Raw genomic sequence first — 57,671 nt, 5'->3', positions numbered from 1 at the left:
TTCCTTTTTTACAATTTCTTCAGACTCAAGAACTATGAAAGCAGCAGCTTCCCCAAGGTTCAGGCCTTTTCTGTCATTATCAAAAGGAGTATTGTAAGAATCGGTAAGGATCATCAGAGTATTGAAACCATTCAGGGTAAACTTTGAAAGAGAATCTGTTCCTCCAACGATCACACGGTCTAAAATTCCGTTTTTAATCAGTTTTGCCCCCATCATGATGGCATTAGCTGCAGATGAACAAGCTGTGCTGATAGTGGAAACCATGCCTTTTAATCCCAAATGACCGGCTATCGCCAATGAGGAATTTCCGGCATCATGAGCATCAATATATTTTTGCTTTTCAGGAAAGTTTTCATAGGAATAGAAGTACTTTTCAGTAATATCCATTCCGCCAACACTGGTGGAGGAGATCATTCCGGTTCTGTACCCGTTGATGTCTGATATTCCGGCACTTTCTACAGCTTCTTTGGCAGCAACCATACCTAATAAGGATGTTCTTGTGACATTGTTGTCTGCGTTAAGTTGAAGTTTTTGTACAAGTTCCTCGTTGGATAATTTTATTTCACCTGTTTTAATGGTTCCGGCATGGCGGGTTTCAAACATCTGAATATCTGAAATACCATGCTTTCCGGATTGCAATGAAATAAAATTTTCTTCCACATTGTTTCCGATGGAGGAAATGATGCCCATTCCTGTGATGGCAATTTTTTGACTCATTAATTAGTTTTCTATGAATTATTTAAACGCAATGAGCGCAAAGCTTTATTTTTCAAACTGTTTTTAAGCTCGCAAGGGCGTTTCACTTAGCCAAGAAAATACAATTAGTGTTCATTGCTAAGTGAAGCGCCTTTGCGACCGAAAATATTTCCGATGTTTAAAAAGCTCAGCGAACCTAGCGTTTGAAAAAAATTATTTTGTTCTGTTGTTTTCGATGAATTGAGCCATGGTATCGATAGATTGGAAAATTTCCTTTCCTTTCTTAGGATCAGCTAATTTTATTCCATAGTCTTTATCAAGAAGAACGATTAATTCTAAAGCATCAATAGAGTCTAATCCTAATCCACCTCCGAATAATGGATCAGTATCTTTGATTTCCTCTACAGAAACGTCTTCAAGGTTAAGGACTTCAATAATTTTGTGCTTCAATTCAGTTTTTAAGTTTTCCATAAAAAGTTTTAATTTAATAATGTACCGATATGACAGTTTATCAATGCGTTAATGATTTGTCATTGTTGCATTTTCAGATTGCCGGATGGTTACATTTTTATAAGGTTAGCAAATATACAAAAGCTTTATAATTTTCCTGAAATAATTCAACCCAGCCGCACAATACTTTATCTGCTTTTCCTGATTGAAGAATCTGTTCTGCATAATCATTTAAAAAATTTTCATCAAAATCATCGAGAACGAAGAAAGCATTCTCTGTCTGCATTTTGTGCTTAATGCTGATTTCACCTACACAGATGTTGGGTAAAGTATAAACAAAGACTGCAGGACTCGGAAAGTAATTTTCCTGAGAATTGATGCTTTCCTGGTATTTGAAATCGGTATCCAGACTGGACGACCGGTTGGCAAAAACCAATGCGGTTCTGCTGTGATCTTCATCTTCTTTTAAAATCATTTCGGCAGAGAGAAAGGCCAGTTTGCTCAGGCTATCCATTTTATGAAACTTTGGATAGTTCAGCTCTGCGTTTTTATAGGCTTCTTTAGCAAACTCCGGGAATATATTGCTTTCGGATTCAAAAATAAGATTTCCGTCAACGGTTATCTTTGAATGTTCTATAGTACAGGTTTTTGTTTTCTTCATTAATGGTATTTCCATTTTTTAAAAATATAAAATAATTTGAAATGACAGCGAGTTGTTATGGGGTGCATTCAAATTTTTAAATATTTATTTTTTTTATCCCTTATTGGTGAAAAAAATAGTATATTCGAAAACTAAAAAACATCTATGAGAGGAAAAATTATTCTTCGGTTGGCCCTGCTATCAGTGCTGACAGTTTCTATCTATTCCTGCCGGACGGAAGATGAAGTACTTCCCAAAGAAGAGCAGGCCCAATTCAGGGCTCCTATTGAAATGTTCCTGAAATTTGAAGAGAAGGCTCAGGCTGATCCTGAATTCAGATCTCAGAACAGGCAGCAGGCATCCGCTCAAACTAACCAAAAGAATGCCTCTTACAATACCTCCCCAGTAAATATTCCTATCTCTCAGGTGAGCTATAAACTGCCATTCAGAGAAACCATAGAATCATTTTTCCAAAACAATCCTGCTTTAGGGCTGGAATTTTATAAAGATTTTGGAAATCCTTTTTATAATGTATCTACCTATACTTATGGAGATAGTTCCAAGGCTATTGCCTTTCCTATTCTCCAGGGAGATCGGGTAACGGCTTTTATTCATGGTATTGTTACTCCCAACAGAGATTATGTACAGTTTACCATTGTCCAGAATAATGATCCTGTAACGCTGAGAGTATTAGCCATTCTTCAGGATGCGGTAGATAACTTATATCCCAAAAATCCTACTCCAATGGGGAAATTTGCTAAAGAGCAAAATATTAGGGTTAACGATATCGAGGAAATCACCATCATTAAATTCAATGTTTTTTCTGGTGGCGGTGGCGGTTTCGGATATATGTTCCCTGGAAGAGAGTGGTGGAAGGACTCTCCATGGAAAGAAGCTAATGGAGCACATCTGGGCAGTGGAGGAGGAAAAGCAATGTCGGGGGATGGTTCTAAACATAAGTTTCCGGATTATCTGAATCCTGAGGATGATCCGTGTAAGAAAACAAAAAAGCTTCAGGATGATATTGCTGTTCAGCTTAAAGTAAAGGATTTGAAAAACCATATAGCAAAAGAAGGAACAAGAGGTGGAGAAAAAGGCTGGAAGTTTAATAAAGATGGAAGTCCACCTACAGAAACCACTGAAAACAATGATCATAGTGTCAACTTTGGAGATCCGTCTACCATGAATGGAGGCTATCATAGTCACCCAGGAACAGGAGTGAATATATTTTCTTCAGATGATATTTACACTTTAATAGAAATCGCAAGATATCAGAGTATAGGAAATACGGGGAATGCTTATATGGGATTGGTAGCTCCTGGTGGCATACATTATGTAATGTATTTTGATGGAAGTCATGGGGATTTGCCAGCATATGGGAGCTATAGTGAAGAACAATTGAAAAATTGGAATGATCAACAATGGGACGATTATGTAGAAAGTATATTGAATAATAACTTTTCTACTTATGAAAAATTAGAAATATTATTATTTTCTACTTTGAATAAAATGGGGGTGAAAAATAAGGTTATATTACAAAGAATAGAGGAAAAGGCAGGGGGTGTTGAAGTTTCAACAATAAATCAAAATTCAGATGGTACAATTAAGCCATCTCCATGCAAAAATTAAAACAATAATATTATGAAACAGATTATTTATATACTTATTTTCTGTGCGCTATCATGTAAGGCACAACAACAACAACAACAAATATTGCCATTAAATTATTCAGCACTAGGTTCAACTCCAAATTCATATTTTAAAGATTCAAATAACGAATTAGATTCTTTTATAGGAAGATGGCAAGGAAATTTTCAAGAAAAAACTATTACGTTACAAATATTTAAGCAAGTAAAAGTTCCAATAGAAAGATTTGGAAAACCGTTTTATAGAGATCAAATTTTTGTAAAATATGAGGTGAAAAAAGGTAATACTATATTAGAAAGTACAATGAATAAAGACTTCACAAATGATATTGGACTTTCCATAAAAGGTTCGAAAATTCAAGATAATAGCATTACACTGGTATTTTCGGGAGGTAATTGTAGCGTAGGAATAGGAATTATAACCCTAAAGATAATTAATACTACTCAATTCTCTTGGGGGTATTATCCTGGAACAACAACAAGAAATGACATTACTTGTCCTCCTGATAAAGACTACACAATTTATCTTCCAGAGACAGAGAATCTGATCTTTACAAAGCAGTAATGAGAAGTGGATGGTTTATATTGGTATTATTTACTGTGCTTTTCTGTAAGGCACAGCAAATATTTCCGCTAAATACTTATGCAGAAAACGTTCCTATTAATTCATATTTTAAAGATTTAAATAATGAATTAGATGCTTATAATGGAATATGGAACGTTTCGTTTGAAGGTAAAATGATAACCCTTCATATTTCTAAGCAAATAGAAAAACCAGTTAAGCTTTTTGGGAAAAACTTCTATAGAGATCAATTATTTGTCAGATATGAAATTAAAAAAAATGGAGTAATATCAGAAAGTACCTTAAATAAAGATTTTACAAATGACATTGGACTTTCAATAAAGAGTGCGCTTACTAAAGATAATGGTAATAGCATTATATTACTTTTTTCTGGAGGCAATTGTAGCGTAGGAATAGGAACAATCACTTTCAAGAAAATAAGTGGTACCAAATTTTCCTGGGATTATAATCCTGGGACAACGACAACAAATGACATTACTTGTCCTCCTGATAAAGACTACACAATTTATCTTCCAGAGACAGAGAATCTGATCTTTACAAAGCAGTAATGAGAAATGTATGGATCATATTTGGTTTTTTGGTTGTGTTTTCTTGCAAGGCACAACAGGTATTACCATTAAATACCTCTGATTACAGTTCACCAACAAACTCATATTTTAAAGACCTAGATAATGAATTGAGCCCATACATTGGTACTTGGAAATCAATTTTTCAAAATAAAACAATTATACTAAATATTACAAAAGAAATAAAAAGACCTTATTCTGAGTGGGGGAAAAGTTTTTTTTCAGATGTTCTTATTGTAAAATATGAAATAAAAGATTCAAATGGGAATATTTTACAAACTACTTTAAATAATACATATCATCCTAATGCAGCCATTAAAAATCTAATATTAAGTTTAGGTACAAAAGCTGATGGACAAATTGATTTACTATATGCTGGTGGAAATTGTAGTGTAGGAATTGGAGATATTATTTTCAAGAAACTAAGTTCTACTCAATTTTCATGGAACTATTATCCTGGAACCACAACAAGAAATGACATTACTTGTCCTCCTGATAAAGACTACACAATTTATCTTCCAGAGACAGAGAATCTGATCTTTACAAAGCAGTAATGAGAAATGGATGGATCATATTTGGTTTTTTGGTCGTGTTTTCTTGCAAGGCACAACAGGTATTGCCACTAAATACCTCTGGTTACAGTTCACCAACAAATTCATATTTTAAAGACTCAGATAATGAATTAGATTACTATACGGGGACTTGGACAGGGCATTTTCAAGATAAGACTATAATTTTACAGATATCAAAACAGATAAAAATCCCTATAGAAAGATTTAGAAAATCATTCTATAGGGATCAGATATTTGTTAAATATGAAATTAAAAAAAATAATGTAATACTAGAAAGTACTATTAATCATGACTTTAGTAATGACCTTAAACTTTCTATCGATGGTTCAAAGACTCAAGATAATGGTGACAAAGTTACTTTAGTTTTCGCTGGTGGAAATTGTAGTGTAGGAATAGGAACTATTGTATTAAAGAAAATAAATCCTACCCAATTTTCTTGGGGGTACTATCCTGGGACAACTACCAGAAATGATAAAGATTGCCCGCCTACCCAAGATTATACAATCTATCTTCCTGAGACAGAGAATCTGATCTTTACAAAGCAGTAATGAGAAGTGGATGGTTTATATTGGTATTATTTACTGTGCTTTTTTGTAAGGCACAGCAGGTATTACCTTTGAATAATTCTGCATCTAAATCTCCAACAAATTCATATTTTAAAGATATAAATAATGAATTAGATCCTTATATAGGCACTTGGAAAGGTGATTTTCAAGAAAAAGTAATTAAATTAAAAATAGCAAAAGAACTAAAAGTTCCCTTTGAAATGTGGGGTAAACATAATTTTAAAGACAGGCTACTTGTAAGATATGAAGTAACAAACAATCATGGTGTCGTTTTAGAGAGCTCACTAAATAATGATTTTAATATTAAGGTTAAATTACTGATTGAAGGATCTGATATTGAAAATAACTCAGTTATGTTAATCTTTGCTGGCGGAAATTGTAGTGTAGGAATAGGAAACATTGTATTAAAGAAAATAAGTTCTACACAGTTTTCCTGGGGGTATTCTCCTGGAACAACTACCAGAAATGATAAAGATTGTCCCCCGAATAGGGATTATACCATCTATCTTCCAGAGACAGAGAATCTGATCTTTACAAAGCAGTAATGAGAAGTAAATTGGTAATATTGGGTTTGTTTGTTTGTTTGTTTGTTGTGTTTTCTTGTAAGGCACAGCAAATACTTCCTTTGAATACTTCTGCTTTTGGAGCAGTTGCAAATTCATATTTTAAAGATTTAAGTAATGAAATGGAAGATGAATCTGTTGATGTAATTTTAATAAAACACTAATAAAGTAACCTCTGAAAGGCATTAATAATTAGGATTAAATCTAATAATAACTTCTTGAAAGCAGGTTCTAAATGATGAAATATGAAGCACATATTATTTATTTTATCCTTTCTATCGACTTATTTTAACTCCCAAGTTATAAAAGACACAGTTTTGGGTAAACCCAAATTTGTAAAAGAATATGTGGTTTTTTTAAATGAATCTAGTCCTTTTACTTTTATGACAAATGATAGTGAGTATGGACATGCTGTTATTATGACTCCGGATAATTTAAGAAAAAGGATGCGGGATACATGGTTTGAAACAGATTTCTGCAGATATATCAATAATGAAACTTATTATGATAAAAAGCGAAATATTATAAACGAAACATGGTATTACAGATCAGGAGAAATTGTAGACGATTACAATTATACTTATGATAGGCTAAATAGGTTAACGTCTCAAAGTAGTAGAGGATACTCAGAAAGAACATACCTTTATTTTTATGATGGAAATAGCAAAACCGCCAAATTTTCAGAATTGTATTACAAAGGAAAAGATGAGCCTATGGAAAAATATACAAATAATCTTGAAAGCTTTAAGCCCTTATTCGCTACGAAATTTGATACAATTACAAGGACGGACAGTATTTTTGCAATTACAAATGATATTTGGAAAAAAGTAGAAAAGGGATATACCATGGTTAAAGACTCTGTCTATCATAAAAAATTAAGCCAGGTGAAAATTTACAATAATCAATATAAAGTAATTGAATCAAAGACTTTTAATTATACAAGTGATTTTGAAAATAAAGAAGTCTATTTATCAGAACATTTTAAATATGATTATGATGAATTGGGAAATCTAATAAAAAGAACGAATATTGAACATGGAAAGTACCATAATTATGGTATAACTTACTATACTGTTTATACTTATACTAAAGATCAAAAGCTAGAAAAGGAAACCATATATCGTAATGATAAAGTGTGGTTTGAAACGAGATTTGAATATAATGGTAATTATATAACAAAACTTTACTATTTAGATAAATTCGGAGTGGAAGATAAAGAAGTAGAACCTGTAACAATCACCTTCAAATATACTTTTGATAAACATAAAAACTGGATAAAGATCATCAAAAATGTAGATGGAAAAGATCTGTATAAATGGATGAGAAAAATTGAATATTATTAAAAGAAAAACCACCAGAATTGGGTGGTTTTTATTATTTATATGATAGGTAGAATTAACATTTTTCCAACACAATCGCTGCATTACAGCCTCCAAAACCAGAAGCCGTTTTCAGAATATACTTTACTGTTGCTGACTGGTTTTCTCTGATAATATTCAAAGGCTCGGAGACTCCCATTTCTTCAAAGTTTTTAGAAGGAATGAGGGTGTTATGAAGAGCACTTTCCATAGAAATGATGCTTTCCAATAATCCCGAAGCCCCTAAACAATGGCCATAGAATCCTTTCATGCTGTTAAGCGGGACGTTTTGAAGATTCATTCTGCTGAATGCTATGCTTTCCATCTCATCGTTGTATACTGTTGCCGTTCCGTGGGCAGAAATAAAATCGATCTGTTCTGCGGAAACATTAGCTTCCATCATAGCATTTCTGATGCTTCCGTATAAGCCGTCTCCTGTTCTGGAAGGGCCGGAAATATGATTGGCATCATTGATGGCTGAATCTCCCAATACTTTAAATCTGAAATTTTCATTTTCAGAAGGGTCAGCAGTGATATAAACGGCGGCCGCTGCCTCACCAATATTGATCCCATTTCTGTTTTTATCGTACGGCTTGCAAGGCTCTGAACCAATAGCCTGAAATGAATTGAATCCGGAAATTACAAATTCAGAAATTTCATCTCCTGCGATTACAAAGGCATCTCTATATTTTCCTGCCTGAATCATATTCCTGGCAACAGCAACAGCCATTACCCCGGAAACACAGGCATTAGATACTACAATAGGCTCGGTTTTAAATCCGAAAAAATCAGCAATTTTCTGGGCTAATTGCGATAAATAGACACCTTCAGGCAGTTCAGTCTGATTTTTTAATAGACTGATATTCCCTTTTGTTGTAGATAGAATGAAAGCTGTCTCTTCAGAAATGTTATGTTTTTCAACAAGAGGTTTCATGCTTAAAAGCAGCATTTTTTCCAGTCTTGTGAAGTTTTGAGCAGTATTTCCGGTGAAGTTTCTGTCGAACTCTTCATCCAGTTTTTCAGAATTGATACAGGAAGCATAAAAAGCGTCCTGATTTTCTATAATCTGATGTAAAGCAACTCCTGATTGTCCTGCTAAAAGAGCTTCCCAATTAGAATCCACATCGAAGCCAAGGGGAGTTACGCAGTTGTAGTCTGTGATATAAATTTCCTTCTTCATGATAATCCCATTTTATCTTTCCAGGTTTGAAAAAACTCCGGGTTGTACAGACATAAACTTCCATTGCTGTCCAGGAATACCTGAATGGTTTCTCCACTGCATACTAATTTATTTTCCTGGTTGAAAATTTCATACTTATAAATAAGCTTAGCAGAGACAGAATTGATAAAAGTCGTTACAATCCTGAATGTTTCTCCGTATTTTAAAGGAAGAAAATGTTCACAGGTACTCTTTACAATAGGCGTTACATAGCCCGCATTCTGAATGTCAAGATAGGTAAGACCATGCTGACGTCCAAAAGCTTCTCTTCCGTCTTCAAAATACACAATGTAATGCCCATGCCAGACAATTCCCAGCGGGTCTGTCTCATTGAATCGTACTCTTACTTCTTCGGTACAGGTTAATATATTTTCGTTAGACTGCATGTTGTTTTTTAGTTGTCAGGAAATTCCAGACAATATTAATAATAAAATCGATTAAATATTATGAAGCTTTCTTTCGTAAAAAATAGAAATGGATACTGTGGCAAGATAAAATAAAAACAGGAATACCAGTTCCTTGGCAATACCTCCGATTCCGCTGTTTCTTAGAATAATATCATAATAAGCATTCAATCCCCAGTTCATAGGTGAAAATTTGGCTACCGTCTGCATGAATTCAGGCATTAAGAATACCGGAACCCAGATTCCACCGATTGCTGCCAATACTACTACAGATGTTGCTCCAAAAGGTGCAGATTGTTCCTGTGTATCAGCAATCGTTCCCAATAATACTCCAAACCCAATGGCAGCAAGGCCGGAGAATAGAGTTACTGTAATAAGCAGGACCATTTTTCCGGATACATCAAATGCCGGAAGATCCATATAAGGAAAAAGATAAATACCTACAGCTACCATCAATAAAAACTGAATGATACAGATAATAAGATATGTAAATGTCTTTCCTAAAATATGAACGAAATAAGGGGTAGGGCTTATTCTTGCTCTTACACTTGTACCCTGGCTTTTTTCCTTTACCAGATTGATGGATAGAGGAACTACGATGAAAAAGATTGCAAAAAGAGTCCAGGCAGGAACGTTATGCTGAACAGAATTCGGCATAATATCCATTTCCCCTTTTTTCGGGGTGATTTCCTTGAAGCTGATGAGGTTCTTATTCTCTTCAAGGTTTTCAGTTGTTCCCAGCTGATCCTGGAATGCTTTATAGATCTTTTTATTTTCGATCTCAAAAACCATTTTGTTCACTGAGTTCATCACCGAATTTTTGAATCCGGCATTAGTGGCAGGATCAAAATATAAATGAATCTCTTTAGCTTTCGGAGCTTCTATTTTTGTTTTTGCAGAATCGCCTTCTAAACCAAATGAGCTTACAATAGCCTGAACTTTGGAGTCGATATTAGAATTTAAATCCTTCGTAAGATCTTCAGGAATGACAATAGCCATCTGATAATCTCCTGCAAATACAGCATCCTGAGCCGATTTTTCGTTATAATTAGTCAGTAACTGGAATGTTTTACTGTTTTCCAGCTCCCCTTTTATATTTTTGGAAACCTCAGATTTGTCGTTATCAATAAAAATGATCGGAATTTTTGAACCTTCAAGATTTTTAAAGGTAGAATCCTGAATCAGGGTAATCGTTACAATCAAAAGTAATGGCATTACAAAAATAATGACGATTCCTCCGATATCTCTTTTTAGCAGAAGAATTTCCTTAATAAAGCTTCTCCACAGTTTATACAACAACATCTCTTAATTCTTTTCCGGTTAATGAAATGAAAACATCTTCAAGGTTTTCTGCATGGGTAATCTGAGAAACAAGCTCTTCGGGAGTTCCTACTGCGTGAATTCTTCCTTTATCAATAATAGCAATCTTAGTACAGAATTCTTCGGCCTCAGAAAGATGGTGGGAAGTATAAATGATGCACGTTCCGCTTTTATTCAGTTCTAAAAGGAAATCTATGATAACTTTTTTAGATTGTACATCTACTCCTACTGTAGGTTCATCCAAAAACAATACTTTCGGATTGTGAAGGGTTCCGGCGATGAGGTTGCAGCGACGCTTCATTCCTCCTGAGAATTGTCCTACCTGCTTATTTGCAAATTTTGAAAGCCCCATGATTTCCAGGGAATCATCAATGGCTCTGGTAAGTTGTTTATGCTTTAATCCGTATAAGCTGCCAAAGAACATCAGGTTTTCTTTTGCGGTAAGGGTAGGATAGAGTGCATATTCCTGTGGAACAATTCCCATAATCTGTCTGATCTTGAAATTGTCTTTTTGTGGAGACATTCCATTGATGGTAAATTGTCCTGAAGTAGGTTTTATTAACCCTGAAAGCATAGAAATCAAAGTAGTTTTCCCTGCTCCGTTGGGCCCAAGAATTCCGTAGATCTCATTTTTGTCGATATTCAAAGAGATATCATTGACAGAAAACTCGTCGGAATTTTTGTATTTCTTATATAGATTTTTAATCTCAATCATATTTTCTGCCATATCAGATCGCTTTTCTCAGTTTTTTATAGAAAGCTTCTTCTAAATCTGCAATATGAAGCATGGTTTTTGATAAAGTGTTGTAGATGTCACTCTTAGCATTTCTGTTTTTGTACACTCTGGCAATATCTACTGCAAAATCTCTCCAAAGATCCCCGATAGAGGTGATTTCCTTTGAAAGTTCTTTTAGTTCATCATTTTTAAGGATAACAGCCGCTTCCTGAAGAAATGCTCCATAAATAAACCTGAAACCTCCGCCTCCGGTTCCAATTTCTTCCTGCATTCTGATCAATTGGCCGAGGTAATGGTTGGTTACTTTTGTTCCTTTCTTCTCTGCCCATTTCGGGATACTTTTAGCAACCCATCTCATAGCTTTTATTCCGATAAGTGGTACCGGAGCCAGCATATTTTTACAGGTATCCTTGATCCCTTTTTTAATAGCTTCTTCCAAATGAACATCTTCCGGAATGTAGATAGGATAGTACATATGACCTTTTGGAGGAAGTGCTCCTTTGGCATATCTTACTTTTTCAAGTTCTGCTTCGGTAAGAGTTGTGGTATAATCCATCACCGGATCACTGATAAGAAATTTTCCATCTTCTTTACCATATACAACCAGATTGTGGGCATTGAAGTGGAATTTATATTCTTCAGGGAAATAGGTAAGGTTGAAAACTCCTACCTGAAGTCCTGTAGGGATATTTTGTGCTAAGTTTCTCTCCAGTGCTTTTTGAGCATCCTGGGGATTCGAGAATTTTTCTCTTTTGATTTTAATTCCTAATCTTTTCGCTGCTTTACTGAAAATAGCACCCGGCATCGGACGATAGCTGAAGCCCGGAGCAAAATTCACTTTTAAAAAAGGAAGATAGACAAAAAACAGTCCAGAACCGATTCCGAAGATCATAGGTTCGCTTAGTTTCAGTCCTCTGTTAAGCAGTAAATTAGAAGCAACACCGTTTTCGCAATGCGCAGTCTGATGGTGTTCAAAGTTTAATTTCATTTGCAGTTTATATCTTTTTCATAGGTGAATAAAATGGTGTGTATGACCTTATTTATTTCCCGTCGAAGTTTTTTAGTTCATTCACTGAAATCCCAAATGCATCGGCATATTTTTTCAGTGCAGTTTCGCTAAGTGTTTTAAATACTTTGGGTTTGAAGTGTCTTTTTACCCTCCATTGCCACATTCCTACATAAGAGGCCAATACTCCCAGATCCATTTTATTATGTTCCATAAAATAAACGATAGGGCTTACAATATTATTGGCAACGTTCTGTTTGGCTTCTTCAATTCTCTCATGTATCAGTTCCATGGACTCGGCCAAAGCTGCTTTTTTGGCATCCCAGCCCGTACTGTTGGCTGTTGTATAATTATCATTTTCATCCGTTACATACAGAACTTCTGTCATGTTAGCGGATTTCAGATTACTTTCGTCTTGAGGCAGGTCTTGTTTTTTCATCTGAATGTTTAATTTTTTAGATTTCAGATGAAATGAGATTCACCTGTTTTGATTCTTTTAATCAGGTGGCTAAAATAGTGAAAATACATAATATGAAAATTATGCCAAACCTGATCATGATATTGTTATGAAATAGAGGTGATATCAGTGTTTTGGTCAGGGCTTACACTTCAGTACTTATGAATTTATTTTTCCGTTTATATAAGGCATGAATTAACTTTATCTTCATCCTTCAGGCTCAGATAGTATAAAAAAATCTGTTTTTCTCAGTTTTTAAAACAAGGATGTTTAACTATCGGGATGTAATGAAATCTTAAGAAATACTGTTAATACTTATGATGGAAGCTGTAACAAGTACCCCATATTATAAGACTAATGGATTTGAAATTTGGATAAAAAAATAACGATTAAATACTAACTATGAAAAAAATTTTTATTTCTGTTTCGCTTTTCTGCATGCTTAGTGCTATGGCTCAGAAATTCGATACTCAGAAATTAACTGATGCTCAGGGTTATACTTATGAAACAGTAAAGAATGACCAGGCAGGAGTAAGAGTCTACACTCTGAAAAACGGATTGAAGGTTTATCTGGCAAAAAATGAAGATGCCCCAAGAATCCAGACTTATATTCCGGTAAGAACGGGATCTAATAATGACCCAAGTGATAATACGGGACTTGCTCACTACCTAGAGCATATGGTCTTCAAAGGAACTTCGCATCTTGGAACCCAGGATTGGGCAAAAGAAAAAGCTTTATTACAGCAGATTTCCGATCTTTATGAACAGCATAAAGCAGAGAAGGATCCGGCAAAGAAACAAGAGCTGTATAAAAAGATAGATGAGGTATCTCAGGAAGCTTCAAAATTTGCCATTGCGAATGAATATGATAAAGCTATTTCTTCATTAGGTGCCACAGGAACCAATGCACATACCTGGCTGGATGAAACTGTTTACAAAAACAATATTCCATCCAATGAGCTGGAAAAATGGTTAAAGGTTGAAAAGGAACGTTTTTCAGAACTGGTACTTCGTCTTTTCCATACAGAATTGGAAGCCGTGTACGAGGAGTACAACAGAGCTCAGGATAATGACGGACGTTTGGTAAACTATGCATTGATGGAAGCCCTTTTTCCAAAACATCCCAACGGACAGCAAACCACGATCGGGACTTCTGAACACCTGAAAAGCCCTTCAATGGTCGCTATACACAAGTATTTTGATACCTACTATGTGCCTAATAATATGGCGGTAGTATTGGTTGGAGATATAGATTTCGATAAAACTATAAAGTTAGTTGACCAATATTTCGGATCCTTCAAATACAAGGATATTCCGATGAAAAAGATGGTGACGGAAGCTCCAATGAATCAGGTTGTTTCCAGAACAGTAAAAAGCCCCTCTACTCCAAGAATGACAATGGCGTGGAGAACGGATTCTTATGGAACGCAGGAGGCTAGACTTGCAGATGTAGTCGCTGAAATTCTAAGCAACAGAGGAGATGCAGGGTTGATCGACCTTAATATCAATCAAAAGCAAAAAACTTTAGGTGCAGGTGCTTATGAATCTCCATTCAAAATGTATGGAATGTTTGCATTATCTGTTACACCTAAGGACGGGCAGAGTTTTGATGAAGCTAAAAAATTGTTATTGGACCAGCTTGATCTGGTTAAAAAAGGACAATTTCCGGATTGGCTTCTTAAAGCTATTGTAAATGATAAGAAAGTTCAGCGTATGAAAGGTTTTGAAACAGCTGACGGCCTGGCTACTGAGCTTTACGACTCTTATATTAAGGGGAGAACCTGGGAGCAGGAGCTGGATGAGATCAATCAGTACGAAAAGATTACTAAGGCTGATGTTGTAAAGTTTGCCAATGATTTCTTTAAGGATAACTATGTGGTTGTTTACAAAGAAAAGGGAGTGAATGATAAGCTTGTTCGTGTAGAAAATCCGGGAATTACACCTATTAAACTGAACAGGGAAGCTCAATCGCCTTTCCTTAAAGATATTTTAAATACTAAAGTTGCTGAAATTAAGCCTGAATTCATCGATTATAAAACTGCGATTCATACTTCAAAGATAAAAGACAAAACGGTGAATTTTGTAAAGAATAAATACAATGAAATTGCTCAGATAAGTTATGTTTTCCCTTTCGGAACAGATAATGATAAAGAACTTTCGCTGGCAGGTACTGTTTTCGAATACCTTGGAACGGATAAATATACTCCGGAGCAACTGAAGGAAGAGTTCTATAAGCTGGGGGTTTCTTATAGATTCATAACATCGAATGACCAAACGACTATTACTTTATCCGGGCTTGAAAGCAATATGAAGAAAGGGGTAGAATTAATGAATCATTGGTTATCAAATGTAAAGGCAGATAGAGCAGTTTACAGCCAGACGGTAAAAACAATTCTTGAGGCGAGAGAGGCAGGTAAGAAAGATAAAGTAAGAATTATGGGAGCACTTTCCAACTATGCAAAATATGGAAAGGAGTCCAGAATGATAGATGTTATCTCCAAATCACGCCTTGAGAGCATTGATGCTACAGAATTAATGAAAAAGGTAAAAACGCTGAACCAATATCCTTACCAGATACTGCTTTACGGAAAAGATCAGGCAGGTATGGAAAATGCTGTAAAACCTTATATCACCAATACAAGTCTGCAGCCTGCAAAAGCTAAGGAATATGCAGAACCTGCTACAACAGGAAAAGTATACTTCACAAACTATGATATGGTACAGATGGAAATGGCTAAAGTAGCAAAAGCAAGCCCTGTAAACCTAAACAATTTCGGAAAAGCAAATGTGTTCAATGAATACTTCGGAAGAGGCTTATCTTCTATTGTTTTCCAGGAGATCAGAGAAAGTAAATCTTTAGCTTATTCTGCTTATGTTTCTTATGCTAACGCTTCAGAAAAAGGGCATGCTAACTATATTACCAACTATATTGGAACACAGTCCAATAAACTTCCTTTAGCTGTAAATGCAATGAGTGAGCTAATGGCTGAATTACCACAGATTCCAACACAGTTTGAAAATGCAAAAGGGTCAGCATTGAAACAGATTGCATCCAACAGAATCAACAGAACGAATATTTTCTTTAGTCAGTTGGCACTTAAAAAGCTAGGTGTTGATTATGATATCAGAAAAGATACATACGCTGAAATTCAGGGGCTGACATTGCCTCAGCTTACAGGATTCTACAACACTGAGGTGAAACCTGTACAATACAATACGGCGATCATCGGTAAAAAAGAAAACCTGAATATGGAATCCATCAACAAGATGGGAGAGTTCCAGGAATTGTCTCTTGAAGAGATTTTCGGATACTAATATTTTAGTTTTAATAATAGGTGAAGTGGAGCAGAAATGTTCCACTTTTTTGTTTGAATATGGTATTTGTCTGATAGTGAATGTTCCACAGAATTGTAGAATGTTTCACGTGAAATATAATACTGTTTAAGCATAAATGTTACAAATAATTCCACAAATAGGTGCGATCATTTATAAGGTGTTGGGTTATTGTTTTTAACTCAAGAGTTCGCAAAAGGATTATCCATTGTGGATATTTTCGATCGTAAAGACGTTTCACTTAGCAAGGGAAGAAAGAAATATCTTTGATCAGTTTGTTGGGTTTTAATTCAATAGAGGAGGGCTAAAAGCTTTCCTAAATAAAAAATAAAATTACTTTGGCTTTAACCAAAACCTATTTATTGGGGACACAATACCCTCTCTCTCAAAAATAGTCAGGAATCTTAGCTGGGTGAAACGCCCTTGCGAACTTAAAAAAATAGAAATAAGCACTTTCTTTGCGACCGTAGCGTTAAAACATAAAGAAAAAATATCAATCATTGTAAAACAAAAAGCTGCACGAAACGTACAGCTTTTAAAGTCTTTTTCTTTCTTTTTATGATTTTACCTCCTGAATAAACAGGTTAATCTCTGCTCTTATCAACAATTCATCATTGTTGAACGTTTCGCAGAAGATATGGCAGATATTTTCAAACTGGGAAATCAGTGATGCTTTTGAAATGATCTTGTCATTTACTTTGGGAAGCCCGAAAACCTCAATCTTTTTAATATTAGTGATAAAGCCTATCACCTTGGTATTGGCTTCAGGATTTTCAAAAAAGCTTTGTCCAAGGATGGATGAACAGGTCTGTGCCAGGTTCTCAATTAAACCTGCTTCTACAAATTCATTATTATGAACAAATATATTGTTTTCTTTTATTTCAAAGGAAGTCACTACTTTTTCCTTGGTCAGTTCCAGAATATAGTCTGCCATAAGCATCGGTTCACGATGCGGTAAAAAGTTATGAATATTGATGATATTTTCTTCCCTGATTTCCATTAAAAGTTATTTTACAGCAGTTTTCATTTGAGATTTTGCAATTACTTCACCATTTAATTTCGTAACGATGTCCACCAGAGTTACTCCCATTACTTCATTGAGGATGGTTACCTCCGATTTCAGATGATCCCCAACTTTAGGCAATATTTCAGCTTCAAAAGATTTGATGGCTCCAATGTATCCTGTAGGAGCGTCTTTTCCAAGCAGATAATACTTGTACCCTGTATGAAGTGCTACACTCTGTGCCTGATGCTCAATCAGCCCGGAAGCCTGAAAAAATCCGTCCTGAACAAATAGATTACCGTCTTTAATTTCAAATCCGGAAATAAGATGGTTTTCAGAATATTCCGACAGCTCATGGACCATGACAAATGGGGCACGTTGTGGAATAAGGCTTTCTACAAAATTTTTATCGGATGTTGGCAGTCTGTTTTCCATTAGCAAACGGTTAATAAAGAGCAAGAATAGGCAAATCTTCCGCTTTCAGGAACGCAAAGAAGAATTTTTTCTCCTTTTTTCAATGTTCCGGAGTTCATCAGTTGCTCTAAGGCAATGAAGATAGATCCGGCTCCGATATTTCCTACGTCAGAAAGGTTGTAGAACCATTTTTCAGCAGGGAAATCCATTCCTTTTTTAGCAAATTCTTCTTTTAACCCGTCTTTGAAATACCCCGAAGAGATATGAGCCAATACGTGGTCAATTTTTTCAGGATCCAGATTATGTTTATCGAAAGAAGCCCTTAAGCTTTCAGCACCTTTTACAAGAATGTATTTATCCAGAATCTTTGTATCCTGTTTGATAGCGAAAATAGATTGCTTCAGCCATTCGTCAGATGGATAATCTGCCCATGATTTTAAGCTTCCGTCTTCCTGTTTGTCACATCCTGCATACATACATGCTTCAATCTCATGAGCATAAGAATAGAAATCGATAAATTCCACTCTTAAAGAAATTCCGTTTTCTCTGGGTTTATTTTCTAATAAAAAAGCACCTGCTCCGTCAGAAAGCATCCATCTAAGGAATTCTCTTTTGAAAGCAATAATAGGTCTTTCTTCTAATAATATTAAATTTTCAGCTTCATGATTGAATTTATCTGCCGTCATCCATGCAGACATTCTTTCAGAACCTGCACATACTGCGCTTTCCTGTACTCCGGCTCTTACCGAAAGGAATCCGTAGTTAAGGGCATTCATCCCTGAGTTGCAAAGTCCGGTAGCTGTGTTGATCTCAATAGATTTTCCGATGTTCAGCTCGCCATGAACCATAGAAGCATGTGAAGGCTGGATCTGATCCGGAGACGTAGTTCCTACGGATAAGAGCTTCATATCTTCTTTTTTGAAATTTTCATCAAAAAGTCCTTCGATTGCTTTTGCGGTAAGCTGTGCATTGGAATGCGTAGGGTTTCCTTCTGTATCTAAAGCGTAATATCTTGTAGTAATTTTATTATTTCTTAAAATAAGTGATCTGGCTTTAGAAGGTGCGTCATTGATAAGCCCAAGATATGTTTCCATTTCCTCATTTGATACCGGTTCATTGGGTAAATATTTTGAAGCTTTTGTTATAAATACGTCGTACATTCTATTTTAAATTAATTCCTTGTAAATATCTTTTTTGTTTTTGTCTTTTAAACCAAAATATAGGGGTTGTAAGCAGGTGTAACACCAAAACGACAGGTGAGATAATCCATATCGCTGCCATCAAATATACCTTAAAGAATTTTATCAGCAATGGACGTTTCTCTTTTTTCTTGATAATCAGATTAGACCACACCGTGAAAATCTTGTTTCCTACCTTTTCTACACGTACTAAAAACGGGCGGATTTCAATGGCTCCGTTTTTTACAAGATCAGGTTGCAGATTTTCGAAATCATTGTTTTTGAAATGTCTTTCAATGATCGTTCCGTATTTTACTGATCCTGTAATTTCTTCATCTGAAACTCCTGCTGCCGGAAGCATTCCTGATTTTTCCTTTTGTCCTGTAGTCAGCCAGCGGAGAATAGTAAGTACACTGGTGTAATTATCATGTCTGTCTACCAATGCGATGTTTCCTACAAGTTTGGCTTTCAGGTCTCTGAGGTATACTTTCAGTTTTTCCTGAGAAAGCATCCACATATTCCGGGTTCCGGAAATGGTAACTATAGGAGTGTCTTTAAGGATGCGTTCTGCATAGCCACTCTTCAAAAATGAAATGATCGGAATAGAGGGTGTGAGATACCATACCTGATATCCGAACAGGATGAGGTCATACTTTTTGTTCAGTACTTCTTCTGAAGGCGGTACAATTTCTTTAGGGATTTGTAAATAAGATTCCGGAAAGGTGTTGAAAAAAACATCACCTGGCCAGGGAAAAGGAAAATCTTCCTTTAGCTGAATATTATAATAGGTAATATCATATTCTTCCTTTTGAACTTCAAAAGGCTTGGCTATATTTCTCACGATATCTTCCAGCTGGCCGGTTTGGGAATAATATATGACAAGTATATTTTTTTTCATGGAATCTTTTTAGCGTTTACAAAAATATGTTTTTCATATTTATTATTTAGTTTTAAATACTTTTAATGATTCAGAACTAAATTCTAATGTATAATTTTCACTTTCTATCCCCGAGTTTTTGCTGTTGATAAAAATGATGGTTTCAGGAAGAACCTGAATTTCATTAAGATCAAAACTATCATCTGAAATCAGAAGGACATCAATACTTTTATTCACTTCAGACAAATCTTTTATATAATGTATCTTTCTTCTTTTTACAAGATAATTATGGACTGCTGTTGCTCTTTTTTCATCATTCCTGATCCAGGAAAAAATTCGTCTGCTTGCCTGGTAAAGAGTAAGTAATACATCTTTTTGACCAAAATCATCTGAAATATGCAGGATATTGGCATCTGTGGCAATATGTTTATTCAGTTCAAAGTAAACCGATTTATTAGCCTTAAAATCTTTCTTTACTTCTGTTACCACTTCATTATCCTTATATAAATTGCTTAGGAACAACTGCTTTTTAAAATAATTTTCATCCTCAATCTCTTCTCTCAGTTTAGCAAATTCATCTCTGTAATAAGCATTGATCTTTTTTGTTCTTTCAGAATAGTTTTTACCAAAAGCTACATCATCTTTACTGATTCTGTCGCCCACTTTTACAGTGATGCTTCCATCGTAGATAATGAAATCCCCTTTTGGGAGAACTTCAGAATTTCCGTGGATATATAAAGGCAGAACATCCAATTCAAACTGTTCTGCAAGATAGAAGGCTCCTTTATGAAATCTTTTAACATCATTGGTGTAGGAACGTTCCGCTTCAGGGAAAACAACAAGAGAATAGCCCTGTGCAATTTTTTCCTTCAGTTTATCCATCCCATTTTCAATGCCCTGAGAAACCGGATAAAAGCCTAATGCCCTAACCAGTTTACCAAACACCGGAGATTTGTACACCCAGTCATTCACTAAATAAATGATTTTATGAGTGGCCATTGCAATCGCCAGTGTATCTAAAAAAGAAGTATGGTTAGCAATAATAACAGCTGGTTTACTAAAATCTTCATTGGGATTTTTAATGACCTTCTTCTTTACAAATGGATTCGAATATAGCACGGAAGTTAAAAACTTAGCTAAAATAAGTTTAATGATATCCAGAGTTTTCCCTTTTGAGTTTTTCACAAAGAAACTTCCCACAGCAGAAAATAGCATTCCTCCAAGCCCATAATATAAAAAGCTGATGACTGACACGATCAATAATCTGAATGTAATTGGAGAAAGTCCTTTTTTTGCCCTGTTGGTAATCAATAATCTGAACCAGAACGGATATAGAGTAGAAGTAATGATAATCACAGAGAACATTCCAATCAATGCTACCAAAGCTAATGAATGTAAAGCCGGGTGTTTGGCAAAAATCAGAGATCCGATGGACAAAATGGTTGTAAATACTGCCAGAATAATAGATGTTCTATACGTTGGAAGTTCATTTTTTCCTGTTGTATGCTCTTTTTGCATAGCCTGGGTAAGGAAAATACTGAAGTCATCTCCAACTCCAAAGACCAATGTACATACTACGGTACTGAAGATATTCAGTTCCAGTCCCATAAAATATAGAAGCCCGGCTGTCACTACTCCGGTTAGAACAATAGGGAACATGGTAAGAACCGTTAGTTCAAAATTTCTGAAGAAAACGATAATTGTTAAAACAATAGCCAGAAGAGAATAATTGATCAGTGTATTGAAATCTCTTTTTAATAAACCTAAAAAGTTTTCATTCATCTGCTGACGGTCAATTGCCAGGGCATTATGCTTCTTTTCAATATCCTTGATAAAGGCATCTCTTTTATTCTCGTCAACCTTTACCACATTCGAAACCGTATAAAAATCTTTTTCATGGCTCATAAACTCTGAAATCTGGAGTGCCTTCACCTTTTCATAGTCCCTGATGGTTAACGTAGAGTAGTTTTTATTTAAAATTTCATTGAAATTGTCAAAAGCCGAACTGTTGAACCCGAATTTATTTCCGTTACTGACTAATTCAGAGACCGTCTGGCTCTTTTTGCTGTCATTCCAGAAGTTTTTCCATTCAGTAATTTTCTTTTGCTGATCTTTTTCAGACAGAACAATACCTCCAATTGAATTGTAACTTAATATTTTACCTTCTTTTTTCTCTTGCTCAAGGAATGTATTTAACTGGGAATTTCTTGCCAAAGCCTGCTCTTCAGAATTTCCGTAAGAGATCGTATAAATAGATTTTGAAGTAATATCCGAAAGCTTTTGCAGTTTTGCCTCACTGATCTTCATTTCCTTCGGAATATAATTCAGGTCACCAATATCTTCATTAAACCCAACATGCCTGAATCCAAATAAACATGCTAAGATGACTATAGAACATCCTATAATCAAAGGTTTATTTTTTTCGTACGGATAAGATCCGATCTTATCAATGAAATTGATGTTATGATTTTCTTCAGTATGTTTAGGCTGATAAAGCTGGGGAACAATAATTAATGCGGTAACAGAAGATAAAATAACTGTAATGGCTGCAAAAAGTCCCAGATCCTTTAATGCTTCTGACCGTACAAATACCAGACACAAAAAAGAAACTGCAGTTGTCGCACTACTCAATATTATGGGTTGGGTAATTTCCTTATAGAGTTCTTCAATATTGTTATTGTGCTTGTAATGGGTAAGAATGTGCAGGGCATAATCTATGGTAATTCCGATAAGAATAGCTCCCACACTTAATGAAATGGCCGAGATTTTATCCTTAATAAAATACAATACCATTAAAGCCAGCAGAACTGAGAAGACTGTCGGAAGGAATACAATGATAGGGGTAAAGAAGTTCCTGAAATAATAAATCAGCAGGACCAAAAGTACTGTCATTGAAATGACAACTGTATTCTGAATGTCTTTTTTGATCTGTTTGGCATTGGCTACAGCAATCACCGGAGATCCGAAATAGCTGATCTCTGTTTTTCCTTTGAACTGTTTATTAAGATTATCTTTTATCGTATCAAGTTCATCAACGAAGGTTTCATTAGCCTTGGTATCATTGCTTTTGTTTTTAGGATCTATAAACAGCAAAAGGTTTTTTCCATCCTTGGTTACAATATAGCTGTCTTCCAGTTTGAAATCCTTGCTGATGTTTAAGGCATTTAATTTTTTGATTCCTAAAAAGGTCAGCCCAAGAGGGTCTTTTTTGATAAATTCCTTAGTGACAAGGCTGGTAGGTGAAGCCAATGAAATATAATTATCTTCTATTCGCCTGGCAATACTATCCTTCCCAAGCTTTTCCTGAATCTCTTTGTAGTCGTTTTCATTGAGAAATAAAGGCAGATTCTGACTGACGAAGTCAAAGGTTTCTGAAATTTCATTATCATTTACTTTCCCCTGAACAGTACCTATGTATCTTTGTAAAGGCTCTATTTTCCGTAAAAAAGTATCAGCGGTTTCAGAAAGCTGGAAGCTGTCTTCGCTGGATTTATTTTCTATGATAACGATGATCTTATCCGAAAAGTTAAGCTGCTTAAGCACTTTTGCTGTAAGATCCGATTTTTCATTTTTAGGGATGATCTGATTGATGTCCTCTTCAAAATTAATCTTTGAAGCAAAAAAAAGACATAAAGCGGCAATTCCTAAGGCTGTAAATACAGAAAGGATTTTATTTCTGGAAATCAGATAATATAAAAATATAAAAAAGCGATGCATTGCATTTGGATCAAGTCTGCAAATTTAAATTTTTAAGAGTTACATCAAAATAGTTAGGGATAAGTTTTGTCTGAAAATCAATAAAATATTCTAGGCAGAATGAAAAATTATTCTACTTTTGCAAAAGTTCCCTTTTGATGAAATGTATTTTAAACCACAATTATTATTCAAAAAATAAGAATCTGTTTTTGATATGTTGACAAAAAATGATGAAAAAATAAACGGATTCCTATTTGTTGCAGTACTCCCGTTTCTGCTGTTTGCGATGTCTTACTATGGCTTTGAATCTTCCTATGTAAGATTGAAGACTATGGATAAGGCTCCAGACTTTATGTTTGCTTCGGTATATGCTTACAGAGTAATACCCAATTATCTGAGTGTACATGTTACAGAAGCAGTAACATTCTTTGTAAACAATTATCTTCCCTTTCTTAAGAGTTTTCTTTTAAAGCAGGGAACACTCTTTTATCATAGCATTTTTCTGATCAACAGTTTCTTTTTTGTGCTGTCTTCGATCATTTTACATATGATTTTTAAACTAAAATCTGTAGGAGCTCTTTTGTCTTTGAATATCAGGAGACTGATCCATTTGCTGGCCATATTCTTTATCGTTATCGTGCAGTATGTGCCTACCAATTGTGATTCTATTGCCATTTTCTTTTATCTCTGGGGAGCATTGCTTTCCCTGAAATATTTGCAGAACAGGAATATTTCGGACTTTATCCTTTTATGTGCAGTTGTATGTATTTCAACATTGGCAAGAGAGACTTCATGCCTGAATATTTCTTTTTTTGCTGCAGTCTGCATTGATTTTAAAAAACTTAAAAATCGGGATTTTACATTCATCAGAGAACTTGTGTTTTTGGTGATTGCCTTTATCATTCCTTATGCCGGGCTTAGAATGATGATCCATCAGGACGCATCTTTTGTGGAAGGAATTTATTTTCTGGATAACTTCAGCAGTCCTTTTAATATAAGCGGGCTTTTATTTGGGATGATAAGTGTATATTTCAGTTATATATTGTGTAATAACGAAGGAAAAATACTGATCAGAAAGTACCTTTTCTTTTCCCTGCCTTATCTGATAATGATTGCGATGGTGGGACTCTTCTGGGAAGTAAGGTTATTTATTCCTTTAATTCTCACGGGGTTTATATTTACTTCGTATCAATTTAAAAACACCATAACCGTCTAATGAATTTATTACACCCTTATTATATCATTGCAGTCATTTATATGCTGATTTTCAGTTTTCAGGAAGTGTATTCCGGGAAAACGAATAAAAAGGCGCTTTATATTTTGGCGGTATTTCTTGTCATTATTGCAGGATTTCGTGATGATGTGGGGCCGGATTATGGAAGTTATGTGGGAATCTATGTGTATTCTGATACGAAAGATTATCTGAGTATTTTTCTTGCAGCTCTTTCAATAAAGGGGCCGCAGGTGATGGAGCAGGAGTGGCTCTATGTGTTGATCAATAAGATTCTGATCAATATTTTTGATGCTCCTTTCTACATGCTGACCTTTGTAATAGCAGCATTGGTAACTTTTTTTAAAACAAAATTTGTTGAAGAAAATACCCATTATCCTTTTACCTTTTTGGTTTTTGTCTTTATTCCGGGCTTCTTTATTGGAGAGAGTGGACAGATCAGGCAAAACTTAGGGTGTTTCATGGCATATTGGGCAATACGGTATATTAAAGAACGGAATTTATGGATGTATCTTTTATGGATCTATCTTGCAGCAGGTATTCACAATGTTTGTTATCTGATGCTTCCAATGTATTGGATCGCCAGAGTTCCGTTGAATAAATTCTGGATGCTTCTTTTTATTCTGATATCAGTATTTCTTTCTCCGTTTGAAGTATACCGGTACTTTGGGGATATATTGGGGAATTTTGCCTCCGAAAGTACCCTGGTGGAAGGGTTCAATGGTTATGTGGATGAATCTGTAGAGCGACTGAACGGAGGTTTCGGAATTCCGGAGGCGATGCTGGCTATCTGTACTGCCTTCCTGTTTATTTTTGATACAAAAATGAAAGAAAAATATCCTTACTACGAGTATCATCGGAATTATACTGTAATAGGAATCTGTTTCTATTTTATTTTTAGGAATAACCCGATTTTCTCGTCCAGATTAACGGGGACTTTCCTTGCATTTTCCTATATTTTAATTCCCAATACGATGTTTGTGGTTTCTAAAGGGATGAGAGCCGCTATACACAGCTTCATTGTAGCTTTGGTTATTTTTAATTTTGTGGTATTTTCCAGCTTTAAAAATATTACAGCAGGTAGATTTACAATAGATCTCTATCACAACCATATTCTTCCGTAAGAGGTTTTATATTTTATGATTTATGGCTGAACAGAAAAATAGAATATTAGTTTTAGACGGTTTAAGAGGACTTGCAATTTTGTTGGTTTTTCTTTTTCATGGATATTATATTTGGAGCAAACATTATCCTTTCGGGGATTTGTTCAAAGACAATCTGCTGGTAAAATATGGAGATCTGGGCGTGCAGTTGTTCTTTCTGATATCCGGGTTTGTCATTCTGATGTCTATGGAAAAAACAACAGGCTTTATTCAGTTTATCAAAAACAGATGGGTGAGGCTTTTCCCCAGCATGCTGATATGCTCCTTAATTATCTATATTACAGCTGGATTCTTTTATGAAAGACCTTTGGGGATTCCTGAGCTTAAATCTTTGCTTCCCGGAATTCTATTCGTGGATGAGGGATTGCTGGAGCGTATTTTTAAAACCGACTTTCCTGTTCTGGAATCATCATTCTGGTCCTTGTATATTGAAGTAAAGTTTTATATGATTTTCGGTGCGCTTTATTATATGTTTAAAAGGAACATGGCGTTGTTAGGGATCTTTATCATTTATTTGGTGGCTGTGTCGTATCAGATCCTGGAATTCCATCACTTGCTTCCTCCGGAATTGCTGAAATGTAAAGCCTATATTGGAAACTTCGTCTATTTCGGGTGGTTTGTATCTGGTGCACTCATGTATATTTACTATAAAGAAAGAGATAAAAGATATCTGTATGCTTTTGTAATTGCCACAATATGTGCCATGTTTTATATGTACAGGCTTCAGGATATGACCAGAAACGTGTATCTTATTATTTTGGTTCTTGTTTTTGTAGGAGCGTTATTCTGGAAGCGAATGGAGCGTTTCTTTTCGATGAGGCTGTTTACTTTTGTGGGGTTTGTGAGTTATCCTGTTTATTTATTGCATGAAAATATGATGATTTCATGGATGCTGAAAATAGATAGATTTATTACGGTCCCTTACTGGCTTTTACCCATTATTTCATTTTCACTTGTAATTCCTGTAGCATATGTGGTTGCAGAATATCTTGAGCCTCCGATTCAGAAAAAATTAAAATCAATGCTTAAAAATATTAAATAAGAAACGGTATCATTACCGTTTTTTTTATTTCTTCTGGATTTAAAGAGTAAATTTTATATTCCGGAAAGGCTTGTTTTACTATTGGATTATTTCTCAGATAGAATATTCTTATTTGAATGTTAAACGGTTGTTTAATAGATTATTGTCGATTTATGTCACCTGAATCTGTTTTTTCATATATTTGTGAAAATTCTTTCCCTAGCTGAACAGATTTTTTAAACTAAAAACACAAATAAACCATGATGAACACCAATTCAAGTGAATTTATTCACACTTACTTTTCCTATTGTATCCGATACCATCTTTTCGGAAAAAAATAATCAAGTTTTAACACATTTATTCAAACAACAACGTTATGAAAGCAAAATTTATTTCCAAAATTTTGGCAACAGCATTCTGCGTGGTGTCAACTCATGCTTTTTCGCGGGAATTTTCGCCTCCGGAAACGTATGGGAAATCTTTAAATTCCAGGCTTTACCCCCCTGTTACTCCTTTTACTTATGATCTGGATCCGCTGATCGTTATCAATCAGAATATCAATCAGAAAGGGTTGGTTGTGATGAGCGGAAAGCTTACAAAACCCTTTACCAGTGATCATATAAAACTGTCGATCCGATATCAGGATGCACAGGGCAATTGGGTTACCGGATGGTGTAAGACTTTGTATTCCTATAACCAGTACAATGAAATTCTCACGGCGCGTTTTGAACTTCCTGCTTCTGCTCAAAGTTCTTATAAGGTAAAAGTGGAACTGAGTTCGGATACTAATCTTAGCAATTTCAATAGTGTTGTATGGGACAAAAGTATAAGCCATTATAAGCTTAGTGATTATGTTGCTTCTAACTGTGATCTGGATGAAAATGAATATACAATGCTCTTAACGCCTAAGAAGGATGGGTCACTGATTACAAACAGCAGTGGAAAAGTGGTTGGAGTGAAAGACAGGGTGACATCTGCTTATTCCTGGAATAAACTGAGTAATGTCCTGATGGATAATAAAAAAAATGATGTTGTATTTGCACCCACTCATCCATCAGATCTGATTGCAGATGCAAATGGCAGTAAAGCTGTAAAATTGGTCAATACAGGAGCGGTTAGTGATACATTAGGGGCTACTCCTGAATTTATATACAATGAAGCTGCAGGGCATCCTATACCTTATCTGTATAGTTATGATGATCCTGTGTATATGTTTGCCGGTAAATTCTCAGCTAACGGACTCTTTGTGAAATTTAGCCAATGGCCGGGAGAACCTAATGGTCCGGGATATTTTAACTGGAAAAGTCCAACCTTTATAGAAAGCAGGTATTTTAACATGTACAACAGGACGTGGAAGAATTTGGCTGAATTTATTCCAGATCAGGAACCTGTTGTGATTGTTTCGAGTATTACAACCGGATTAAGAATTTATAAAAATGATGGGACTTATATAGATCTTACTCCAAACAGTACAAGCAATTATGGAGCTCCTTATTTCGGATATACAAACAATGTGGCAAGAAGAGGCCCTGGATCTGAAAACCTTATCATTTCTAATACTTCAGAGATGACTTTATACGGTGTGGGAGCCTTAAGAAATGATGTTACTACATCATATCAGCCTAAAAGGACTATGCAGGATGTTGAAAAAGAAGTATTCAAATTCATTAAATATACTGGTGTTTTTGGCTCTACTATGGCTTATGATGATACTTCGGAGTGCTCACTGGGTTGTTTTACGGTAAATACAGGAGCTGTTTCAGATTATAGTGTTGCAGACTGGACTAAAGCTCCTAATAGTTATATTTTTACTGGAAAAGATAAGACAGGAAATAGTGCAGACGGTCTTTATATTCCGGTTAAAAAGGCATTTGCTATGTGGAAGAAGGATAAATACATTGGTGGGTCTGATATTCCTGCAGGACAGGTTACGGCCGATGTTTTATGGGAGGACGCCCATGGTTTGATCAAATCAGGCATTAATTATAGCCTTGAGATGATTGGCTCTGGAGAAGATGCTATGATAAAAGTTCCTGTTAATAAGGCTAAAAAAGGAAATGCTGTTATTGCATTAAAAGTTGGTGGTGAGGTTTATTGGTCGTGGCATATCTGGGTTACGGATGACCCTACTAATGGTTCTGCTTATAAGAGTTTCGCAGGGCTAAAAAGACAAAAGAAAGATGGGACTGTAGAGTTGATTCCGGATTCAGATTGGGGATGGATGGATAGAAACTTAGGGGCAATGAGTAATTCTTTAACTTCAGGAAACTGGAATAAAAATGGTGGATTGCTCTATCAGTGGGGTAGAAAAGATCCGATTCCTCCTTTAACAGCTAAGGGAAATGATTCTTATGAAGTGTCAGGTTCAATAGGACGAATAAGACATAGAAATGCCCAGTATACGGCAAACTCAGTTAAAATTGACGCACTTAGAAAATTTGTTCCATTGGCCAGTGCGAATGTGAAAAATAACCTGTCACTTGCCGTTAAAAATCCTTTAAGCCTAATCTATGTGGGGAATAATAGTGCAGATATCGCATATTATGACAGTGCTAAGACGCTCATGTTAAATTGGTTTGGAAAATCACCTGATTTTGGTAGCAATCGACTTTCCGAGCTTAATTTATGGTCTGATAATTCCGAAGGAAAATATAGAGACAATTACTTGGGAGATGATGATGCACAGCCCTATAAAAATAAATCGTCTTATGACCCGTGTCCTAATGGCTGGAGGGTTCCTTCTGTTTTAGTAGCTAATGGAGGATCAAAGACTTATATTGATGATATTAGAATTGATTTCTCTCCTCTTGGGGTGAAAACCAATATGGGTAAGAATGCTTTTGAAGCAAACTCTTATCAGATTATCAAACCTACAGATGCAGGGGCGCCTAACTTTATGAAAGGATTTAAACTGTATACGAATGTAGGGTATGACCTTTCCAGTATAGGTGGATTTAATATGGGGAAATTTCCGGGTACCGGACAGTTGCTTATTAACAGACATGAAGGGCAGTATACAGACCAGCATCACACAGCTTTATGGACTGCAACGATGACCAGACATTTCGATGCCTCTCCATCCATCGTAGCCAGAGCTCTGTTTCTGGTTCCTGATAAAGAACAACCTGATATTCCAGATCCAAGCTATCCGAATATTAACGGAAGGTATTTCTATCAGCCGTTATCTATGGGGGAAACTTCTGGGGCCAATGGTTGCAGATGTATCAAAGATCCTTTATATGTGGTTAACGATTATGATTTCCCTACAGATTACTTTGCAGAAGGACAGTACATGGATGGATTGGATAATCCAAACACCTATACAATGGTAAAATCTACTGCAGAATCTACAATTGAAATTCCAATCAGTAAAGCTTTTTCTGCCCAGAGTCAATTATTAAATAATCCTGATGTATTAAATGCTTCAGGTTTTGATAATTTAAAAACAAATGTTCTGTGGACAACAGATACAGGTTTGATTAAACAGGTTTCTGTAGATCAGCCGGGTTCTTTATCAGCAATCAGTAGTTCAAAAATAAAAGTTATCATCAATCCAAATAAAAGTGGTAACGCGGTTGTTACATTGCATAATGGAAGTATCACAAATCCGGTTTACTGGAGCTGGCATATTTGGGTAACCAATACGGCTATCGGGTCCAATCGTCATATAACAGATCAGCCGGATGCCAATGCTGTGAACTATATAAACTTTGCAAAAAGAAGTGAAGTTTTGGATACTGAAATCATGGATAGGAACTTAGGAGCTGTAGAAGTATTCCCTACCATTTATGGGGATAACCTAAACCCTGAAACAGCATTACCCGGCTCTCCGGAGCAGATTATGCTTTCTGGTGGTCTTCATTATCAATGGGGAAGGAAAGATCCAATTCCAACCTATAGAACGGCATCAGATATTGATTATGGCCAGTATCGCTATAAAACAGATGCTGTAAAGTACTGGACAGGAACTACTGCAGCAAACGGAATAATTACCTATGCACCTTTAGTTGAATCGAATTATAATACTAATTATATCAGACCGTATGCAACCTATAGTAATTCTGCCAATGCCAATGTTGTTGCTACAGACAAACCTTCTGAAAAAATAGCAAAAGTATTGTCGTATTCGGTGAAAAATCCATTGGCCTTTATGGTGCCGAGTACTTTGGATGCTACCGGAAAAGGTTCAGACTGGTTGGCTGCAGAGCCTAATTTAGGTGCTGATCGCTGGGGGAGAGGTGATAAAAAATCCCCTTTTGATCCTTGCCCGGAAGGATGGAGAATCCCTGACGTAACTACGGTATCTGTTATCTCAGTTCCTTCAAATCCTGTAGCACAGGAAGATTTCGGTCTTAGTCCGTGGTATAGAAAATCATACAGAGCTGCAAGTGCCTATAGGATTATAACAGATAATTTTGGAACTCAGGTGAGAGTTGGAAAGAGAAGAACTGCAGGATTTATGTTCCCAAATAGTGATTACACCATTGGTAACTATGCAATATTTACAGGAATGAGAGGGTACAGAAGTGTAACCACTAATACAGTTCCTAATTTTGCGTCTTCTGAAGGAGATGTCAATGGAAGTCTTTATACAGGTTTCTGGACATCGGGTTTAAGCTCCAATTTCAATGGCAGACCAATCAACCTGCTTCTCAAAAAATATGACAGCAATGTTACTCAGAACTTTATTCAGGCATTTCATGATAATAACGACCCTTACTTTGGTGCAAGTTGTCGTTGTGTAAAAGTCAAAACAGATGGAACAAATGAAGCCGGACCAATACCAAGATTACAGGTAACCACTGTTTCAGCAGCCAGAGCGACAAATGTTTTGGCGAAAAAAGCTGTTGAAGAAAAGATTGTTCAGAATAAACTTGAAGTATTCCCTAATCCGGTAAAGAGTATATTATATATCAAAGGAAATGATAAAGTAAAAGAATATTATTATCAGATCTATAATATGTCCGGACAGTTAATCAAATCAGGCAAATTTGAAAATGAACAGACGGATCTTTCTGGTTTAATTTCAGGTGCATACCTGATAAGGATTAATAATTCCGACAGTATCGTTAAGATTATCAAGGAATAATTTAATTATTTCATAAATATCAGCCGGGAGATTTTTTCTCCCGGTTTTTTTATGCCTCTGTTTCTTTTTGAATGCAGGATATGAGGTTTGTTTTATGGAATTGTTGCTAAAATATTAAAGTATTGTTCATACCATGTTTTATACTTTTGGTGTATTTTTTGATTCTCTGATTTTGTATTGATTATTTTATATTAATAAAATAATTATGTTGAATTATTTGTTTAATAATTGATTTATTAGATTGTTGTTTATGTATCATATGACTTTTTTATATCAAAAGTATAGGGGTGTACTTATGTTTATATAAAATCAGTGACATGGAAAAATCAGTACTAAAAAAAATAACGGCAATCATTTGCCTGGTGTTGATATGTATCTGTTCTATGAATGGTGTAATGCTAAAAAAGCGGATCGTTCAGATAGAAAAATCTCAAAAAAGTAATCAGGATACTATTATTGAGTCCTCAGGAAGAGTAAAGAAAACTAATGGCAAAAATCGAAATACAGATAAGAAAGCCAATAATGAGGATGTAAGAGACTGGACCAAGGCTCCAAACAGCTATCTATTTGACCCAAGCCAGAATAATGAAGGTTTATATGTTCCTGTAAAAAAGGCTTATGCGATGTGGCAGCAGGATAAAATTTTGGGTGCTTCAGGAATTCCTGCAGGGCAGATAACGGCAGATGTTCTTTGGGAAGACAATCCTGGATTGATAAAATCAGGAGCAGGATATCTCCTTGAAATGGTAGGATCAGGTGAAAATGCTAAAATAAAAGTTCCCATCAATAAAACCAAAGAAGGAAATGCTGTTGTTGCTTTAAAGGTTAATGGTGAAATTTTCTGGTCATGGCATATCTGGGTGACTGATACTCCTGAAAATGGCTCGACCTATAAAAGTTTTAAAGGAGTCTCAAGACAGAAAAACGATGGAACTGTAGAGCTGATCTCCGATTCAGAATGGAGATGGATGGACAGAAACCTGGGTGCAGTTGGAAATTCAATTACAGCAACAGAATGGAATAAAAACGGTGGCCTGCTGTATCAGTGGGGAAGAAAAGACCCTATTCCGCCATTGGTGCTAAAAGGAGATGATTTTTATGAAGTTTCAGGGTCAATAGGGCGGGTAAGACACAGAGGAGCCAAGAACTTTACGGGAGCAGTGAAAATTGATGATCTTAGAAAATTCGTTCTCCTTTCCAATGCTGAAGTAAGTAACAATATTAAGCTTTCCGTCAAAAATCCATTAAGTCTTATCTACGTTAATAAGGATGATAATTCAGGACCGGCTTACTATAATAACAATGCTGCTTTAATGGTAAACTGGTTCGGGAAATCCACTTCCATTCCGGATGCACAGCTTTCCGAATTAAATTTATGGTCAGACAATTCTCAGGGAAAAGTGGGTGCGAATTACAATGATGACAGCAGCGCGAAACCTTATCATGATAAATCTTCCTATGACCCTTGTCCGAATGGATGGCGAATTCCTTCTGTGTTGGTTGCAAATTTAGCCTCTCAGACTTATATAGATGATGTGAGGGTAGACTTTTCCCCCTTTGGAGTAAGAACGAATATGGGTAAAAACACTTTCGAAGGCAATAAATACCATGTGATAAAACCAACGGATATCAATACTCCAAACTATATGAAAGGGTTTAAATTATATGCAAATACAGGATTTGACTTATCCAATGTGAATGGTTTTAATATGGGGATTTTTCCAGGAACTGGACAATTGGCGCTTACAGTTCACTTAGGACAATATACAGACCAGCATCATACAGCTTTATGGACGGCAACTATGGCTAAACATTTTGATAATACTCCTGTTGTAGGGGCCCGGGCATTGTTTATGGTTCCTGATAAAGGTCAGCCGGATATTCCGGATGCCTCTTTTCCTGGTGTCAAAGGAAGATATTGGTATATGCCACTGGCAGCTGGGGAAACTTCGGGAGCGAATGCGTGCAGATGTATAAAAGACCCTTTGTATATAGTAGACAGATATGAATTCCCTACAGAATATTTACCTGTTGTTGTTGAATTTAAAGAAGGAATTGATAATCCAAACACTTATCAGACTGTAAAAAGTACAACATTAGCTACCCTTGAAATTCCTGTAAGTAAAGCATTTTCTGTTCAAAGTACAATGTTGAATAATAAAGACATTCTTTCCACATCAGGTTTCAATAATTTAAAAGCTAATGTACTCTGGAGTACAAATACAGGCCTTATAAGCAAGGTAACCATTCCTAATGGGTCACCAAATTCCCTGGAAGGGATTTCAAATACTAAAATTGCCGTTACGATTAATCCAAATCAAAGCGGAAATGCAGTGATTACTTTACATAACGGAAGTATTACCAATCCTGTATACTGGAGTTGGCATGTCTGGGTAACAGATACTCCCATTGCTTCCACTTCCTATACAACAGAATTACCCAATTCAGCTGTAATAAATTATGTAAATTATATTGATAAGGGATCAACCCCACTGCAGACAGAATTTATGGATAGAAATTTGGGAGCTACAGATGCTTTTCCTGTGGTTGCAAATCCTTTGACACCTACTGCTGCGGAATTGGCAAAAATCAGGGCATCAACAGGTATGCATTATCAATGGGGAAGGAAAGACCCGATCCCAACTTTTCAATACGCTGATAATAGAGCTTCCTTTAGCGTGTTTTTAGGAGCTGCGGGAACGGACGGGACAGTGGCTTATACTCCTTTGACTGTAGCTGCTTATAATAATCTGGCCGGAAATTATATTGTACCTTTCAATACCTATATAAATGCAGCCAATGCGAACATATCTCCCACAGATAAAATAGCGGATAAAATTTCAAAAGTTTTAACCTATTCTGTAAGAAATCCATTAGTGTATATGGTTCCAAGTACTTTTGCACCATACAATAGTGCTACACCTAACTTTACAAACGGAACAGACTGGCTGGCTGATGAACCCAATTTAGCACCAGACAGATGGGGAAGGGGAACAAAAAAATCGCCTTTTGATCCATGTCCGGAAGGATGGCGGATTCCAGATCTTACAGGAACTTCCATCACGACAAATCTTGATTTCGGGATTTCTCCCTGGTATAAAAAAGACAAAAACGTAGCAACAGCATTTAGTGTGATTGTCGATTATTTGGGAGCAAGAGTTAGAAACCCAAGCACAACATCCACCATCGGATATGCTTTTAATGATCAGTCATACCGTGTCGGAATTTATCCGAATTCGGGTTCAAGAGGCTTTCGAAGTGTTATTACCAATCAAAGTGCAGCGGGGAGTTATAATATGATCAATTTTCAATATCCGGGAATCTGGACGGGGGTCTTGCTTTCCAACTATATAGGAAGACCTGTGAATATTCTTTGGGATGCTGCTTCTACAGCCAACCGTATGATTGCTTTTCATGATAATAATGATCCTTATTTCGGAATGAACTGCAGGTGTGTAAAAATGAAGTTTGATGTTAACGGAAATGAATCAGGTCCCATTCCTAAAGAACAGGTCACAGCTTTACCTACAATAGAAAAAGAAATCCCTAAAGACCTGATTACTGTTAATAAATAGCCTGCTGAGGTAAAAAGTAAACTTTATAGTTTGAATCTTAAAGATAGCCGGTTTACTATAGAGCCGGCTTTATTGTTTGTTTTCCAGCTTTAAAATAAAGGTTACCTCTTAATCATATTAAAAAAAAGAAATATATGCCTATGGATAAGTCTAAATTCATAATTTTAGCACTTGTAAAAAATTGAGAAAAGCTTAGTGCCGTTTGCTCTTTTCTTTTTTACAGATTTTAAAAATACACTATGAGGTTAGAGAAATTTGTACAACATTTTAATATTAAGATCTTTATTTATTTTCTTATCGCCGTTACGGCAATTTATACCCTCGCATTTACCCTCGCATTTAATCTTAAAGATGATGGTTATATTCTTGCAGACTGGCTCATTAACTATGAAGACGGAGGGTTCAAAAGAAGAGGGTTGTCCGGAAGTTTCTTTTTTATTATTCAGGATGTAACAGGGCTTAGCCTGAATTATATTGTTTACTTCTTTCAGTTTATAATTATTTCACTGTTCTTCTGGTGCTATACAAAGCTTATCAGATATAAAATAACAGATCTGCTTTACCTGTCTCTTCTATTGTCATCTATAGGGTTTGTAGGGCTTTTGAATACGGTGACTTATGTAGGAAAGAAAGAATTTATTGTATTTCTCCTGTTTACTTATTTCGTATACCTTTTAGATCATGATAAGCTTTCAAAACAGAAAGAATATATTTTCTGTTTTCTGCTTTTTATAAGCACTCTTTTACATGAAGTTACACTCTTTTATATCCCTTATTTTGCGATTGCCTTATATGTGAAAAACGGAAAACTGGAAATCGGAAGATATATTAAATTCTTCCTTGCCGTGATTATTCCTGCTGCTGTCATTATGTTATTCGGGAAAAATGTAAATGAAGGAATGTCACTGGAAATTCTGAGCAGAAGAGGAGTGCATCCTACCTATGGGATTTTTTACTGGAATATTGATGAAAGACAATACATTAAAGAACACCTTAATGAATATCTGCTCTACTTTATCAGTTTAGGAATAAGTATATTTCATATCGGATATTATTTAAAATATCTAAATGGGCGAAAGATTTTATGTATTTTATTGATTGGAACCTTTATCTTCTCTCTTCCATTGTTTTATCTGGCCATAGACTGGGGGAGATGGATGTATATTCATATGATGCTGATGATTATCCTTTTTGCGATGATGCTCAAAAAAGGGAACTCAATTGATGTCTATGAACCAATCGTTATCGACAGGAAATTCTATATTATAATGGCTATTATCCTGCTGTCTCTGCTGTACAGGGTGGAAATGTCCGGAAAAGGGTTCACTTTCGAGGGAATACTCTACAGACTCTTTGTTGTTCCCCTTGAATTATTAAATAAAATGTGATTTCAAAAAGTATATAATAAAAAAGGTTTACTTTTGCAAAAAATTTTTTTTAGAATGTCGAAAAATTTAGTAATCGTAGAGTCCCCGGCAAAGGCAAAAACTATTCAGAAATATTTAGGTAAGGATTTTGAAGTGAAATCCAGTTTCGGGCATATCCGGGATCTGCCTAAAAAAGGGATGGGAATAGATCTTGCCACCTTTAGTCCTGATTACGAAGTTTCAGCAGACAAGAAGAAATTGGTGACAGAATTAAAGGCTGCAGTAAAGAAAGCTGATATGGTTTGGCTTGCTTCCGATGAAGACCGCGAGGGAGAAGCTATTGCATGGCACTTAGCAGATGAATTGAAACTGAAACCCGAAAACAGGAAAAGAATTGTTTTCCACGAGATTACTAAAAATGCCATTCTAAAAGCAATTGAAAATCCAAGAGATATTGATCAGAACCTGGTGAATGCCCAGCAGGCAAGAAGAGTGCTGGACAGAATTGTAGGTTTCGAAATGTCTCCGGTTTTATGGAAGAAAGTAAAACCAGGACTATCTGCGGGAAGAGTACAGTCGGTAGCCGTAAGACTGATTGTTGAAAGAGAAAAAGAAATCCGTGAATTCGTACCAAAAGCAAGCTTTAAACTTGACGGAATTTTCTTAAACAATACTGAGCAGGAAATCGCTGCCAAACTCAAAAAAGACTTCGAAAAAGAAGCCGAAGCCGAAAAATTCCTTGAGCAGGCAAAAACTACAGAATTTAAAGTTCTGAATGTTGAAACAAAGCCGGGAACACGTTCCGCATCCGCTCCCTTTACTACTTCTACATTACAGCAGGAAGCTTCATCAAGGTTAGGATACAATGTGACCAATACCATGCGTCTTGCTCAGAGGTTATATGAAGAAGGATTCATTACCTATATGAGAACAGACTCCGTGAATCTATCTCAGGAAGCGATTGAAGGAGCAAAAAAACAGATTATTTCAGAATATGGAGCAGAATATTCTTCTCCAAGAAATTATACCACAAAATCATCTTCTGCACAGGAAGCTCACGAAGCTATCCGTCCTACGGATTTCGGAGTGAAAAGCATTGGAGATGCACAGTTGAGTAAGTTGTACCAATTGATTTACAGAAGAACATTAGCATCCCAGATGGCGAATGCTAAAATTGAAAAAACTGTTATCGAGATCGGAAATGCATCATTGCCACATCATTTTGAAGCGCAGGGAGAAGTGATCATCTTTGATGGTTTCCTGAAAGCTTATGGTATTGTAAAAACGGAAGATGATGATGATGAAAACAATGACAAACTATTGCCAAAAGTAAAAATTGGTGAAGTATTAAGCTATAAATCCATCACAGCTACAGAAAAATTCACAAGACCAAGTGCAAGATATACGGAAGCCGGATTGGTGAGAAAACTTGAAGAATTAGGGATTGGTAGACCATCTACTTATGCTCCAACCATTCAGACCATTCAGAACAGGGAATATGTGGATAAAAGAGAAATCGAACCACAGACCCGTGAAGTGATCAAAATGTCTTTAGTAAAAGATAAGATCAAAAAAGTGGTGCTGGATGAAAAATTCGGTGGTGATAAAAATAAATTCTTACCTACAGATATAGGAGAAGTTGTGAATGACTTCTTAACAGATAATTTCAAGGAAATCCTTGATTATGGCTTTACTGCAAGAGTAGAAGAAAGTTTCGACGAAATTGCCAGTGGAGATCAGAAATGGAAGGAAATGATGACGAATTTCTACTCGAAATTTCACCCGAGAATTGAAGATGTAGAAGAAAATGCAGACCGTGCAACAGGAGACAGGCTTCTGGGAGTGGATCCAAAGACCGGTAAAAATGTCCATGCAAGAATTGGTAGATTTGGAGCAATGATCCAGATCGGGGAGACAGATGATGAAGAAAAACCAATCTTTGCATCATTAATGACCGGACAGAATATTGCGACCATTACTTTTGAAGAAGCATTGGAACTGTTCAAATTACCTTTCGAACTGAATGAATTTGAAGGAAATGCCGTTTCTGTAGGAGTAGGAAGATTCGGACCTTATGTGAAATGGGGTGAAACATTCATCAGTATTCCAAAAGGAGAAGATCCTCTTTCTGTAGATCAAAACCGTGCAGAACAGATCATCAATGAAAAGAAAAAGGCTGATGCTCCTATTGCAACTTATAAAGGAGAGCCTGTAACTAAAGGAAGCGGAAGATTCGGCCCATTTATCAAGTACAAAGATATTTTCATAAACGTTCCGAAGAAATACAACTTTGATAATCTTTCTCAAAGCGACATCAACGAACTGATTGATGCTAAGCTGGAAAAAGAAGCCAACAGATATATCCAGCAATGGGAAAAAGAAAAAATATCTCTTGAAAACGGAAGATGGGGACCATTTATCAAGTTTGGAAAAGCCATGTTCAAGATCCCGAAGAAAAACGATGATACCAAATACGATGCAGAAGAATTGAAAGAAATTTCTCTGGATGAGGTTAAAAAATGGATCACCGATCAGGATAAAAATGCCTTTGCAGAAAAGAAAAAACCAGCTGCGAAAAAGGCAACCACTGCTAAGAAAACCACAGCTGTAAAAAAACCGGCTGCCAAGAAAAAATAATAGCAAAGAGAGTGTATTACAATTATTAAACGATATAGGTTGAGAATAATTAACGAAAGTCCTCTCATATAATCTAAGAATAAAGAAAAGAGGCCATTTTCACGAGTTGTGAGATGGCCTCTTTTTTAGTTTGAATATAATAGATATAAAGTATCTATAAAGTTATCTTGAGAAATGATATCAGCTTCTTTTCCTTCAAAAGAAAAATATTGATATTGAGGATTTTCTTTTCTTAATTTTTCAAATTTTTCCTTGCTGATTTTTTTTCCATCGAAATAGTAATAATTTGGCGGAGGGTTTTCGACAACTACCACAGTTCCAATTTCAAATCCTTTATAATCAATTTGAAATTTCTTATTTTCAACTTTCTCTTTTCTTGAAAAGACTATTGTTTGATCTCCATAATTGATGTCACTTATAGTATCTTTTATATTTTTTTCTTTCCTTTTTTCATTTAATTTATCAAAATTGAAGTATAAAACATTTTCTTCTTCTATAAGATTGTTTGGAACATCTAACTGAAAATAGCCATTCTCATTAGTTGTAGATTTCAAAAAAATGTTCTGGGTTATAAAGAAAATTTCTGCATTTGGAATAGCTTTTTGCGTTTCTTTGAATATTAATCTACCAGATACCTTTGTAATATCCGTTGTTTGTTGTTCAGTAGTATCTCTGAAATTATTTTTACTTTGTGCTTGAGCGAAACTCAGATTAGTTACTAAAATAATTCCTGCAGCAGCCAAAGCCAAAGACCTTGTTGATGTCCTTCCGCAAATTTCTCTTCCGCTAGCAGCTGTTAGAATATCCTGAATCTGTTCATCTGTTTTATTTGTAAAGTCTATTATACATTTGGAACATTTCTCACAGAATTTTCCTGAAGAAAGATCTTGCATATTATCCCAGTTTTCAGGACATGGATTATTGATTTTGATTTGATTTTTCATAGTATGTTGTAAATAAAATAAAATGCTGTTTCAAATGGAAAGACATTTTATATTTTATTGCTTGGTGAGTAAGATATCCTTTGGAAAATTAAATGGCCAGTCTTTTCCTTCTACCATAATTCGATTATAATATGGACAGGACTCGTTAATTCCTAGTGGATTGTATTGGAAATGTAAATTCATCTGTGTTTTTTGACTGTTAACAAAAGTAATATTTATATTGGCTGTTTTGTTACACATATTTTTTGGTTGAAATAATAAGTATTTTTGAGAAAAATTCTTGTATTGTCCGAAAATGCCATAAAACTCAGAGGAGCTTTCATCAAAATTAGTTATCCGATCTATTTCAACGGTTCCATTTGAAGAGATTATTTTTCGTTCACCTATTATTTGATCAGATTCATAATATGTTCCATCATTTGAAGTTGATCTATCTCTTATTTTTCTTAATTCAAGATATAAAGTTTTCCCTTCCCATACTCCTTTCCATGTTCCCGTATAAGGATCAAGCTCTCCATCAAGATCTTTGAAATAATCTCCATTTTTATAATCCATCTTATTTGCATTTAATGGAAATATTTGTTGTGCAGATATTAAGTTTATACTTACTATCAATAATGTAATCAGTATTTTTTTCATTTTTTTTTTTTTTTAAAATTAAGGACAATTTAAAGTTTTTAAATTGTTTCCGTTGAGTTGTAGTTGGGTGCTGCTTCCGTCATTGTTTACCTCATAAAGTTTTGCCCCATCAATCTTCATATTTTTGTTCATGAAATTTAAAAATCCTTTTTGAATATCTGTTGTAGAAATATTTGAATCACCTATCAATTTTAAGTATTCCTTATTTAAAGTTCCAAATTGAGCATCAGTATACATATTTAGATTATCAGCATTAATACCATCACCTCGTAATTGGTATACTCCGTTACTAGTAACTACAGATAAAAAAACCTCACCTGAGGAGATATTATTAGCTTTAGCGTTCTTAAGTAATTGTATAAATAGATTAATATCACCTGGTGAGAAAATTGGAATTAGTCCATCATAATGAGAATGCATAATTCCGTAAGTTGTATTAAAGATTTTAAAATCAAGATCAGTTGTTCCAGGTTTGTTGCTCAATTCCTGATATTGGGCACCTGTTTGGCCAGATCCCGAAACAGGGTTTCCTACTCGGAATCCACTTTCTGAGGTTTCCCCTGTTTTTTTCTTTAGGAAATCTGTTTTGGCTTTGAAATTAGGATCTATATTTTGTTTTTTTAACTTGACGCATGGATCATCCTCAGGATCCAGATAATCCGGAAACTTATGTTTAGAACCATCTCCGGACATTGCTTTTCCTCCTCCACTGCCCAGATGTGCTCCATTAGCTTCCTTCCATGGAGTATCCTTCCACCACTCTCTTCCAGGGAACATATATCCGAAACCGCCTCCGCCACCAGAAAAAACATTGAACTTAATGATGGTGATTTCCTCGATATCATTAATCCTAATATTTTGCTCTTTAGCGAATTTCCCCATTGGAGTAGGATTTTTGGGATATAGATTATCTACCGCATCCTGAAGAATGGCTAATACTCTCAGCGTTACAGGATCATTATTCTGGACAATGGTAAACTGTACATAATCTCTGTTGGGGGTAATAATACCATGAATAAAAGCCGTTACCCGATCTCCCTGGAGAATGGGAAAGGCAATAGCCTTGGAACTATCTCCATAAGTATAGGTAGATACATTATAAAAAGGATTTCCAAAATCTTTATAGAACTCCAGCCCTAAGGCAGGATTGTTTTGGAAAAATGATTCTATGGTTTCTCTGAATGGTAGTTTATAGCTCACCTGAGAAATAGGAATATTTACTGGAGAGGTATTGTAAGAGGCATTCTTTTGGTTAGTTTGACCGGATGCCTGCTGCCTGTTCTGAGATCTGAATTCAGGATCAGCCTGAGCTTTCTCTTCAAATTTCAGGAACATTTCAATAGGAGCCCTGAATTGAGCCTGCTCTTCTTGGGGAAGTACTTCATCTTCCGTCCGGCAGGAATAGATAGAAAGCGTCAGCACTGATAACAGGGCCAACCGAAGAATAATTTTTCCTCTCATAGATGTTTTTTTAATTTGGTAAATATAATATTTTATCACCAATGTGTGATAAAATATTATATTTTATTTGAAATTTAAATTATATAGAACAACAGGGATTTTAAAATAGAAAACAAAAAAATAAGATAATGGTTTATTGAATGAACTAAGCATTATATCTGCTAAGAATAAGTAATATTAATCATATAATACAAAGCCGTTAACAAATAGTGTTAGCGGCTTTTTTTATGAATAAAAGTCTCCGCAGGATTCTCAGTTGCGGTGTTTTTTTGTATGTTTGTTAGATCAAGCAATTATTAAACTATTATATTTTCAGGTTAAAATATGGATTTTGAAGACTTTATCATTTCACCAAGAAATTTTAAAACAGAAAGCTGGCAGATCGGGAATAGGATCACAAAAGATATAAGAGAAGACAGTATTGTTCTTTTGTTTGTCTCAGATTATAGAGGAGCAGGCGGCGATGCAGAGGTACAGGATTTTACGGCGGTCAGAAAAGAATTTTATAAACTTTCACAATTGGATTTTGAAATTCCGATAGTGGATCTTGGCGATCTGGTTTCAGGAAAATCTGTTCAGGATACCCATTATATTTTACAGGAAGTTTTGTCTGCCTGTCATTATAAAAGAGCACTTCCGGTAATTATCGGAGGTTCCAATGATTTTGCATTTTCACTGTTTTCAGCCTTGAATTTCCACCAGAAAAGCATCAATTATACCCAGATTAGTAATATTATTTCCCTTAAACAGGGAGAAGAGATCAATGAATATACATTTTTAGGGAAAATTTTAGGTGCTAAGAATTTTTCCATTAAAAATTATCATCATTTAGGGTATCAGAAGCATTTGAACGAAATGGATTCTGTACGACTCATCAAAGAAGTGGAGTTTGATATCATCCGCTTAGCCGAAATGATGAATTCTACAGAGAAAACAGAACCTTTCTTCAGAAAAGCAGATCTGGTTACAGTAAATTGTGATGCTATTGAAAGCTTTAGTGAGCCTTTTTCTATGAATCCACAAGTAAATGGATTGAACAGAAGAGAGATTTGTGCCTATATGAAAGAAATCGGTCTGAGTGAAGACCTGAAGACGGTAGGGATCTTTAATTATAATATTTATTCAGAAAATCAGCTGAACCATCAGCTACTGGCACAGATGCTGTGGTATCTGATCGAAGGAATCAATATCCAGCACTCACATCCCAAAGAAAGGCAATATGAAATGTTCTATGTTCTGATAGATGACAGGCAATTTGCATTTAAGCGTGATACTTTCAGTAATTTGTGGTATTTTGGTGACGATGAAAATATAGAAAACTGCATTCCCTGCTCAAGAAAGGATTTTGATGATGCTAAAAAAGGCTGGCTGAATGCAAGACTGACGAAATTTTAATGTATGACAAACGTTCCCTCAAGAATTTCCATCATTGTACCTGTTTATAATGTCGAAAGTTATTTGACAAAATGCCTCAATTCCCTGGTGAATCAGAGTCATCAGCATATTGAAATTCTTGTGATAGATGATGGAAGTAAAGACAATTCCGGGAAGATCATTAAAGAATATGCTGAAAAATATCCCAACAAAATAAGAGCTTTTACCAAGGAAAACGGCGGATTAAGTGATGCCAGAAATTTTGGGTTGGACAGGGTGACCGGAGATTATATCGGCTTTGTGGACAGTGATGATTATGTTGCAGAAACAATGTTTGAAGAAATGATCCTGCTGGCTGAAAAGCATCAGTCGGAAATTGTGATCTGCAATATTCAGAAAGTAGATGAAAACGGACAGGTAACCCAAAAGCTGACACAGATTCCCCATATGCCGGAAAAAATAAAACTGGAAGATCATTTTTCTGTTTTTTCGGATATCAGCTATTTTGCCTGCAATAAATTGTTTAAAAAAGAACTTTTTAATCAGAAAAGATTTAAAAAAGGAGTTCATTTTGAAGATATTCAGCTTATTCCGCAGTTGCTTCTGGAAAGTGAAACGATTGCCCAGACTCAGAACTTTCATTATCAATACCTTGAACGTACAGATTCTATTACAAAGACTCATACGGAAAAAGGACTTGATATACTGAAGGCAGTACAGGATGTGGAAAATGTTTTTGGAAAATCAAAATACGCTCATAAGAGAAAAGAGCTGAAAAACTTTCAGATTTTTGAAGGAGTGTATTCTTTTCTGGCCTATCTGGCTTTTGTAAAAGAAGAACAGGCGTTTTACAGCATGTCTGATAAGCTGTCTGTTTTCATAAGAGAGAGACAAATAAAAATTCAAGATATATTGAACTATAGTCGTTTTGGTACAAATTATCTTTTATCTTTGCCGGTGAAAAAAAAGATTTTTTATCTGTTATTTTTTGCCGGACAGAAAAAATTGATAAGAAAATTGATATAAACACAAATGACGTACTATTGTTTCGAATAGTAGAATATAATGAAGCATATCAGCATCATTAATTTTTTAATTGAAGAAACAATGTGTACAGGATAAGAAAAGAATGAAAAACTTTGAATTGTTCTTAAGCGGATCGGGGATACCTATTTTCTATGTAAAAATAGGATTAGGTTTCGTATTCTCCTTTTTAATTACTTTTTTCTCCATACCTACCATTGTGAAGATCTCCAGAAGGAAGAACCTGATGGATGAACCGGGTATAAGGAGTTCACATCTTAGAAAAATTCCAAATCTTGGAGGGATTGCTATCTTTTATTCCATTGGGATATGTGCTTCCATTTTTGCTTATGAGCTGTTTGATCTGTATAAATTCCTTTTTGCTTCACTTATTATCCTACTGTACATTGGTGTAATGGATGATATTGTGGTGATGAGAGCATACAAAAAACTCGTTGCACAGATCTTGGTGTCCTCATTAATTGTCATTGGTTCAGATATCAGAATCCGAAGCTTATTCGGAATATTCGGAGTATATGAACTGGGTTATTTTGTGAGTGTGCTATTCAGTATTGTAACTTTTATTATTCTTATCAATGCCTTTAATCTGATTGACGGGATTGACGGACTGGCAGGCGGATATTCTGTGATCTGCAGTGCATTGTTCGGAATAAGCTATTATAGATTAGGAGAATACAACTACCCACTGGTTGTTCTGTCAGTAGTGATTATAGGTACTGTTTTGGCCTTTTTATACTATAATTTATCGAATTACAGAACGAATAAAGTATTCATGGGAGATACAGGTTCCATGCTGTTGGGCTTTCTCCTGGCATTCACGTCCATTTGTTTTATTGATATTTTTATTGATAAAAAGCTTGTTGATGTACCAAAATATCATCTTCAGTCTGCTCCGGTAGTGGCTGTAGCCATTCTGATCCTTCCGATTGTAGATACCCTGAATGTGATCTTTGTAAGACTTTATAACAAAAAGTCACCTTTTGACGCTGATAAGAATCATATACATCACAAACTTCTGAAGCTAGATCTTACTCATAGAAGATCCACATTCTATATTATTCTATACTATTTAATGATCGTAGCAGTTGCTTATTATCTGAGACATTTCAACGTGAATCTCTTGCTGTTGGTTATTATATCATTAGGTTTCATAGGTGCATATTTGCCGGATCTGATATATAAATTAAGAAATAAGAAAAATTAACAATTAAATATTACTTTTGTAAACAATATTCAAACATGATGAAGAACTTTAAGTATTTATTTTTAATATTATTGCCTTTTTTAGTTACCTCGTGTATCACAACAAAAGATGTAAGATACTTACAGCCTAGTGAGAGCCTTGTAGTTAATGAAGAAGGTCTTGTTCCCTACAATATCCCTATCTACAGGATTACCAAAAATGATATGCTTAACCTTAATATTTTGACCACTCCCAAAGGAGATGCTGCACAGTTTTACTCTGCTTATAACGTTTCAGGCGGAACGGGGGGCGGAGCTATAAACAGTTCAGCGGCAAGTGGTGGAAGAGCAGGTGGAGTAGGTTCAACGATCGGAGGAAATGTCAATTTCTATTTTAATGGATTGAAAGTGGATAACAACGGAGATATTAATATTTTCGGAATAGGCTACATTAAAGCAGAAGGAAGAACACTTGACGATGTAGCAAAAGAAATTCAGGGCAAAGTAAATGAAAACTTCCAGGAAGGGAAATCCGAGGTGAGACTGAATACAGACGGAATTACTTATTATATTCTTGGTGACGTGGAAACTACAGGAATGTCAGGTGAAAAAGTTGCCCATAAGAATACCCTTACCATTACTGAAGCGCTGGCTATTAATGGTGGACTGAACAGAACAATTGATAAAAAAGAAATTGTTATCCATAGAAAACTCCCGGAAGGAATTAAAATTGCTAAAATTGATCTTACCCGTGAAGATCTGATGAACTCTCCTTATTACTATCTACAGAACGGAGATGAAATTTATCTTAACACCAGAAGAAAAAGCTTGAACGGATTCGGTAAAGATCCTATTCAGACCCTGCTTACCGGTGTTACAGCAATTACAACAGCGTTAACCCTATATACAATCCTACAAAGACTTTAATCCCATGATTCCAGGAAAAGATACCGCAGTAGGAAAAAGCGAAGCTCCAAAAGAGAAGTATGGGACTTTTGCGTTGTTTAATTTTGAACATTTTTTAAGAAGATTACTTAAAAACTGGTATTGGTTTGCTTTTATGTTCCTTATTGGCTATGCCATATCTTGGGTATATAGTAAATATTATGCACAGAATGTATATTCTTCAGACCTGTCTTTGAGTATATCGAATAGTACTTCAAGTTATTTTAGCCCTAATCAGTCTATTAACTTCATTTGGGGACAGAGCGGAAATCAGGATGGAGTTTATTTAAAGAAAATGCTCTTTTCAAGATCTCATAACGAGTATTTAGTTAAAGAATTAAGCCTTTTTTTAAATTACTCTACCAAAGGATTTGTAAAATCTACTTATCTGGACAAGTATGACTCCCCGGTTTTTATTGAAATTGATAAAAAGCATCTTCAGCAGATTAACTACGCTATTACATTATTACCCAAAGGAAATGGTACTTATGAAGTAGTATTACCGGAAGAAGGGCAATCTACCAGTTTATATAGTTATGAATCAGAAAGCTATCATAATATTAATACCTATAACAGACCTGCCAATAAGATTATCAGAATCAATGAGTGGTATACTTCTCCAAATCTGAGATTTAAGTTGGTTCAGAATCCGGTTACTCCTAATATCAAACTTGATAATATTATCGTCAACTTAATGACGATAAACCAAGGCGTTAATGATATTGTATCTACCATTGGTGTTGGCTTTGATAAAGAGATTAGTACGATTATGATTATCAGTAAAAAAGGCTATAATCTTAACAGTACAGTTAGCTTCCTGAATAAATCCGTAGCTGAACTCCAGAAAAAAAGACTTGAAGATAAAAATATCGTCAACAAAAATACAACGGTTTATCTGCAGGGGAGCCTTGATGGAATGCGCAAAAAACTGGATTCAGCCGCCACAGTTCTGAACTACCTGAAAACATCGGAAAAACTCTATAACATTAAAAATAGAGATGAAAAGTCCCTTGAAGAAATTAAAGAGCTTGAAGCCAAAAAAGCTGATATCGTAAGCAAGATCACTTCTCTGAATAATATTAGAAATACCCTTCAGTCACAAAATTTTGATAAAATGATTGCTACCAATGCAGCAGGGTTTGAAGACGGGTTTTTCTCTGCTTCTGTGACTGAGCTTAAAGCACTGTATACAAAAAGATCAGAACTCGCTTTGATCTATAAACCTACTTCTGAACCAATGAAAGAGGTCAATAGGTTGATTAGTGAAGCTAAAACAGGTTCCTTTAACAGTCTCAAGAATTATTATACCAAATATTATGATGAGATTAATAAAATTGACCGTCAGGTTGCAGATGCTAATTCTGATTTACAGTCTTATCCTGAAAAAGAAAGAAAATATCTGGATGCTGAAAGAGGATATAATATGATTGAAGCTACCTACAGTAGCCTTTTAAACAGACAGAATGAAGCGAGACTGAATGTAGCAACCAATCAGTCTGATATCAGTGTGATCGACCCAGCTAAGAACATCGGGCAGGGACCTGTAAGTCCAAATATTAAAATGGCAAAAGCAGGAATAATTGGAGGAATGTTATTGCTTCCCATACTATTTATCCTGATCGGTGAACTGCTGGATAATAAAATCAGAAACATCAAAGAATTGCTTGGTGCTACGAAGATTCCGCTTCTTGGAGTGATCGGGAATAACAATAGTGAAAATATGCTTACTGTTTTGGATCAGCCGAAATCATCTGTTTCAGAGGCGTTTAGGGGTATTAGAGCCAATATGAGGTTCCTGATGCATAATGAACAGGAAAATGGTAAAGTAATCCTGGTGACCTCCTCCGTAGGTGGAGAAGGAAAGACTTATGTTTCCATTAATCTGGCCTCTGTATTAGGATTAAGTGATAAGAAAACAATCCTTTTGGGAATGGACCTTAGAAAACCTAAAATATTCGGAGACTTTAAGATTGATAACAAATATGGTATATCAAATTACCTTACAGGAGAAGTAAATATTGATCAGATTATTAATACCACAAAAATTCCTAATCTGGACGTTGCCACTTCAGGACCTATCCCTCCGAATCCTTCAGAATTACTGATGAGCCAGAAGAATGTGAAATTTATAGAGGAACTGAAAGAAAAATATGACTACATTATTATAGATTCACCACCGGTAGGTCTTGTAGCAGATTCCTATGAACTGATGAAATATTCTGATGCCAATATCTATGTAGTACGTCATGAATATACAGAGAAGTATATGATGAAACTTATTACAGAGAAATATCAGAATAATGAAATTGAACATTTAGGACTTGTTTACAATGACTATAATACCAAACAGGGTTATGGATATGGTTATGGCTACGGATATGGCTATGGTTATGGTTATTTTGATGAAGATAAAAATTATAAAGAACCGTTATTGATTAGAATACGGAACAAAGTACAGGCAATGTTTAATAAAAAATAGAGCCTTAAACCCTCATTTGATGGGGGTTTTTTCATACTTTGTGAATTTTCATTCTATGAAAAAAAGAATATTTTTGCCAGTTTGCCGTTTACTTTATAACAAATTATGTTTTTTTGTTTATTTTTAACTAAACATTAAGATTATCATTAATATAAAAATGTTTTATATTTGCAAAAATTAAATTTTAAAATAACCATAAATCCATATTCTTTTATGAATAAAAAATTATTGTTTAGCTTCCTTGCCTTCCTTGGAGTGGTAAGTGTTAAAGCACAAAGAAACGAATTGGGGGTTCGTCTAGGTATGAGTAGCCTAGTGGGTGATGTAGGGAGCACAAGTTATATTTTACAAAAGCCGTTGGATTTAAATAGAATGTCGGATTGGGGGATCCCGTTTTATGGAGGAATTTTATACAGATTTAATTTTAACCCGCATCAGACTGTTAGATTGGATTTAGGGTATAACCAGATTCAGTTTAGCGATAAAGCTGCGAAAGAAGAATATAGAAGAAATAGAAATGCATACGGGAAAAATAACGTATATGAAGCAAGCTTAATGTTTGAATATAATTTTTTCCCTGTAAATAATGAACAGATAAGTATGGTGAGTCCATATATTTTTGGAGGTCTGGGTGCGCTGATGTTTGATGCCCCTAAAGCTGATCTTTCACATGATTTCAGAAGAGATCCTGACGGTGTGGCATTAGCTCCTATCAATGAAACGGACTTTAAAACTACTACCGAATATACGTTAGGAAAAAAAGTTACCATGCATATCCCTTTTGGAGTAGGTTTAAAATACAAATTTAACCATACTTGGGCTATATTTGCAGAAGCAACCTTTAGATATACTTTAACTGATCAGCTTGATCATAGTAAAATTCTTTCTGAAGATGTGAAAAGTTCCTTTAATGCCGATATCCTTGATCCGGTTACAGGAGGTTCTTTATTACAGTCTGGTAACTATTATGCTGTTGCCAAAGAAAGAGAAGAAGAGTTTATTAAAAAGAGAAATATTGGAGATAGTAGATCTAATGACTGGATCAATACATTCAGTTTAGGATTAACGTTTTCGTTTGGAAGACCTCCATGTTATTGTGATTAATTAATATGTCGTTGATTAAAGATAAAATAAATTCTGAGAATTTACCAAAACACGTAGCCATCATTATGGATGGTAATGGAAGATGGGCGAAATCTCGTGGCGAAGAAAGATCCTTCGGTCACAAAAATGCCATTAATGCAGTAAGAAATGCCATTAATGCATGTAATGAGATCAATATCCCCTATTTAACACTGTACACATTTTCTTCAGAAAACTGGAATCGTCCCAGTGAAGAAGTAAATACACTCATGAACTTGCTTGTAGAAACTTTACTGCTGGAAGCAGAAGAGATCTTTAGCAAAGGATTGAGAATGCATGTTATAGGGAATCTTGGAAAACTGCCTGCCTTAGTAAGAGAACAACTGGAACGTGTGGTAGAACTTACAAAAGAAAACACAAAAGGTAACCTTGTACTGGCTATTAGCTATGGCTCACAAAATGAAATACTGAATGCCGTAAAAAATATCAGTTCAGACGTAAAAGAAGGAAAAGTAGACGTAGAGAATATAGATGAAAAATTATTCGAAAATTATCTCTATACCAAAGATTTTCCTCCTGTAGATCTGCTGATAAGAACCAGCGGTGAAATAAGAATAAGCAACTTCCTTCTTTGGCAGATTGCTTATGCTGAACTACAGTTTTTAAATGTTCTGTGGCCAGATTTCTCTAAAGATATTTTCTTTCAATGTATTGTTGATTATCAAAACAAAGAAAGAAGATACGGATTAACCGGAGAGCAGATACAAGGCCAATAATTTTAAAGAAAAGAAAGACTCGATAAAATGAAGTTTAGACTATTACCCATCATTATGTTTGCTGCTTCTGCACATTTTTATGGACAAGTAACTCCACAAGACAGCACAAAAGTAAACAATGCTGTGCATGCAGACAATGAGGTAGGTACTTATACACTTAAAGACATTGTTGTAGATGGGGTAAAAAAATATACGCCAGCTCAGATCCTGAGGTTTACAGGCTTATCCAAAGGAGAAAGCGTAGATATTCCAGGACAGAAAATCAGTAATGCTGTTAAAAAGCTTTGGGATACCCAATCTTTTTCTGAAGTGGAAGTATACGTTCAAAGTATTGAAGGACAAACTGTAGTTCTTAAATTCTATCTTCAGGATCTGAAAGAACTTGGAGAAGTGAAATTCAAGGGCAAAGGAATTGGGAAATCAAAAAGTGAAAAACTGGCTAAAGATAACAACCTGAAGCCAGGTACAAAGATTACTCAAAACCTGGTGTCAGGTCTTAAGACAAACATCCCGAAAGACTATATCAAAAAAGGTTTTGCCGATGCTAAAATCAGTATTGAGGATAGAGTAAATGCCGGAGATCCTGCTTTGGTAGACTGGACGATTACCGTAGATAAGGGTAAAAAAATTAAAATCGACCATATTGAATTTGAAGGAAACCAAAGTGTGACCGACAGAAAACTTAGAAATAAAGCCTTTAAAGAAACAAAACAGAAACGTTTCAGTATTGGGGGGATTTTGAAGTCTTCTAAATTCATTGAAGATAAATATCAGGAAGATAAACAGAACCTTGTCAATTATTATAACTCCTTAGGATATAGAGATGCTAAAATCGTTTCTGATTCAGTATGGAGAAATAAGAAAAACAACTATGAGATCAATGTAAAGCTTAATGAAGGTAAAAAGTATTATATCGGTGACATTACTTTCACCGGGAATACGGTTTATTCTACAGAATATTTACAAAGATTATTAGGATATAAAAAAGGAGATATCTACGATGCTGTAGGATTCAACAAAAAAGTTGGAGAAGACGGAGGTAAAGAAGATGATTCAGATATTAAATCCGTTTATATGAATAACGGATACCTTTTCTCAAATGTAACCCCTGTTGAAAAATCGGTGAATGGCGATGCCGTGAACCTTGAGATCAGGGTTAATGAAGGAGAACAGGCTACATGGAATAAAGTAACATGGCAAGGAAATGTTACAACCCATGACCACGTAATTCTTAGAGCATTAAGAACAAAACCGGGAGAATTATTTAAAAAGACTGAGATCAAAAGAACCTATTTTGACTTGGCAGGAATGTCATTCTTTGATCCCCAACAGATCGGACAGGACATTCAGCCTAACCAGGCAGATAATACTGTAGATGTAAACTGGAAACTTGTAGAAAAAGGATCTTCTCAGGTTCAGCTACAGGCAGGTTATGGAGGAAATAGCTTTATTGGTACTCTTGGATTGACGTTTAATAACTTCTCCTTAAGAAACTTCCTTAAGTTCAAAGACTTTAAACCGGTGCCACAGGGAGATGGTCAGACTTTCTCCATCCAGGTACAGGCAGGACAGTATTTCCAGAACTATGGAGTGTCATTCGTGGAGCCTTGGTTGTTCGGAACAAGACCTACTGCACTTTCTGTGAGTTTGAATAGCTCAAGAGTAAAATATAGTGATCAATACGGAGCTGCTCAGAAGCTTAATATCTTCTCGGCATCAGTAGGTCTGAACAGACTTCTGAACTGGCCGGATGACTATTTCTCTCTGTATACAGGATTACAGTTCCAGAGATATGACTTTAATAACTATCAATTCCTGTTTGGTAATGAAATAGAAAGCAACGGATCAGCTAATAACTTTAGTATTAACTTAGGTTTAAGCAGAAACTCTGCCGGGGTAGATCCTATCTTCCCGACAATGGGTTCCAATATTGAACTTTCTGCAAAACTGACACCACCATATTCATTATTCAGTAATAAAGATTACTCTACAATGAAAGCTGCTGATAAATATAATTGGATGGAATTCTATAAAATCAAGTTTAAAGCGGACGTCTATAATGAAGTTGCTGGTAAACTGGTTTTAAGATCTTCTGCTGAAATGGGATTCATGGATGGATATAACAAAACTCTTGGAGCTCCACCATTTGAAAGATTCTATGTAGGAGGTACAGGATTATTCGGAGGTAGATATGACGGTCGAGAACTGATTCCTTTAAGAGGATATGATACACAGAGTAATAACGGTGGTGAGCCGAATGATATTACACAAAGAGGAGGAGGAACAATCTATAACAGATTTACACTGGAATTAAGATATCCAATCTCATTGAATCAAACAGCTAAAATTTATGCATTGACATTTGCTGAAGGAGGTAACGTTTGGAATTCATGGAGTAACTATAACCCATTCCAGCTGAAGAGATCAGTAGGGGTCGGAGTTAGAGTGTATATGGGTGCCTTCGGATTGATCGGGTTTGATTTTGCTTATGGATTTGATAAGACAATGTCAGGAAACCCATCAGGATGGCAACAGCACTTCTTGATGAACCAATCATTATAATTATAAATATGAAGAACTTTAAAATAACCATCACTTTTGTATTGCTCTTACTTTTCGGGTTGGGAAATGCCCAGAAAATAGGAGTAGTAGATACTAATGAGATTTTAAATAAATTACCTCAGTATAAAGAAGCCGAAGCGAGATTGAATTCTCAGATCGATACCTGGCAGTCTGAACTTCAGAATATGCAGTCAGAGTATGAAAGAAAAAAAGCGGCTTTTGAAAGTGAAAAAGTGTTATTAATAGGTGACCAGCTAAAGCTTAGAGAAAAAGAAGTTGTAGATCTTGATAAAAATATCAAAACCACTACAAGTTTACGTTTCGGATCCAATGGGGAAATAACAAAACTGAGAACAAACCTCGTTTTACCATTCCAGGATCAGATCTGGGGAGCCATCAAAACAATGTCCGAAAAAAATGGGTTGGGCATAGTTCTTGATAAAAGCAATAACATTAGTGTTATTTTTCTTCAGGGAAAATATGATTATACAGAAAAAGTATTAACTATTTTACTGAAAGGATCAGATAAAAAAGAGAAAACTACAAGTAAAAGTAAAAAGTAAAATTTTAAATTAACTTTTACGTAAATTTGAAATCTAAAAACAAATTAAATTATTTATTTACCAATTATGAAAAAATTAAGTGTATTATTTGCAGCAGTAATGATGGTTGTTTCTGTAGGTATGGCAAAAGCTCAAAAAATGGCTACTTTAGATGTATTGGGAGTTCTTAATGCAATGCCTGAAAAGAAAAAAGCAGATGCTGACCTTAAAACATTCTACGATACTAAACAAGCTGAGATCAAGAAAAAATACGATGCTGGGCAAGCTAAATTGAAGCAATATAGCGAAGAAGCTCCTAAGAAATCTGCAGACGAAAACAAAGCTAGAGAAGGTGAATTACAAAAAATTCAGGAAGAAATAGCTCAAATGCAGGATAAAGCTCAAAAAGATCTTCAGGCTAAGCAAGAAGTAGCTTTCGGACCAATTGAGAAAAAATTGAACGACGCTGTAGAAAAAGTATCTAAAGCTAACGGTTATGAGTATGTAATGGATGGAAATTCACCTGCATTCCTTTATAAAGCTGGAGCTGATGCTACGGCTGCTGTAAAGAAAGAATTAGGAATTCAATAATTTCAGCAAATTAACAAAGATTTATAAGACAAACCGCCTCTAAAAGAGGCGGTTTGTTTATTTTTGCGAAATGGAAAAAGAAGTATCAACTATCGTAAAAGTAAGGTTTAGTGATTGCGACCCGATTGGTCATTTGAATAATGTAAAATATCTTGATTATATGTTCAATGCCAGAGAAGATCATGTAGAGACATTTTACGGATTTACTTATGAAGAATATACCAAACAGACAGGCTGTACCTGGATTGCCATTCAGAACGAAATAGCTTACCTGAAGGAAGTAAGATACAATACCCAGGTAGTCATCAGTAGCAAAACCATCGACATACAGGATAGAACAGCCAAAGTTGAAATTCTGATGAAAAGCTTAGACGAAAAGACTGTTCATGCCGTTCTTTGGGTAACCGTTATTTATTTCAACATAAAAACGAGAAAGTCAGAAATTCATCCGGAAGATATAAAAGAAACTTTCCATAAGTTTTATGTAGACCTTCCACAAAAAGACTTCCAGGCAAGAGTTAAGTTTTTAAGATCCCAGAATGCAAAAAATTCTTAGTCGCATTTCTATTGAGAATTTTTTAATTGTTTAAATTAATAATATATGAAAAAAATAGCAGTAATAGGTAGTAATGGCCAATTAGGAAACTGTATCAGAAAAATAGCTCCCGATTTTGAAAATCAATATGAATTTCTTTTTACAGATTCTGCAACCTTAGATGTGACCAGTGAAGAACAGGTTAATGACTTTTTCTATGATAATAAACCGGATTACTGTATCAATGCTTCCGCATATACAGCTGTAGATTTGGCGGAAAAAGAAAATGAAAGAGCATTTGCTGTAAACGCAGATGGTGTAGCCAACCTTGCTCAGGCATGTATTGAGCATAAAACCATTCTGATCCATGTGTCTACAGACTATGTTTTTGATGGAGATACAAACCTGCCTTACTCAGAAGATGATTTTACCAATCCGATAGGAGTGTATGGGGAATCAAAGAGACAAGGGGAAGAACTTGCATTGGAAATTAACCCTAAAACAATTATTCTGAGAACTTCATGGTTGTATTCAGAGTTTAATAGGAACTTTGTGAAAACAATGTTGAATCTCTTTTCCCAGAAAACCGAATTGGGAATCGTAGCGGATCAGTTTGGGCAGCCTACAAATGCTAATGACCTTGCAGCAGCCATCATGGAAATTATTGAAGCTCCTCATAAAACCTTTGGAATTTTCCACTTTTCAAACTATCCGGAAACTACTTGGTTTGAGTTCGCAAAGAAAATTGCAGAGTTTTCAAAATCTTCAGTACAGTTGAACCCATTAACCACCGAGCAATATCCAACTCCAGCCAAAAGACCTGTAAGAAGTACAATGTCTCTGGATAAAATAGAGGAGGTTTATAAAATTGAACCAAAACACTGGGAATATAGCCTTGAAGAATGTGTTGACTTACTTATACAACAATAATTTTATGAAAAATATAGCCATCATCTTTTCCGTATTGTGTATTCAGCTTTGGAATGCACAAAATGTTTATCTGAGTAAGGTTGAGAAAACCAGTGATAATGCAGATAAGTTTCTCTATAAAAAAGATAATGCAGAAAATGAAGCAATTTATTTAGGAGAAGCAGAAGTACAGGGGTTCTCAAAAGATGATGCAACAGTTTTTTCATTAGTATATAAAAAAGCAAAAGAAATTGGTGCCAATACTTTTGTTATAAAACCTTTTGAAAATATTGACGGATCACCTCAGGCTTTCAATCCGTCCAATTATAAGATAGCATTATATTATACCCCGAAAGAAAAATTGAAAACTCTGGATGGTTCTCTCTATATATTTGCTTCCTCTGAAAAAGATCAGAAGATCAATGTTAATAAGAAGGACTATACCATAACACCAAGGTCATTTTTAAAATTTAAAATTGTTCCTGGAGAAGTTTATACCATCTCAACCAGGAAACTTTTAGGGTCAACGGTGAAAGTACAGCCTAAAACCAATGATGACAATCTGTATTTTCAGATCTCATCTTTAAAAATTAAGCCGGACACTTCTGGAGTTGGAGGCTTAAACCTGAAATCAGGAGATGTTATTGGTTTGGAAAAATCATTTGCGGAGTTTTTAAGCGCTATTTATACTGAAAAGACTCCATAAAATTGTCATTAAAAGTATCAATGTATCTTTTACCTATATTAAGATAGCGGATTAATTAAAATTTGTTTAAAATTTTTCTCTCAACTAATCAGAGCTTTAAGGGTTTTATATTACTTTAATGTAAACTTTATGTTAAATAAAGTTGCGTGGTAATGGAGAAGACTCTATCTTTGCCCCACTGAAAAACGAAAGAGATTCAGTAAGCGCAGGAGAGCTTTTAGATAAGCAGAAACATTATATACTACGAAAGAGACAGACGAAAAAAACTTTCACTTTTTACTTTAAAAAGTTGCGGGTTAAAATAAAGTTTGTATCTTTGCAGTCCCAATAAAACGGGAGCGCAGGAGTAGAGAGATTGAGGGTTTTGGAAAGGAGTTAAGGTTATCAAAAAAAACTTTAAAATTTTCTTTCAAAACATTTGGTCAAATCAAAATAAAGTTTTACTTTTGCACTCGCAAATATGGAGCGCCACTGACAGAAGAGAGTGCTTCATTATAAAGCGAAAGATATAAAGATCATTGACATACAATATA

Annotated in this window: 46 protein-coding genes (1 of these 46 running past the window's edge); 29 read left to right on the top strand and 17 right to left on the bottom strand. The window is 35.3% G+C overall.

The annotated features are described in order from the left end of the window. The 3 genes from WH267_RS07255 to WH267_RS07245 form a co-directional block, all read right to left on the bottom strand. Positions 1-717: the 5' portion of a beta-ketoacyl-[acyl-carrier-protein] synthase family protein gene (locus WH267_RS07255; RefSeq protein ID WP_115969971.1), read on the bottom strand. Its footprint begins 483 nt before the window's first position; only the first 717 of its 1,200 coding nucleotides appear in the window; the start codon lies at positions 715-717; its stop codon lies beyond the left edge, outside the window. A gap of 192 nt (positions 718-909) precedes the next feature. Beyond that, on the bottom strand, positions 910-1,167 hold the full coding sequence (locus WH267_RS07250; protein ID WP_089695129.1) for a phosphopantetheine-binding protein: 258 nt from the start codon (positions 1,165-1,167) through the stop codon (positions 910-912). A gap of 97 nt (positions 1,168-1,264) precedes the next feature. After that, on the bottom strand, positions 1,265-1,822 hold the full coding sequence (locus WH267_RS07245; protein ID WP_340006925.1) for a 3-oxoacyl-ACP synthase: 558 nt from the start codon (positions 1,820-1,822) through the stop codon (positions 1,265-1,267). Between the two features lie 129 nt (positions 1,823-1,951). Here WH267_RS07245 and WH267_RS07240 point away from each other — a divergent pair, with 129 nt between their 5' ends. From WH267_RS07240 to WH267_RS07205, 8 genes are all read left to right on the top strand, one after another. Further along, on the top strand, positions 1,952-3,415 hold the full coding sequence (locus tag WH267_RS07240; RefSeq protein WP_340006923.1) for a hypothetical protein: 1,464 nt from the start codon (positions 1,952-1,954) through the stop codon (positions 3,413-3,415). Positions 3,416-3,427: 12 nt separating this feature from the next. Beyond that, entirely contained in the window at positions 3,428-3,997 is a 570-nt protein-coding gene (locus tag WH267_RS07235) for a DUF6705 family protein (RefSeq protein WP_340006921.1), read from the top strand. Next, positions 3,997-4,563 (top strand): DUF6705 family protein, encoded by a 567-nt coding sequence (locus tag WH267_RS07230; protein ID WP_340006919.1) that lies wholly within the window; start codon positions 3,997-3,999, stop codon positions 4,561-4,563. The genes WH267_RS07235 and WH267_RS07230 overlap by 1 nt, the downstream gene beginning before the upstream one ends. Beyond that, a complete protein-coding gene (locus tag WH267_RS07225) occupies positions 4,563-5,135 on the top strand; it encodes a DUF6705 family protein (protein WP_340006917.1) in 573 nt (190 codons plus the stop codon). The genes WH267_RS07230 and WH267_RS07225 overlap by 1 nt, the downstream gene beginning before the upstream one ends. Beyond that, positions 5,135-5,701 (top strand): DUF6705 family protein, encoded by a 567-nt coding sequence (locus tag WH267_RS07220; RefSeq protein WP_340006915.1) that lies wholly within the window; start codon positions 5,135-5,137, stop codon positions 5,699-5,701. The genes WH267_RS07225 and WH267_RS07220 overlap by 1 nt, the downstream gene beginning before the upstream one ends. Further along, a complete protein-coding gene (locus WH267_RS07215) occupies positions 5,701-6,264 on the top strand; it encodes a DUF6705 family protein (protein ID WP_340006913.1) in 564 nt (187 codons plus the stop codon). The genes WH267_RS07220 and WH267_RS07215 overlap by 1 nt, the downstream gene beginning before the upstream one ends. Next, the gene (locus WH267_RS07210; RefSeq protein ID WP_340006911.1) at positions 6,264-6,446 is read left to right on the top strand and encodes a hypothetical protein; all 183 of its coding nucleotides are present in this window, start codon (positions 6,264-6,266) and stop codon (positions 6,444-6,446) included. Before WH267_RS07215 ends, WH267_RS07210 begins: the two co-directional genes overlap by 1 nt. Positions 6,447-6,665: 219 nt before the next feature. Beyond that, positions 6,666-7,625 carry a hypothetical protein gene (locus WH267_RS07205; RefSeq protein WP_340006909.1) on the top strand — a complete coding sequence of 320 codons (960 nt, stop codon included), beginning with the start codon at positions 6,666-6,668 and terminating at the stop codon, positions 7,623-7,625. Between the two features lie 52 nt (positions 7,626-7,677). Here the strand turns inward: WH267_RS07205 and WH267_RS07200 are convergent, their stop codons facing one another. The 6 genes from WH267_RS07200 to WH267_RS07175 are packed head-to-tail and all read right to left on the bottom strand — an operon-like array spanning position 7,678 to position 12,764. Further along, complete coding sequence (locus WH267_RS07200) at positions 7,678-8,820, bottom strand: beta-ketoacyl synthase N-terminal-like domain-containing protein (RefSeq protein WP_340006907.1); 1,143 nt, start codon at positions 8,818-8,820, stop codon at positions 7,678-7,680. Continuing rightward, the gene (locus WH267_RS07195; RefSeq protein ID WP_115969988.1) at positions 8,817-9,245 is read right to left on the bottom strand and encodes an acyl-CoA thioesterase; all 429 of its coding nucleotides are present in this window, start codon (positions 9,243-9,245) and stop codon (positions 8,817-8,819) included. Before WH267_RS07195 ends, WH267_RS07200 begins: the two co-directional genes overlap by 4 nt. Before the next feature lie 51 nt (positions 9,246-9,296). Further along, a complete protein-coding gene (locus WH267_RS07190; RefSeq protein ID WP_340006904.1) occupies positions 9,297-10,565 on the bottom strand; it encodes an ABC transporter permease in 1,269 nt (422 codons plus the stop codon). Beyond that, entirely contained in the window at positions 10,552-11,310 is a 759-nt protein-coding gene (locus WH267_RS07185) for an ABC transporter ATP-binding protein (RefSeq protein WP_340006902.1), read from the bottom strand. Before WH267_RS07185 ends, WH267_RS07190 begins: the two co-directional genes overlap by 14 nt. A 1-nt stretch (position 11,311) precedes the next feature. After that, entirely contained in the window at positions 11,312-12,307 is a 996-nt protein-coding gene (locus WH267_RS07180) for a BtrH N-terminal domain-containing protein (RefSeq protein ID WP_115969991.1), read from the bottom strand. 52 nt (positions 12,308-12,359) lie between these two features. Next, a complete protein-coding gene (locus WH267_RS07175) occupies positions 12,360-12,764 on the bottom strand; it encodes a hypothetical protein (RefSeq protein WP_340006899.1) in 405 nt (134 codons plus the stop codon). Positions 12,765-13,184: 420 nt separating this feature from the next. Between WH267_RS07175 and WH267_RS07170 the strand changes: the two genes are divergently transcribed. After that, entirely contained in the window at positions 13,185-16,097 is a 2,913-nt protein-coding gene (locus WH267_RS07170) for an insulinase family protein (RefSeq protein ID WP_340006897.1), read from the top strand. A 574-nt stretch (positions 16,098-16,671) separates the two neighbouring features. On the opposite strand, the gene WH267_RS07165 is transcribed toward WH267_RS07170, so the two are convergent. From WH267_RS07165 to WH267_RS07145, 5 genes are read right to left on the bottom strand one after another with little or no spacing between them, the layout of a single operon-like run. Beyond that, positions 16,672-17,115, bottom strand: a complete 444-nt coding sequence (locus WH267_RS07165; RefSeq protein WP_115969994.1) for an ABC transporter permease — start codon at positions 17,113-17,115, stop codon at positions 16,672-16,674. A 6-nt stretch (positions 17,116-17,121) separates the two neighbouring features. After that, entirely contained in the window at positions 17,122-17,553 is a 432-nt protein-coding gene (locus WH267_RS07160; protein ID WP_115969995.1) for a hypothetical protein, read from the bottom strand. Next, positions 17,553-18,692 (bottom strand): beta-ketoacyl-ACP synthase III, encoded by a 1,140-nt coding sequence (locus WH267_RS07155; RefSeq protein WP_340006893.1) that lies wholly within the window; start codon positions 18,690-18,692, stop codon positions 17,553-17,555. The genes WH267_RS07160 and WH267_RS07155 overlap by 1 nt, the downstream gene beginning before the upstream one ends. A 1-nt stretch (position 18,693) precedes the next feature. Then, positions 18,694-19,608: a hypothetical protein gene (locus WH267_RS07150; RefSeq protein ID WP_115969997.1), complete on the bottom strand. Its 915-nt coding sequence runs from the start codon at positions 19,606-19,608 to the stop codon at positions 18,694-18,696. A 42-nt stretch (positions 19,609-19,650) separates the two neighbouring features. Beyond that, the gene (locus WH267_RS07145) at positions 19,651-23,304 is read right to left on the bottom strand and encodes an MMPL family transporter (protein WP_340006890.1); all 3,654 of its coding nucleotides are present in this window, start codon (positions 23,302-23,304) and stop codon (positions 19,651-19,653) included. 193 nt (positions 23,305-23,497) lie between these two features. Between WH267_RS07145 and WH267_RS07140 the strand changes: the two genes are divergently transcribed. The 7 genes from WH267_RS07140 (at position 23,498) to topA (ending at position 39,366) form a co-directional block, all read left to right on the top strand. Then, a complete protein-coding gene (locus WH267_RS07140; protein ID WP_340006888.1) occupies positions 23,498-24,499 on the top strand; it encodes a hypothetical protein in 1,002 nt (333 codons plus the stop codon). Continuing rightward, positions 24,499-25,638 (top strand): EpsG family protein, encoded by a 1,140-nt coding sequence (locus WH267_RS07135; RefSeq protein WP_115970000.1) that lies wholly within the window; start codon positions 24,499-24,501, stop codon positions 25,636-25,638. Before WH267_RS07140 ends, WH267_RS07135 begins: the two co-directional genes overlap by 1 nt. A 22-nt stretch (positions 25,639-25,660) precedes the next feature. Continuing rightward, positions 25,661-26,719, top strand: a complete 1,059-nt coding sequence (locus WH267_RS07130; RefSeq protein ID WP_340006886.1) for an acyltransferase family protein — start codon at positions 25,661-25,663, stop codon at positions 26,717-26,719. A gap of 355 nt (positions 26,720-27,074) precedes the next feature. Then, the gene (locus WH267_RS07125) at positions 27,075-31,787 is read left to right on the top strand and encodes a T9SS type A sorting domain-containing protein (protein WP_340006884.1); all 4,713 of its coding nucleotides are present in this window, start codon (positions 27,075-27,077) and stop codon (positions 31,785-31,787) included. Between the two features lie 317 nt (positions 31,788-32,104). Beyond that, complete coding sequence (locus WH267_RS07120; protein WP_340006882.1) at positions 32,105-35,362, top strand: hypothetical protein; 3,258 nt, start codon at positions 32,105-32,107, stop codon at positions 35,360-35,362. 239 nt (positions 35,363-35,601) lie between these two features. Next, positions 35,602-36,750 carry a hypothetical protein gene (locus WH267_RS07115; RefSeq protein WP_340006880.1) on the top strand — a complete coding sequence of 383 codons (1,149 nt, stop codon included), beginning with the start codon at positions 35,602-35,604 and terminating at the stop codon, positions 36,748-36,750. Between the two features lie 54 nt (positions 36,751-36,804). After that, on the top strand, positions 36,805-39,366 hold the full coding sequence (gene topA, locus WH267_RS07110) for a type I DNA topoisomerase (RefSeq protein ID WP_115970005.1): 2,562 nt from the start codon (positions 36,805-36,807) through the stop codon (positions 39,364-39,366). Between the two features lie 125 nt (positions 39,367-39,491). On the opposite strand, the gene WH267_RS07105 is transcribed toward topA, so the two are convergent. Genes WH267_RS07105 through WH267_RS07095 form a run of 3 tightly spaced genes read right to left on the bottom strand, consistent with a single transcriptional unit; the run spans position 39,492 to position 42,410 of the window. Beyond that, positions 39,492-40,310: a hypothetical protein gene (locus WH267_RS07105; RefSeq protein WP_115970006.1), complete on the bottom strand. Its 819-nt coding sequence runs from the start codon at positions 40,308-40,310 to the stop codon at positions 39,492-39,494. Positions 40,311-40,364: 54 nt separating this feature from the next. Then, complete coding sequence (locus WH267_RS07100; RefSeq protein WP_115970007.1) at positions 40,365-40,949, bottom strand: DUF6705 family protein; 585 nt, start codon at positions 40,947-40,949, stop codon at positions 40,365-40,367. 18 nt (positions 40,950-40,967) lie between these two features. Further along, positions 40,968-42,410 carry a hypothetical protein gene (locus WH267_RS07095; protein WP_115970008.1) on the bottom strand — a complete coding sequence of 481 codons (1,443 nt, stop codon included), beginning with the start codon at positions 42,408-42,410 and terminating at the stop codon, positions 40,968-40,970. 324 nt (positions 42,411-42,734) lie between these two features. Between WH267_RS07095 and WH267_RS07090 the strand changes: the two genes are divergently transcribed. The 13 genes from WH267_RS07090 (at position 42,735) to WH267_RS07030 (ending at position 57,138) form a co-directional block, all read left to right on the top strand. Next, positions 42,735-43,805 (top strand): formimidoylglutamase, encoded by a 1,071-nt coding sequence (locus WH267_RS07090; RefSeq protein WP_115970009.1) that lies wholly within the window; start codon positions 42,735-42,737, stop codon positions 43,803-43,805. Between the two features lie 3 nt (positions 43,806-43,808). Then, positions 43,809-44,810: a glycosyltransferase family 2 protein gene (locus tag WH267_RS07085; RefSeq protein ID WP_340006872.1), complete on the top strand. Its 1,002-nt coding sequence runs from the start codon at positions 43,809-43,811 to the stop codon at positions 44,808-44,810. 103 nt (positions 44,811-44,913) lie between these two features. Beyond that, a complete protein-coding gene (locus tag WH267_RS07080; RefSeq protein ID WP_115970011.1) occupies positions 44,914-46,032 on the top strand; it encodes a glycosyltransferase family 4 protein in 1,119 nt (372 codons plus the stop codon). A gap of 35 nt (positions 46,033-46,067) precedes the next feature. Beyond that, positions 46,068-46,937, top strand: a complete 870-nt coding sequence (locus tag WH267_RS07075; protein ID WP_115970012.1) for a polysaccharide biosynthesis/export family protein — start codon at positions 46,068-46,070, stop codon at positions 46,935-46,937. 4 nt (positions 46,938-46,941) lie between these two features. Further along, positions 46,942-49,434, top strand: coding sequence for an exopolysaccharide transport family protein (locus tag WH267_RS07070; protein ID WP_115970013.1), 2,493 nt, complete (start codon positions 46,942-46,944; stop codon positions 49,432-49,434). 213 nt (positions 49,435-49,647) lie between these two features. Beyond that, positions 49,648-50,538, top strand: coding sequence for a type IX secretion system protein PorG (gene porG / locus WH267_RS07065; RefSeq protein ID WP_115970014.1), 891 nt, complete (start codon positions 49,648-49,650; stop codon positions 50,536-50,538). Between the two features lie 5 nt (positions 50,539-50,543). Then, entirely contained in the window at positions 50,544-51,293 is a 750-nt protein-coding gene (locus WH267_RS07060; RefSeq protein ID WP_115970015.1) for an isoprenyl transferase, read from the top strand. Positions 51,294-51,320: 27 nt separating this feature from the next. Continuing rightward, positions 51,321-53,855 carry an outer membrane protein assembly factor BamA gene (gene bamA, locus WH267_RS07055; protein ID WP_115970016.1) on the top strand — a complete coding sequence of 845 codons (2,535 nt, stop codon included), beginning with the start codon at positions 51,321-51,323 and terminating at the stop codon, positions 53,853-53,855. Positions 53,856-53,863: 8 nt separating this feature from the next. Then, complete coding sequence (locus WH267_RS07050; RefSeq protein WP_115970030.1) at positions 53,864-54,418, top strand: OmpH family outer membrane protein; 555 nt, start codon at positions 53,864-53,866, stop codon at positions 54,416-54,418. 66 nt (positions 54,419-54,484) lie between these two features. Then, positions 54,485-54,988, top strand: a complete 504-nt coding sequence (locus WH267_RS07045) for an OmpH family outer membrane protein (RefSeq protein ID WP_115970017.1) — start codon at positions 54,485-54,487, stop codon at positions 54,986-54,988. A gap of 70 nt (positions 54,989-55,058) precedes the next feature. After that, positions 55,059-55,544 (top strand): acyl-CoA thioesterase, encoded by a 486-nt coding sequence (locus WH267_RS07040; protein WP_115970018.1) that lies wholly within the window; start codon positions 55,059-55,061, stop codon positions 55,542-55,544. Positions 55,545-55,589: 45 nt separating this feature from the next. Continuing rightward, positions 55,590-56,453: a dTDP-4-dehydrorhamnose reductase gene (rfbD, locus tag WH267_RS07035; protein WP_340006861.1), complete on the top strand. Its 864-nt coding sequence runs from the start codon at positions 55,590-55,592 to the stop codon at positions 56,451-56,453. Positions 56,454-56,457: 4 nt separating this feature from the next. Further along, positions 56,458-57,138 carry a hypothetical protein gene (locus WH267_RS07030; RefSeq protein WP_340006859.1) on the top strand — a complete coding sequence of 227 codons (681 nt, stop codon included), beginning with the start codon at positions 56,458-56,460 and terminating at the stop codon, positions 57,136-57,138. Positions 57,139-57,671: the final 533 nt, after the last annotated feature.

The organism is Chryseobacterium sp. MYb328 (assembly GCF_037572595.1).
In the GTDB taxonomy this organism is placed as follows: domain Bacteria; phylum Bacteroidota; class Bacteroidia; order Flavobacteriales; family Weeksellaceae; genus Chryseobacterium; species Chryseobacterium pennae.
This window is presented reverse-complemented; position numbering and strand designations above follow the sequence as displayed.

What these genes read in the sequence shown, in the direction of transcription:
- WH267_RS07250 (WP_089695129.1), bottom strand. Translation starts at nt 1,167, where the DNA reads ATGGAAAACTTAAAAACTGAATTGAAGCACAAAATTATTGAAGTCCTT.
- WH267_RS07245 (WP_340006925.1), bottom strand. Translation starts at nt 1,822, where the DNA reads ATGGAAATACCATTAATGAAGAAAACAAAAACCTGTACTATAGAACAT.
- WH267_RS07240 (WP_340006923.1), top strand. Translation starts at nt 1,952, where the DNA reads ATGAGAGGAAAAATTATTCTTCGGTTGGCCCTGCTATCAGTGCTGACA.
- WH267_RS07235 (WP_340006921.1), top strand. Translation starts at nt 3,428, where the DNA reads ATGAAACAGATTATTTATATACTTATTTTCTGTGCGCTATCATGTAAG.
- WH267_RS07230 (WP_340006919.1), top strand. Translation starts at nt 3,997, where the DNA reads ATGAGAAGTGGATGGTTTATATTGGTATTATTTACTGTGCTTTTCTGT.
- WH267_RS07225 (WP_340006917.1), top strand. Translation starts at nt 4,563, where the DNA reads ATGAGAAATGTATGGATCATATTTGGTTTTTTGGTTGTGTTTTCTTGC.
- WH267_RS07220 (WP_340006915.1), top strand. Translation starts at nt 5,135, where the DNA reads ATGAGAAATGGATGGATCATATTTGGTTTTTTGGTCGTGTTTTCTTGC.
- WH267_RS07215 (WP_340006913.1), top strand. Translation starts at nt 5,701, where the DNA reads ATGAGAAGTGGATGGTTTATATTGGTATTATTTACTGTGCTTTTTTGT.
- WH267_RS07210 (WP_340006911.1), top strand. Translation starts at nt 6,264, where the DNA reads ATGAGAAGTAAATTGGTAATATTGGGTTTGTTTGTTTGTTTGTTTGTT.
- WH267_RS07205 (WP_340006909.1), top strand. Translation starts at nt 6,666, where the DNA reads ATGACAAATGATAGTGAGTATGGACATGCTGTTATTATGACTCCGGAT.
- WH267_RS07200 (WP_340006907.1), bottom strand. Translation starts at nt 8,820, where the DNA reads ATGAAGAAGGAAATTTATATCACAGACTACAACTGCGTAACTCCCCTT.
- WH267_RS07195 (WP_115969988.1), bottom strand. Translation starts at nt 9,245, where the DNA reads ATGCAGTCTAACGAAAATATATTAACCTGTACCGAAGAAGTAAGAGTA.
- WH267_RS07190 (WP_340006904.1), bottom strand. Translation starts at nt 10,565, where the DNA reads ATGTTGTTGTATAAACTGTGGAGAAGCTTTATTAAGGAAATTCTTCTG.
- WH267_RS07185 (WP_340006902.1), bottom strand. Translation starts at nt 11,310, where the DNA reads ATGGCAGAAAATATGATTGAGATTAAAAATCTATATAAGAAATACAAA.
- WH267_RS07180 (WP_115969991.1), bottom strand. Translation starts at nt 12,307, where the DNA reads ATGAAATTAAACTTTGAACACCATCAGACTGCGCATTGCGAAAACGGT.
- WH267_RS07175 (WP_340006899.1), bottom strand. Translation starts at nt 12,764, where the DNA reads ATGAAAAAACAAGACCTGCCTCAAGACGAAAGTAATCTGAAATCCGCT.
- WH267_RS07170 (WP_340006897.1), top strand. Translation starts at nt 13,185, where the DNA reads ATGAAAAAAATTTTTATTTCTGTTTCGCTTTTCTGCATGCTTAGTGCT.
- WH267_RS07165 (WP_115969994.1), bottom strand. Translation starts at nt 17,115, where the DNA reads ATGGAAATCAGGGAAGAAAATATCATCAATATTCATAACTTTTTACCG.
- WH267_RS07160 (WP_115969995.1), bottom strand. Translation starts at nt 17,553, where the DNA reads ATGGAAAACAGACTGCCAACATCCGATAAAAATTTTGTAGAAAGCCTT.
- WH267_RS07155 (WP_340006893.1), bottom strand. Translation starts at nt 18,692, where the DNA reads ATGTACGACGTATTTATAACAAAAGCTTCAAAATATTTACCCAATGAA.
- WH267_RS07150 (WP_115969997.1), bottom strand. Translation starts at nt 19,608, where the DNA reads ATGAAAAAAAATATACTTGTCATATATTATTCCCAAACCGGCCAGCTG.
- WH267_RS07145 (WP_340006890.1), bottom strand. Translation starts at nt 23,304, where the DNA reads ATGCATCGCTTTTTTATATTTTTATATTATCTGATTTCCAGAAATAAA.
- WH267_RS07140 (WP_340006888.1), top strand. Translation starts at nt 23,498, where the DNA reads ATGTTGACAAAAAATGATGAAAAAATAAACGGATTCCTATTTGTTGCA.
- WH267_RS07135 (WP_115970000.1), top strand. Translation starts at nt 24,499, where the DNA reads ATGAATTTATTACACCCTTATTATATCATTGCAGTCATTTATATGCTG.
- WH267_RS07130 (WP_340006886.1), top strand. Translation starts at nt 25,661, where the DNA reads ATGGCTGAACAGAAAAATAGAATATTAGTTTTAGACGGTTTAAGAGGA.
- WH267_RS07125 (WP_340006884.1), top strand. Translation starts at nt 27,075, where the DNA reads ATGAAAGCAAAATTTATTTCCAAAATTTTGGCAACAGCATTCTGCGTG.
- WH267_RS07120 (WP_340006882.1), top strand. Translation starts at nt 32,105, where the DNA reads ATGGAAAAATCAGTACTAAAAAAAATAACGGCAATCATTTGCCTGGTG.
- WH267_RS07115 (WP_340006880.1), top strand. Translation starts at nt 35,602, where the DNA reads ATGAGGTTAGAGAAATTTGTACAACATTTTAATATTAAGATCTTTATT.
- topA (WP_115970005.1), top strand. Translation starts at nt 36,805, where the DNA reads ATGTCGAAAAATTTAGTAATCGTAGAGTCCCCGGCAAAGGCAAAAACT.
- WH267_RS07105 (WP_115970006.1), bottom strand. Translation starts at nt 40,310, where the DNA reads ATGAAAAATCAAATCAAAATCAATAATCCATGTCCTGAAAACTGGGAT.
- WH267_RS07100 (WP_115970007.1), bottom strand. Translation starts at nt 40,949, where the DNA reads ATGAAAAAAATACTGATTACATTATTGATAGTAAGTATAAACTTAATA.
- WH267_RS07095 (WP_115970008.1), bottom strand. Translation starts at nt 42,410, where the DNA reads ATGAGAGGAAAAATTATTCTTCGGTTGGCCCTGTTATCAGTGCTGACG.
- WH267_RS07090 (WP_115970009.1), top strand. Translation starts at nt 42,735, where the DNA reads ATGGATTTTGAAGACTTTATCATTTCACCAAGAAATTTTAAAACAGAA.
- WH267_RS07085 (WP_340006872.1), top strand. Translation starts at nt 43,809, where the DNA reads ATGACAAACGTTCCCTCAAGAATTTCCATCATTGTACCTGTTTATAAT.
- WH267_RS07080 (WP_115970011.1), top strand. Translation starts at nt 44,914, where the DNA reads ATGAAAAACTTTGAATTGTTCTTAAGCGGATCGGGGATACCTATTTTC.
- WH267_RS07075 (WP_115970012.1), top strand. Translation starts at nt 46,068, where the DNA reads ATGATGAAGAACTTTAAGTATTTATTTTTAATATTATTGCCTTTTTTA.
- WH267_RS07070 (WP_115970013.1), top strand. Translation starts at nt 46,942, where the DNA reads ATGATTCCAGGAAAAGATACCGCAGTAGGAAAAAGCGAAGCTCCAAAA.
- porG (WP_115970014.1), top strand. Translation starts at nt 49,648, where the DNA reads ATGAATAAAAAATTATTGTTTAGCTTCCTTGCCTTCCTTGGAGTGGTA.
- WH267_RS07060 (WP_115970015.1), top strand. Translation starts at nt 50,544, where the DNA reads ATGTCGTTGATTAAAGATAAAATAAATTCTGAGAATTTACCAAAACAC.
- bamA (WP_115970016.1), top strand. Translation starts at nt 51,321, where the DNA reads ATGAAGTTTAGACTATTACCCATCATTATGTTTGCTGCTTCTGCACAT.
- WH267_RS07050 (WP_115970030.1), top strand. Translation starts at nt 53,864, where the DNA reads ATGAAGAACTTTAAAATAACCATCACTTTTGTATTGCTCTTACTTTTC.
- WH267_RS07045 (WP_115970017.1), top strand. Translation starts at nt 54,485, where the DNA reads ATGAAAAAATTAAGTGTATTATTTGCAGCAGTAATGATGGTTGTTTCT.
- WH267_RS07040 (WP_115970018.1), top strand. Translation starts at nt 55,059, where the DNA reads ATGGAAAAAGAAGTATCAACTATCGTAAAAGTAAGGTTTAGTGATTGC.
- rfbD (WP_340006861.1), top strand. Translation starts at nt 55,590, where the DNA reads ATGAAAAAAATAGCAGTAATAGGTAGTAATGGCCAATTAGGAAACTGT.
- WH267_RS07030 (WP_340006859.1), top strand. Translation starts at nt 56,458, where the DNA reads ATGAAAAATATAGCCATCATCTTTTCCGTATTGTGTATTCAGCTTTGG.